This is a genomic window from Synechococcus sp. UW69 (assembly GCF_900474185.1).
Classification (GTDB): domain Bacteria; phylum Cyanobacteriota; class Cyanobacteriia; order PCC-6307; family Cyanobiaceae; genus Parasynechococcus.
Genome location: NZ_UCNW01000009.1, coordinates 397,555 through 453,759 on the forward strand (window position 1 = coordinate 397,555; position 56,205 = coordinate 453,759).

Here is a 56,205-nt window from a genome sequence, read left to right on the forward strand (position 1 = left end):
CGGAACAAGCCCTGGGCCTCTAACTGAGGGGTCACAAGCGGCGTGATCGCCAGAGGAACAGTGCTGTTTTGGTAAAGGCTATCGATCAGAACGTTGGTCGCTGCCCGCTCTCTCGGGTCGTAGCCGATGAAAATGGGAATCGGCTGGCTGGGAGTCGACACAGGTCGTCGATGACTGTTGATGAGATTAAGCGGTGGTCACGGGTTCGATCGGCGCCAAGCGCGGATCCAGGATCTTGGGGCCCATCCCCGCAAACTTGACCGCGATCGACACCTTCTCACCGCTGCCGAAGGTGTGGGTGATTTCACCAACGCCGAAGCTGGCGTGGATGACCTGATCGCCGACCTGCCAACTGCGACCAGGGGCAGGCCCGGCCTGACGGCGACGCACGGCATTGGCGGGGGGCGATGAGGGCTTGTCACGGTCGACGCGGGTGAGCCGGTCGAGACGACGTTCGCGCCGGAGCGCCGCACCACCGGTCTGCGGAAGGTCTCCCTGAATTAAAGCCTCCGGGAGCTCAGAGAGGAACACCGAGGGCACGGCCGCTTCACGCATGCCACCCCAGAGACGTCGTTCACTCGCATGGGAGAGGAACAGGCGTTCCTTAGCGCGGGTGATGCCGACATAACAAAGCCGCCGCTCCTCCTCCAGCGAAGCCGGGTCATCCAGAGAGCGATAACTGGGGAACAGACCCTGTTCAAGACCCACCAGACACACCACAGGGAACTCGAGCCCTTTGCTGCTGTGCAGCGTCATCAAGGTGACGCGATCGGCAGCGGTGTCTTTGCTATCGGCATCACTGGACAAGGCCGCCGTGGCCAGGAATCCCTCCAGGTCGCCCTCATCGTTTTCCTCCTGGTATTGCAAAGCGGCATTCACGAGTTCCTGAAGATTGCGGCGCCGCTCATCAGCCTCATCGGTGCCATCGGCAATCAACTCGCTGACGTAGCCGCTCTTCTCCATCACTTGCTGAATCAGTTCTGACGGCGCCACATCACGGCTGCGGCCCTTCAGATCATTGACCAGGTCACAGAACTGCAGAAGCCCCTTGGACGAACGGCCGCCAAGGGAGCGCACCGCTTCGGGATCACTCACCACATCCCAGAGCGGGATCCCCAGTTGATTGGCAGCATCGGTGAGGCGCTGAATCGTGGTCTTGCCGATGCCCCGTTTCGGCACATTGATCACCCGAAGCAGGCTGACGGTGTCGGCCGGATTCACCAACAGCCGCAGATAGGCCAGCAGATCCTTGATTTCGCGCCGGTCGTAGAAGCGCAGTCCCCCCACCACGATATAGGGAATGCCCCAACGCACCAGCGATTCCTCGATTGAACGAGACTGCGCATTGGTGCGGTACAGCACCGCCATGTCGCCCCAACTCAGCTCTGGGTTGGCGGCTTCCATGGTGCGCAGGCGATGCACCACGGCTTCCGCCTCAGCAATCTCATCGTCACACCGAGTCAGCGTGATCAGCTCACCTTCCCCACGGGTGGGACGAAGCACCTTGTCGATCCGTTCGCTGTTGTTGGCAATCAGGGCATTCGCTGCCTCGAGGATCGTGGCAGTGGAGCGATAGTTCTCCTCCAGCTTCACCATCGTTTGGGTGCTGTCATCCGGCGCCTGATCACCGAAATCGTCCTGAAACCCCATCAGGATCGTGAAGTCAGCCGCACGGAAGCTGTAAATGCTCTGGTCGGCGTCACCGACCACGAAGACAGAACGACCTGACCAGTCCTCAACATCCTGAGGCTCCTTGCCATCGGTGACCAACAGCTTGATCAGGTCGTACTGGGTGCGGTTGGTGTCCTGGTATTCATCCACGAGTACGTGGCGAAAGCGACCATGCCAGTAACTGCGCACCTGCTCGTTCTGCTGGAGCAACTGAACCGGCAGCAACAACAAATCGTCGAAATCAAGAGCGTTGTTAGCCGCCAAGGCTTTGCGGTAACGCCGATACACATCGGCGGTGAGCTTGCCCCGCTGGCCTTCCGCATTCGCCTCGAGCTGGTCAGGCAGCCAACCCTGATTCTTGGCATTGCTGATGGCCCAGCGGGTCTTTTTCGGCTCGAACCGCTTGGGATCCAACTGCAGTTCCTGGGTGACGATCTCCTTGACCAGGCTCTGGGCATCAGCTTCGTCGTAGATCGAAAACTGCTTGGTCCAGGTCAGTCCCTCCGCGTCCTTGAACTTATCGATGTCGTAGCGGAGCATCCGCGCAAACAAGGCATGGAAAGTGCCGATCCACAGCTCCTTGGTCACCTCCCGATAAATGCGTGAGCGCAGCTGGCGCTGCTCAACCGGGGGCAGGGTGCTCCAGGGCTGGCCGTACTGGCTCTGGGCCAGACGCTGCGCCAGGAGAAGCTCAAGACGCTCCTTCATCTCGCGAGCAGCTTTGTTGGTGAAGGTCACCGCCAGGATTTGGGCTGGATCGGCACCGTGCTCACCAATTAGATGGGCGATCCGATGGGTGAGGGCGCGCGTCTTGCCACTGCCAGCACCTGCAACCACCAAAAGGGGCCCCTCGTGATGGTCCACTGCCCGTCGTTGGGCGTCGTTAAGGCCGGCCAAAAAGCTCATGGGTGGAGATTAGTGGTGCTTAGATGCCTCCAACGCGGCTGCGATGCCCTTCCTCTGAGCTTCGACTTGACCCACGCTCTGCAGGCCAAGGTCGTCGACCTGGTCAAGTCCATACCCGACAAAGACATTCGCTAAGCCATGCCAAAGACGACAACGGTCTTTGAACAACGCTGGAGCTTCTGGCTGTCAACGCTGTCTGGCACCTCACTACTCGTCAGCGCGGGCATGGCCCTCTGGCTTCAGTCCGGCGCAGGCGGATTCAGCGCTCTTCCAGAGACGGCAAGGGAGTCCCTGCTGAGCCAGTACAACGCAATCGCCCATGGTGGATTTTTCGCTGCTTTAACTGTTCTCGCTGGCCTGCTGATTCGTTCGATTGTCAGAGCAGGCACCCAAGAAACGAAACCAAGACCGCAAAAATCATGGCCACTCGCCGTTGCTGATTTCATCAAACAACATCCAGCCGTCGCGATCGTCCTCACGACGTACGTGGTGCTGATGGTGCAAGAAAGCAGTTGGTTCTACAAGGAGATTCTCACCTGGTTTGACGACATCTACAGCGATCAGCTCCTGAACAATTTCAGCCTCAGGGAAAGGTTGATCAATGAAACGATGGGAAGAAATGACTTTCGCTTTTTCCCCCTCTCCCATCAAGACCTACATCTCCTTAGTTGGGTGACGCCCTACACCAAGGTCTGGTCACTGGTGAGCGCCCTTGAACTCATCGCCACCATCGTCCTTGGCTGCAAGCTGATTGAACGCGTCAAGAAGAACGGAACAAGTGCATCACTCATCCTGATGGGAACGCTTCTTTTCCTCTTCACAAGCGCATCCGCGTACAACTATTTCCAATTCATTTACAGCGAGAGATTTCTCACATTTCTGCTCGCGTTATACGCCTATCACTACTGCGTTTACCTGGACTCAGGCCAGCTTCGAAACGGCCGACTCGCACTGCTCTTTGCCCTGTTCATCCCTTTTTTCAAAGACACGGCGGTGCTTCTGGCCGTGATCCCTGCAGCCACAACGATCGTCGCCGGCAGCCTCGGAGCCATGCCCAGCCGCCCAGCATGGGGATCGATCACGCCCTCCCAATGGAGAAAGGCTTATGCCCTGGAGATCGCCATCCTCAGCCTTGCGCTGTTCTTCCTGGCTGCGTTTGGGACGCTCAGCGCGCTTCCCAGCCTTGCCGCAGATGTGCCGCGCTACGACGCCCATCTGGGCTTTTCAGTGCTGGCACTGGACATTCGCCTGATCATCTTCCTGGGCTTCATCGCATCACGCCTGTGGCAGATCGGCCGCAGACAAACCAACGTCACCGCACTCGACGGACTCAACCTTGCGGCACTGGCCTATGGATTTGCCCTGTACGCGTTGGTGGGCCTGGAAGGCAGCAACTACATGAGCCTGCCGATTCAGTTTGTCGCCGTTCTCGACATCTTGATGATTTGGGAAAGCCTTGTGGCACCGAAGTTCAACCACCGAATCAATGGTCGCCAGGCTCAGGCTGTGGCCCTCGGCACCACGCTGTTGCTGTTGAACATTGAAGATCGACAAGCCGCCACATTTCGACAACGCACAGAAGTGATCAGCTGGAAACAACGTTCATGGCGCACAACCCTGAACGAAGTCAGAGCTATTACACAACGCGCCAAAGAGAATGGAGAAACCGTGAACCTCATCTACTCCAAAGGATGGTTCAAACATTCCGATCAGATGAAGGCCCTCACCTACGACCGCCTGGTGTATTACGACATCGACACCCGGCGCTACATCATCAAAGCCGGAATCGGCAAAGGCGATTTCTACACACCACAACCGGGCGATTATTTGGTTGACATTGACACGGGCAAGAAACTAACCCAATTCGGCATTGACCTCTCCAACTACGACGTGCTGTACCAAGAGGATCCAAGCCGTCAGTACGCACGGATCTTCCGCCACCGCTGATCGACCGAGAAGCGAATCGATTGAAGGCGGGTAGGCTCCCCGATCAATGGACGTGCTTGAAACTGTGGCGCATCAGATCAAGTTGGGCGACATCACGTTCGGGAACGATCGCCCCTTCGCCCTGCTGGGTGGTGTGAACGTTCTCGAGGATCTCGACTTTGCCCTGCGTTGCGCCGGCCACTACAAAGACGTCTGCAGGAGGCTGAACATTCCGCTGGTGTTCAAGGCCTCTTACGACAAAGCCAACCGCTCTTCCATTCATTCCTTCCGCGGCCCCGGCCTCGAGGAAGGGCTGCAAATCCTGCAGGCGGTGAAGGACACCTATGGCATTCCGGTGATCACCGATGTGCACAGTCCGGAGGAAGCCGTCGCCGCCGCCAAGGTCGCGGACATCATCCAGCTTCCGGCCTTCCTGGCCAGGCAGACCGATCTGGTCCGCGCCATGGCGGAAACCGGTGCGGTGATCAACATCAAGAAGCCACAGTTCCTCAGCCCGGAACAGATGCGCAACATTGTGGACAAATTCCACGAATGCGGGAACGAGAAGCTGCTGCTGTGCGAGCGAGGAAGCAACTTCGGTTACGACAACCTCGTGGTGGACATGCTGGGGTTCGGCGTGATGAAGCGAACCTGCGATGACCTGCCGCTGATCTTTGATGTCACCCATGCCTTGCAGTGCAGGGATCCAGGTGGTGCTGCCTCAGGAGGACGCCGCACCCAGGTGGTGGACCTGGCCCGTTCAGGCATGGCGGTTGGTCTGGCTGGCTTGTTCCTGGAAGCTCACCCAGACCCGGCGCAGGCCCGTTGCGATGGTCCCAGCGCCTTACCTCTCGATCAGCTGGAACCGTTTCTCTCTCAGGTCAAAGCCATCGACGATCTGGTGAAGGGCATGCCAACCCTGAACATCAACTGATGCAAGTTGTATCGGCAGAACGTCTTGGCCTCTGACGCAACCTTCTTGCTCGGCGTTGGTGCCCAGAAAGCAGGAACCTCCTGGCTGCACGATCAACTGCAACGTCGAGGCGACGCCGATTTCGGCTTTCTGAAGGAGTACCACGTTTTCGATGCTCTCGAGCTGGAACGCTTTGCCTGCTTCCGGCCCAAGCACCCCACACCGCTGAAGTGGCGCACCTGGCGTCGGTCACGGTTCATCGAACGTCCCGAGCGCTACTTCGACTACTTCGCATCACTGCTCAAGCCACCCCAGATCCGCCTGACGGGAGACATCACCCCCTCCTATGCCGGGTTGAAAGCGGATAGCTATCAGCGCATCCAGCAGGCCTTCGCGCAACGCGGCGTGCAAACGCGGGCGGTGTTCATCATGCGCGACCCAGTGGAACGGTTTTTGTCGCAGCAGCGCATGCAACTGCGCAAGCGTGGCTTGCTCACACCCGCGCATGAAATCGAGCACCTGGATAAGGCCAGCATCAAGCTGCTCAAGCGTGAATCTCCTCGGAACGATTACCCCGCCACCCTCGATGCACTGCGGGGCGGACTCGCTGAATCGGAGGTCTTCATCGGCTTGTACGAAACCCTGTTCACGCCAGCAGCACATCAGGATTTATGCCGGTATCTCGGCATCCCAGAGCAGATCCCCGATTTGAGCCACCGGGTGAACGCCAGCCAAGCCACCATCTCGGTTCCACCGGAGCTGTTGCAGCGCCTGGGCCGGCACTTCGCCCCTTTGGTGACGGCTGTGCAGGAACGCTGTCCGGATCTAGCAGTTGAGCAGCATTGGGCCACCGCCATGACCTGGCGGGGGGGCTGAGGCCATCAGCGGCAAAGCACGTTGTTGGAATAGACCAGGCGGCGGTTCATCCGGGCAACGCCAGGCAGGAGCAAGCCGAGATGCGCAGCCGTTGGTTCTTGCGCCCCCAACCAGACACCGTCGTAAGCAATCGTTCGGCTGCGATCCGCATCGAAACGCACCCGGTTCCCCGCGAGGATATGGCTGCTGCTGTTGAGACCAGGAGCCAGCATCGTCTCCTGGAAATCGATCGACAACCAGGCGCAGAGCAACTGCAAACTGCGCTGGGGCTGAAGCGCAAATTCCTCATAACCCAGACGAAAAACCGGGTATGGAGACTGGCGAAAAGCCCTTTCAAACTTGGAATTGACACGCCACCAGCGCGCCAGCTGACGCGCTGCCGGCAAGCGTTGGCCTGCCTTACGACCGGCCTGAGCCCGGGAATGAACCCAGGAGCGCACATCACGCACGAGATGAATGATCCGGATGTCAAACATCGCCTCGGGCAGCCGCGTCATCTCCAGATCGTCCTGATACGAGTCCACATGCCACACCGCCTCACCGGCGTGGGGTGAACCCGTCAGCAGCCGCTGCACTTTCTCCTGCATCGACGTTTGGTCATGCAGGCGCAGCCACTCGAGCTGAGGTCCCCAGAGTGGGCACTCCGCCGCAATGGCACCACAGGTGCAACGCCGCTCAAACCGATGGGCACCGCGAAGTTGACTGGGCCCGCGATGTTCATCACCAGGCTGTGGCGTCGCCAGAATTCTCGCCGCCTCACCGAGGCCAATGATCTGCGGATGCGCCCCCAGGGCCAAATCCAGCATCGTCGTGCCGCTGTGGCCGAGGCCACGGATCAGCAGCAACTTCAATCGCTTGCTGCTCATCGGCTGTGGCCCATCAAATCGTTGAGGAGCATTGTGATCTGATCCACGTGATGCGCCACGGTGAATTGAGCCTGAGCCCGACGGTGCCCCGCAGCACCCCAAGCAGCCGCTAGATCCGGGCGATCCACCAGCAAGGCCATGGCCTCCGCCATGGCCAGGCGATCGCCTTCCTCCACCAGCCGACCGGTCTGCTGATCCACAACCACGTCAGGAATCCCACCATGGCGGGTTGCCACAACGGGCAGGCCACAAAGTTGAGCTTCCATCACGGAGACCGGGCATCCCTCCTCATCACCATCCTCCGCTGTGCGGGAATGCTGCACAAACGCCCGCGCGCGCCGCATCTCCTCCACCACCGCATCGGGTGGAAGCACGCCAGGGAACTGAACCAGCTGCTCAAGGCCGAGCTGGCGCACCCGTTCCTGCACGACAGGAAGCAACGGTCCATCACCCACCATCACCAGGCGGCACGCATCGGCCTGGTCAGTCAGGCCGCGCAAGAGGGCAAAGGCTTCCAATGTGTCCATCGGACCTTTTTTGGATACAAAGCGGCCGACCGCCAGAAACCGCGGTGGCATGGAGGCAGGAGTGGCCCCCTGAAACCGCTGCTCATCGGCACCGGATGGACTGATCACGAGCTGTGCCGGCGGAGCGCCAAGGGCGATCAAACGGCTCCGCATGATTTGGTTCTTGACGATCACAGCAGAGGTGAGCTGAAACAAACGGCGATAGCGCTGCTCGAGACGCTTCAGATAGCGCTCAGCTGAGGCATCGGCACCGCGGAAATGAACCGCCAGGGGGACTCCCGTGCGAGCCAGCTCCATCACCCGAACGGCATGAAAGCCGAACTCCACCATCACCACATCCGGCCGGTGACGTCGCACCAAAAGCACAGCCACGATGGAAGCGGGCAGCGTGGCCAGTCGCAGCCAGCCCAACCGGGTGCAGACCTTGCTGATCAGTACCGCCAGCCCATAGAGCGCTTTAAGGGGCTCGCGGCAAGGAATCTCATCCCCGAAACAAGCCTCCACTGCAAACGGCAAGCGGGCCAGATTCGCGCGCACGAAGGTTTCCGTCCTCGCGCGCCGGGTCGGCGCCAACACCAGAACACGAGCGGTCATGACAACGCCAGGATCGACCGCCAAAGCGGTTCCAACTGGGGCCAATCCAACGAAGCGATGCGTTCCCTGGCCGCCGCACCCATCCGCCGACAGCGCACTGGATCCGAGGCCAGCTTCACCATCGCGGCGGCGAGGGCAATCGGATCATCACTCGGCACGACCAAACCGCTCACACCCGGCTCAACCACCTCCAAGGGGCCAGGGGAAGCATCCGTCACGATCACCGCCAGACCGGCAGCCATGGCCTCCAGGAGTGCATTGGGCATGCCTTCAAAACGGGAGGGCAACACGAACACGGCAGCCTCCTCCAGGAACCGCTCCGGATCAGGGCGGAACCCCATGCATCGCAACCGACCCGAGACCCCGAGCTCCTGCGCCTGCTGCTGCAACATCTCGCGCTCCGGCCCATCACCCACCAAGGTGACGGGCCATTCCGCTGCGGCTCCGCTCAGCCTTGGCAAGGCATTGATCAACACGTCCAGTCCCTTCTGCGGCACCAACCTGGCAACACTGATAAAGCCAACGGCACTCGCCTGATCTCCACGTGCACCAACCCTGGGGGCACCCGGCAAAGGATTGGGCAGCAGGGCCAGCCGCTCCCAGGGCCCCATGGATTCCAGAGCCGAAAGAACCCCGGCTGTGTTGGCTGTCACCACATCGGCGCGGCGATAGGCAAAGGGGCGCAAGCGCTGCCACACCTCCGGGAGCAGCTGAAGCGAGGGATCGTTGCGCTCTGAGACCACGAGGTGGATCGGAAGGTCCCAGGCAGCACAACAGCACGTGATGTTGGTGCGGGTGAGCAGGGCCAGGACCCGATGGGGCAGCTGACTGCGGAACTGCCGGCGCAGCTGCCGGAGACGAAAACCAGCCGTCGCCTCTGATCCCACACGAAAAAGCTGCATGGCAAGGCCCCGACCCCCTGGACAGACACTGGCTTGGAACCAGCGTTCGAACCAGCGCAGCTGCAGTTGAAACAACCAGCGGATCAGCTTGTCGAGCTGCGCCAGGGTGAAACGACCAGCGCGAGCCCACCAGGAGCGATGGGTTGGTGCCCCCAGTTCAAGCAGAGGAATGCCGTCAGGAAGGGCATGGGCCACAGGATGCCCTGGGATGAGCGTGACCAGCTTCACCTTCAAACCCTGCGCAGCGAAATGGCGGGCGGCTATCAAGGCAACTTTTTGAGCGCCCCCCGCTCCGAGATGCGGCAGCACCAGCCACAGATCATCACGACCTGAATCCGCCAGCAGAGGCTTTTGCATCAAAGAGACCCCATCAAATCGAGAAACACAGGTCGCAAGCTCTCAGGTGCATTGCGCTGGCGGACCGCTTGAGCCTTGGACGCAAAGGCCACGCGCGCAGCTGTGTCCTCCAAGGCCTGGCGCAAGGGTTGTTCCATGTCGGTTGAGGCGACTTGCTCGGACACAAGCCAACCGTTCAATCCTGGATCAATCAGGTCCGAAGGGCCGGTGGGACAGTCCACCGCCAGACAAGGAAGACCGGAGGCCATCGCCTCGAGCAACACATTGGGATACCCCTCAAAACGAGATGAGAGAACAAACAAGGCACTGGCCTTGTACCAATCCCCAACATTGCCGACGTTCCCCGGAAGGATCAAACGTGAGGACTCAGTGCCCATGAGCTGGCGCAACCGGGCCGCCTGATTGACGCCGCGATATGGAGCGTCGTCGATGCCAAGAATCACCAGCGACCAATCGGGGAAGTCAGCCTGCAAGCGAGCGAACGCGGCCACCAAGCGATCAAAGCCTTTCTGATGGAGCTTGGTTCCAACCGCCAGGATCACCTTCTGGCCCGGCGGAACGGAACGCTCCGGATTCAGCCAGGGAGCCAGACGCGGTATCGGCCAAACAATCGCGTTGGCCAAAACCGCTGTGCGGCGGGCCAAGCCGCGTTGATGGAGCCACTGAGCAATGCCCTGCGTTTGCACCAAATGCAAATGAGCTCTGGGATAGGCCAAACGACGCAACAGGCGCCAACGCCAAGCCAGCGGCCGAGCCGGAGGGTAGTTGCGCTCTGAAAGCACCAGACGCGACGACAGACCGATCGATGCCAGCGCCAACTTGATCGATGGCAGCGTCGTCATCCCGATCAAAAGAGCTGGCTGTTCTCGCTGAAGCAACTTGCGCAAGCGCAAGAGCTTCAACGGCCAAAACAAGGCACGATTCAACAAACCTGGCAGGGCAGGCTCCTGCACGCGGCGGAGACCAGCGGGGACGGGATAGAAGTCGTGGCTGGCGGACTTTGAGGTCAACAACGTGACGCTCCAACCTCCCTTCGACAGCCATTCGGCCCATTGAAGGGTGACGCGCTCTGCACCACCGATTTTGAGCGAATCAATGAAAAGAAGTGCCGACCTGCGCGGATGTGCTGCAGCCGTCATGGCTCGGGCTCGGTGAGTTGCCTCTGCACCAACGCCGCGATCCTGTCGTTCAAACTTCCTTCAGAGGAGTGATTCAGCAGACGCGCCCACTGACGGCACGCCTGTGGGGTAACGGAACCACCCGCCCGGTGAAGCTCCACACAACTCTGCTGCAAAGCCTCAAGGAACAGGAGATGGTTTTCCTGAGGCGTCCTTCCCCTGACACGTCGCCTCGGGGCGAGCCCTGCAGCGTTGGCGGTCGTCCAAGCGTTCAACAAGTTCAACGCATCACTGCGTACCTTTCCGTATTCACGCGGGTCGAGCAGAAAGCCAAGGGCAAGACCGCGCCCGAGGTTGCTGGACATGCGGAACAACGCATCAGCATTCATCTGATCCCTGTCGATCGCACGACTGAATTCAGCCAAGCGTTGCCAACACCGCGCCAGCAAAGGCATGTCCCCCTGAAGAAGAGCGAGGTGATAGAGAGCACTGCTGATCGACACATACAGCTTCCCAAGATTCTGCCGATTGGACTGCGGACAACAGGTCGTTGCATCGTCGCTGCGCAGCTTCTCTGCCATGCCCTCCAAAGCGGCTACCAACTCCTGAGCGCGCGCTGAATTCTCTAGGCGAAGAATCAGATAAGCCTCAGCGACGAGCGCATAGGAGCGCCGGGTGAGGTCAAGGTCGTCACGATGCGAAAGCCAACGAAAAACCTCATCGCTTTGGTGGAGATCGCGGGGGCGAGATCCGGTGCGAAAAAGAACCCGATCCACAGCCCGATAGTCCGACGCAATCAGGGATCGCTCCATCAGAGCAAAGGCCTCAGGCAATGAACCAGCCCTTAACGCCAGGGTGCACTGCATCGAGACAACATCAATCGCATTCGGCCACCGGCGCCACGCCGCATCAGCAATCCAAGAAGCCTGTTGATACTGATGAAGGCGAAGGCTGCCATCGAACATGAGATAGCTCGTTGAAGCTGACGTCAGCCTCCCTTGCGTGAGCCGAAACACAGCAACGCTTAACGCGTGACCCAAGCGGCTGTTTCGACAGACATACGCCAACGGACTGGTCCAAAGCTGTTCACGCCGCTGGTTGAAAGATTTCAGCAACGCAAAAATCGGCGGGGCAACGCGTTTAAGCCATCCCTTGACAGCAACCAGCTGGAGCGAGAGCTGCTCCTTCATCCAACGCATTCCCCTTGAGAACGCAGCAGCTTCAGCATGCGGCGGGTTCGACTTTGATAGGTGTAACCTTCAATTCCGCTCAATCGCTCATCGAGACGTGGACCCTCTCCTGCCAAAACACGTTGGAGCTGCTCGCTGAACTCCAACGGATCCGGTGGGCAGAGGCAACAAATGGCCTCAAAGGCATGAAGGGCATGAATCCGCGTGGAGACCACAGGCAACCCAGCGAAGAGATACTCAAAAAATTTCATCGGAAACATCGCGCGGGTGTAGGGATTGCACTGCAATGGCAACCAGGCGCACTGAAAGGCAGCCAAAAACTGTGGGAGTTGGCTGTAGGGCTTCGGGCCAAGCCAATGCACATTGCTGAGACCACACAACTGCGAGAGATCCGTGCTGGGCTCACCCTCTGACTGTGGCCCGATGAAAACGAATTGCCACTCAGGGCGACGAACGGCGACCGCACGAATCAGCGCAAAATCAAGTTTGTAGCTGCTGATCGCACCAACGAAACCAATTTTGGGCTCTGGAATTCCTACCAACTCCGGCGGACAGACGAACGTGGGGTCATCACGAAGTTCAAGTGAGGCGGAAAAATGATCCCGGTCAGCAACATTGGGCTCGTAACAGATTCGTTCTGTATACGTTGCCAGCCGTTCAGCAAGATACGGCGACGTTGTGAAAACCTGGTCGACGGAGCGACATAAGCGGGCTTCTTCAGATTCAATCAAACTCCTGGGCATACAGGGCTGCTCCTGAACCGCATCAACCGCGTGATAGATCGACAGTTCGAACCCTTTCAACGGCAAATAGAGCAACGTCAGCGGGTTGTAGGTCCAAAGCCAAGGGGAACGGAAGCGCAACAACCAACAAGCCAGTGACACGCTGAAACGAACCATCAAGCGGTTCAGGCGTAGCGCAATCCCACGGGATCCACCGGGCACAACCAAGGGAGACAACACCCAGATCCCCGGTCGCACCGCCCGAAGGAAACGCAGCCCCAGAAACAGCCTCCGTAGGATCCTTCTGAAATCCTGAGTTTTGGTTTGAACCGAGCGAAGACCAAGAGATTCAACGTACAAAACTCGCTCACCTTCAGCGGCGAGTGCACAAGCAACGTGCTGCTTGTTCGTCCACAGGGGATGATCCCAGTCAGCGGTGGATAGCAGAACGATATCTGCCATCAAGTGTTTTCAATGCGATACATATCCCTGAACGTTTCCGAATTCTCGCAGAGAGAGACAAAATCGCCCTGAGCGTGGATCTTGCCATTTTCAATCTCGACAATTCGATCGCACTTTTTGACTGTTGACAGCCGATGGGCGATCACGATGGTTGTGCAGCGACGCCCCACCAGATCCAAGGCCTGAAGAAGATCATGCTCTGTTCTATTGTCAAGAGCACTTGTCGCTTCATCCAAGACAAGAACCTTGGCACCACGATAAAAGGCTCGTGCCAGCGCGAGACGCTGACGTTGCCCCCCAGACAACTTGACGCCATTTTCTCCAATCATGGTGTAGAGGCCATAGGGCATTTGAGCCACAACATCATCAAACTGAGCCGTCTTCAACGCAGCCCAAATATCCTCATCGTCGATCGAATCATTGTCCAATCCGAACGCCACATTGTCGCGAATACTTCCATCAAAAAGACGAATATCTTGAGGCACCAAGGCGCAATTGGCCTGCCAAGCAGGCAAGTCTTGCGCACTCACAGGAATGCCGTCCAACATGAGCTGACCCGATGATGGCTGGAGCAAACCCAGCAACAGATGGGCAATTGTGGTTTTTCCGCTTCCCGTGCGCCCAACCAAGGCAAAACGGGAGCCAATCGGAATCGAGAGATTGACTGCATCAACAATTAATTTTTCGCTGCGCCGATACAAAAAACTGACATCCTTCAACTGAATCAGCCGGCGGGGCATTAACCCTTCTGGGGTTGGTACACCAGGAGAAGACAAAAGAAGTCGCTCAGGCTTCAGATCCAACAAGTCCAGCGCATCTTTTATTTCAGGGAGGCCACCACGCAAACGGTTCAGACTACGGAATGTGTTCTGCAGCGGCCCAGAAATCTTCAACAACGTGAACATGATTGCGAACAAATCGGGAATCGCATTACGCACATCACTGGAATCCCCATTCAAAACAGCTGGGGCCAAACCGACCAAGAAAAGAATCGAAACACCAGCAGGCTCGATCAAAAAGCGCGGAACATCAGGCAGTAAGCGCGTCAGTCGATCGTACCTTTTTGCAATGACTCCATCCGAAGAAAAGCGAGTCACAAAATATTTATCAGCCGAGTACAGATGAACATCACGTATGGATCGCAACGACTCCATCAGCAAAAGATTGATCCGTCTGCCGTAACGAACACGCTGCTTGGTCGCCAACCTTAAATAAGGAGTAATAAGCACCGAAGCCACTGCGTAGGCAATCAACATCAGTAAGAAGATGGCCAAGGCCTGATAGCCAAGGACAAAAACAACACCAACCAATAGAGATGTGACCGACAAAGCATTGCCGGCAATCGCAATCAAAGGAATCACAACCTTGGTTGAAACACTATTGAGAATTCGATTGAATTTTTCGGAGAGATTGGCCGTACGGTTTTCAATAAAAAATTCATATCGCTGCTGAAGCACATTTTGGTACACCTGATTGACGAGGTCATTCCATATCTCCGCACTCAGGAGACTTTGCATCAAAGACACAAGAAAACGCACGAAAGATGTAAGCCAGAATGAAGCAATCAATAAGGCCAAAAGCCAGCCCGTTTGATCTAAAATTCCGCCACCAAAAACCCAAATTCCTGGCAAGCGATCTGCAAGCTTTGCACCTGAGAACAGGCCAACAAATCGGGCCAAAAATGCAATCAGAAGAAGATCAAGGATGCCCTGAAAAAACGACGCAAGAAGGACAAAACCGACCAACCGTTTCCGCCTTGCCGGCAACTTGTCCAGCAACGCCGAAATATCTTTCCAAGTCTGACTCTGCAGGGAAAATCCCGGAAACTGACGGCTCATCTTTCCCAAGCCAGAACCGACGCATCAACCTCTTCAGTGACCGTACGCGCCAAGGATCATGCTGCCCTAACGGGAAGGCCAGACGGGCAACCGATTGACCACTCGCTGAAGCCGTGAGAGCAGCTGCTGCAGCTGCAACCGCCACGTGGGGGCACTACTCAGATCTGGCCCGGATGCAGCTTCCAGGGCATCCAGAAGAGTAAAGGCGTCTCGCCAGCGCTTCAGCAGCTCAGCTTCTGAACATTCCTGCAGCAAAGCCTCCAAACGGTCGACTGAAGGGCGCCAGCTCTGGGGAGCAGCAACAGCGCCCTTGATTCGCTCGAGATCGAAACTCAGACGTCCACAACCGACCTGATGCACGGTGTGACTGGGATCGCCATAGTCGGCCAGGGCATGATTCAGGCTGCTGAACACAACGCAGCCGCAAGCCAGCGCTTCCAGAGGCGGCAACCCGAAACCCTCGGTCACGCCGCGGCCGCGCCAGTACTCCGCTGAGTCGTAGAGGTACACCGTGGAGCGATTGAACAGTTCGACCAAGTCATCCACCCAGCCGGCCTGCACCTCCACCACAAGACCGGCCTGCCGCAACGCCGGCACCAACTGATTCAGTACATAGGGGCTGCTCTTGCGGGCTTGCACCAGCACATCGATGGATCGACTTTGGCGTGCCGAACGGTCGCCACGGTCAAGCCAAGCCTGGCCCAGGGCATTCGGAACCAAGAACAAGGGATTGCGGGGAGCCTTGTCACCCCAATAGCCCAGGGTGTTGCGGCTGACGGCCAATACCGGGACTCCAGGCGGCAATCCAAAGCCGTATTGGCTGCTGTGGGCGTGATAAACAACCCGACGGCCGTTCAACCGACGGATCAAACCAGGAACGTCAAAGCCCCAGCTGACCACCCAGACAACTTGAGCATCAGGGGGCTCATGACGAAGACAATCATCCAGGTACGGATGATCGGGTGAACGCTCGCGGTAAGTGACCAATTCGGTCGGGCACAGATTCTCTACCAGTCGGGCGGTCTGCTGTTCGACGCTGAGCCCACCACAACGAAAGCGGCGACCGGTCCCGGGGACCAGAAAACGAATCAGTTCGGTGGGCACCAGCGAAAACTCAAGCGGCGGCGGCCTCGGTGCTGCCAGCCCGCTGACGTCGAGTCAGGAAACCGAACAGAACCTTGCCAATGGCGGCAACGAGATTGCCCTCAAGCTCCTTGAACATGTTCATGTTCAGGTGGAAGGCATGGTTGGCTTCCTCAACAATGCGATCAGCCGTGGCCTGATCGATCGGGAGACTATCCATGGCAGCCCGGTACTGGGTCTTGAACGCCTTCTCGTCGGCAATGTCATCAAAGACATAGAAACGAAGACCATCGTCTCCATCCATATTCATTGCCTTCTGAGCGATGTTCTTGAGGATCTGACCACCGGAGAGATCACCGAGGTAACGGGTGTAGTGGTGACCCACCAAGAGCTCAGGGGACTCCTTCGCAACAGCATGAATCCGTTCGACATAAGCCACTGCCGACGGAGACGGCTGAATCTGCTCTTTCCAACCCTCACCGAAGTAGTAGGTGAGGTCTTGCTCGAGAGATTCACGACGATTGAGCTCTTTCTTGCCAATCGGTCCAACAACAGGATGATCACCCAGCTTGTCGATCTCCTCTTCCATCGCCTCGTAGACGAAGTAGAGGTCTGCAACAAGCTTGCGATAGCTTGATTTGTCGACGACGCCTTTTAAGAAGCAACTCACAAAGCCGGTGTTTTCGGCCATGGTGTGAGACTTTTTCGTGCCTTCACGGATCTGGGCAGCCAGTGCAACGGACATGAATGCTTGTGATTGGACCGATAGAAGGACCCTATAAGCAGTCCACGTAAGGGTGGCCTTGAGCGTTGCGAAGGGTTACGCCGCTGTATCAGATACAGCATGTCCCTCGAACAGTTCAAACAACTGGCGACAGATCTGCTGAAGCTGCTTCACCTGCTGCTGCTGGGGCAAATGGCGGCCTTCCGGCAGCCACTCACCGACCGTGGCCAGGCGCCAGCGTTCGCCGTCGTAGGTCATGCCCCGCATCAACACCCCCAGCAGACGCAGCTGTTCATCGTCTCTCTCTTCGCTGATGCGCAATTGCATCAGCAAACTGCGGCATTCCAGCCGTGGACTCCAACCAGGAAAGTGGAATGAAAGATCCAACGATTCCTCCTCACTCCACTGCCGGGTCTGCGGGTCATCCCGCCAGGGGCTGAGGTTGGCCTGTGCAGCAGGAAACTGTTGACGCACCAGCGTGATCGTGGAGGCCAGTGCTCGCATCCGGGCCATGCTGTGTACTGACTCACCCGCGTTCACTGGACCCTCCGACTTCCGCACAGTGTGCAGGGAGATGCAAGAGGTCGCCGTTACGGTTGCCCGAGGTTTAAGAAACCATGACGCAACCGCTGCACATTGCCCTGCTTGGCGCGATGCCGGAGGAGATCGGCTCCGATCTCAGCCACCTCAAGGACCTGAGCTGCAGCGAACACGGAGATCTCAAAATCCATCGGGGATCCTGGGGTGACAACGTGAGCCTCAGCCTGGCCTGGAGCGGCTGGGGCAAGGTGAGCGCTGCGCGGGCCGCCACACGTCTGCTCGCCAGCGATCCCAGCATCGATCTGCTGTTGTTCACCGGTGTCGCCGGCGCTGCGGATCCAGCCCTGCGTCAATGGGATGTGGTGTTGGCCGATGCCGTGGTGCAGCACGACATGGATGCCCGCCCCCTGTTCCCACGGTTCACGCTGCCAGCGCTCAATCAGGACCAGCTCCGACCACAGCCGACCTGGTTTCACTGGGCCAAGACCGCTCTTCAGGAGGCTCACGGCGCCAGCGAACTGGACGGATTCGCACGTCCACGCAGCGGTCTGATCGCCACGGGGGATCGCTTCATCGGCGATCCCGTGGTGCTGCAAACACTGCGGGACGCCCTTCCCAATCTGCTGGCCGTTGAGATGGAAGGCGCCGCCGTCGCGCAGGTGGCCGAACAGGAGGGCGTCCCCTGGCTTGTGCTTCGGGTGATTTCCGATGGTGCCGATGAGGCGGCAGCCCAGAGCTTCGAAGACTTCGTCAAACGCTACGAGGAGAAGGCATGGCGGCTGATTGAGGCCCTGCTGCAACGCTGCAACGACACGCCCCAACGATGCGCATGATGCCTCTGCTGAACCGCTTGCTGCGGTACGGCGTCGTGGGGGGCACGGCCGCCGCGGTTCACATTGGCGTGCTTCTGCTGCTGGGCCAGTGGATGACCCTGAGCCTGGCCAACCCCATCGCCTTCCTGGCCGCCTCAGTAGCGGGGTATCTCGGCCACGCCTTACTGACCTTCCGGGAAGAGACTGGTGGTCGCCAGTTCGCCCGTCGCTGGCTGCTGCTGCAGTACGTCGTCAACATCAGCGTCTGCGCTCTGCTGCCGCTGCTCAAAGCCCCGATCTTGGTGCTGGTGTTCACACCCACGGTGCTGAATGCACTGATCTGGAGTCGAGCGGCCCGCTTCAGTGCCAAGTCCCGCCACCAACAAAACGGCCAACCACCGCTGCTCCATGCCGACGACCTCGGGTTGGCTGAGGGGGTTGATGCGGCGATCATCGATCTCGCCCGAAGGGGACAGATCCAGGGAGCCAGTCTTCTGGTGAATGGTCCAAGTGCAACTGCCGCTGTCGAAGCCTGGCGCGACCTTGCTGATCCACCACCACTCACGCTTCACCTCTGCCTGACCGAAGGGCATCGCCTGCCCAACGCTCCGGATCTGCCAACCGGATTCGGCACCTTGCTGCTGGCCTCGATCCTGCCGTGGCAACGCCAACGCATCGCACCCCAGCTGCGCACGGTTCTGCTGCAGCAGATCAGCCGCTACCGCCAACTCACCGGGCTGCAGCGGATCCGACTCGATGGCCACCAGCACATCCATATCGTGCCCCTAGTGCTGGATGCCGTGCTGGATCTGGCCCGTTCCGAATCGATCACCTGGGTGCGCACGACGCGGGAACCCCTGCCGGAAGGCTTGTCCCTGAAACTCTGGTGGCGCAGCCTGCAAACAGGAGGGCTGATCAAGTGGCTGGTCCTGCAGCTGCTGAGCGGGCTGGCCATCCCCCGGCTACGCCGGGCCGGGATTCCAACCAACCAGCGCTTCGCCGGTGTGTTGTTCAGTGGATCGATGTTCGGCAATGCGTTGCGTCGCAGCTGGATCACGGCCCACAGCCCCAGCACGATCCCTCGCGAATCAAGGCCCGTTGTGCTCATCCACCCGGCCCGCCGCCATGCCGCATCGGGCATGGATCAGGAGACCTTTCAGCAGTCCGTGGCCTTTTTCAACTCCTCCCACCGCCAAAAAGAGTGGACTTCAGCGCAACAGCTCTGAACCCTGATGCACGGCTCTGACGAAATAGTGCGGCCGCCGTTTGACATCGATGTAGATCCGGCCGATGTATTCGCCCAGCACACCGATGCCAACTAACTGAATCCCCCCGAGGAACAGAACAGCCACGATCAGTGAGGCATAGCCCGGCAGATCCACACCAAAGACCAGGGTGCGCAGAACGATCAGTGCGGCATAGATGAAGCTCAGGAACGAAATCAGAACACCGATCACGCCCCAAACCTTCAACGGCTTCACCGTGAACGAAAAGATGCCGTCCAGGGCATAGCGCCAGAGCTTGAAAGAGCTCCAGGATGTGGCACCAGCGACGCGAGCCACACGGCTGTAGGCGATCTCCTCGCTGCGATAACCGGTCCAGGGCATTAACCCCTTGGAAAAACGCGTGGCCTCACGCAACTGGGTCACCGCCTCAACCACGGGTGCACTCAGCAGACGGAAATCACCGGCCCCCTCCTGAAGCTGGATCGAATCCACCAGGCGGTTGAACACCCGGTAAAACCAGGATGCCGTGGCGACCTTCACCAGCCCTTCGGCATCGCGGTCATCCCGCACGGCGGTGACCACCTCGGCGCCATTGCGCCAGGCCTCCACCATCGCCGGAATCCGTTCGGGAGGGTGCTGAAGATCGGAATCGATCAACACCGCCGCGGCACAGCGTCCGTTGGCGTAGTCCAGCCCCGCCAGCATCGCCGCCTCCTTGCCGAAGTTACGGGTGAGCTCGAGCAGCGTGACGCCCTGGTCGGCATGCCTCTGCTGCCAGGCTTGGATCACCGCCACCGTGGCATCGGACGATCCGTCGTCAATGAGCAGAAGACGGTCAACATCCGGCAAGGCCATAACCCTCTCGATAAAGGCGCTGATCACCTCGGCTTCGTTGAAGCAGGCCGCCACCACCCACACCTGCTCACTGGCCATGAATGCGCGGTTTGCACTATCAGGAACCGTAGGGCTACCGGCTCAGTCATAGGCTCGGCCTGCTGACGCCCGACCAACCGCCATGGCCCAGTTCGAGAAGCTCACCGCCCCCAGCCAGGGCACACCGATTCGCTTCGAGAACGGTCAACCCGTGGTGGCCAACGACCCGATCATCCCCTTCATCCGGGGCGATGGCACCGGCGTTGACATCTGGCCCGCCACGCAAAAGGTTTTGGATGCGGCCGTGGCCAAGGCGTATAGCGGCAGCAAGAGCATTGAGTGGTTCAAGGTGTATGCCGGCGATGAAGCCTGCGACCTCTACGGCACCTACCAGTACCTGCCGGAGGACACCCTCGAAGCGATCCGCAGCTACGGCGTGGCCATCAAAGGCCCCCTCACCACACCAGTGGGCGGCGGCATCCGTTCGCTGAATGTGGCCCTGCGCCAGATCTTTGATCTGTATTCCTGCGTGCGTCCCTGCCGCTACTACGAAGGCACCCCAAGCCCCCACAAGCGTCCCCAGGATCTGGACGTGATCGTCTACCGGGAGAACACCGAAGACATCTACATGGGGGTGGAGTGGGAAGCCGATGACGCCGTCGGCCAAGAGCTGCGCAAGCACCTCAACGAAGTGGTGATCCCCGCCAACGGCAAGCTCGGAAAGCGCCAAATCCCCGAGGGATCAGGCATCGGCATCAAGCCAGTGAGCAAAAACGGCAGCCAACGCCACATCCGCAAGGCGATTCAGCACGCCCTTCGCCTTGAGGGCAACAAGCGCCACGTGACCCTGGTGCACAAGGGCAACATCATGAAATTCACGGAAGGGGCCTTCCGCGACTGGGGCTATGAACTGGCCACCACCGAATTCCGCGATGTGTGCATCACCGAGCGGGAGAGCTGGATCCTCGGCAACCTCGAGAAGGACCCCAACCTGAGCGTGCAGGCCAACGCACGGATGATCGAACCGGGCTACGACAGCCTCACACCAGAGAAGACAGCCGACATCGATGCGGAGGTGCAGGCGGTGATCGACGCCATCGGCAGCAGCCACGGTGACGGCAAATGGGAAGAAATGGTGCTGGTGGATGACCGCATCGCCGACAGCATCTTCCAGCAGATCCAGACCCGCCCCCAGGAGTATTCGATCCTCGCCACGCTCAACCTCAACGGCGACTACATCTCCGATGCCGCGGCAGCGATGGTGGGAGGCCTGGGCATGGCCCCTGGGGCCAACATCGGCGAGAACGCTGCCATCTTCGAAGCGACCCACGGCACCGCCCCGAAACACGCCGGCCTCGACCGGATCAACCCCGGTTCGGTGATCCTCAGCGGCGTGATGATGCTGGAGTTCCTCGGCTGGCAGGAGGCTGCTGATCTGGTGACCAAAGGCCTCAGTGCCGCCATCGCCGACAAGCAGGTCACCTACGACCTGGCCCGACTGATGGAACCCCAAGTGGACCCCGTGAGCTGCAGCGGCTTTGCCGAGGCGATCATTGAACGCTTCTGAACAATCAACTGCTAGAGATCCGTGATTATCAATCACTCAAATAAATTTATATTTTTTGCCAACCGGAAGACAGCATCGACATCAACAGCGATTGCACTGTCCAGCAGCTGCAATCGCAAAGACGTCATTACGCCCTTAGGTCGAGACGAAAAGATTCGCCGGGAGCTTGGCTACCAGGGACCCACGAATTATATTCCCTGGTGGAACAAAATTAACTACTTTGCAATTAAAGCAAAATGCAAATTACAGAAAAAAGGCGTCAGCCGCTATCTCAAATCGATTGGATTGCACACACACATTGAGGCAACAACTGCCCTTAGCAAAAATTACATCAGTGCATCGACATTCGAGAGCTATTACAGCTTCTGCTTCATTCGAAACCCATGGGACCATGCCCTTTCCCAGTTTTTTGAACTCAAAAAAGACCAGAAAAGCCACAAAGACCTCGATCTAGACACTTTTATCAACGGCGGTCTTCTGGAAAATTTCGCAACTTCTTGCCGATCAATTTATAGCCACAAAGGAACAATCCTCGTGAACCACTTATATCACTATGAACAACTTCAGGAAGCCATTGAAAATCTATTTGACGATTTCAATCTAGCCGGAAATCCACAACTTCCCAAAGCCAAATCCACCTTACGCACCGACAAAAGGCCCTACAAAGAAATACTCAATTCAAATCAAAAAGACGCAATTGAGCGCATCTTTTACCAAGAAGTGGAATGGGGAAAATATCAGTTTTAAAGCCTTCCAGGCAATGAAATCGTCAAGCAGTCAGACTTGATTGATGGGACTCGAATCCGGCTCTTCATCTCGCACCCAACTCCCCGGCCTTCCCGCCGGCGCCGCTGACCCCTGCGTGCACTGCGGCTTCTGCTTGCCCACCTGTGCAAGCTATCGGGTGCTGGCAAGCGAGATGGACTCCCCCCGCGGCCGCATCCATGCACTGCGGGCAATTGAAGCCGGCGAGCTGGAACTGGATGCCACGGTCGCCAGCCATTTCGACACCTGCCTTGGCTGCTTCGCCTGCGTGAGCGCCTGTCCTTCGGGGGTGCGCTACGACCAGCTGATCGAAGCCACCCGGCCCAAGCTGATCGATGCGGGCCAGCGAAGCCCATGGCAGGTGGCCTTCCGCCAGCTGTTGCTGCAGGTGCTGCCCTACCCCAAGCGCCTGCGGGCCCTGCTGCAACCGCTGCGGGCCTATGCCGGCACACCACTGCAACACCTGGCCCGCCGCTCCGGGCTCACCCGTCTGTTCGGGCCGGAGATCGAAGCGATGGAGCAACTACTGCCCCCCCTAGTGCCGGAAAGCTTCAGCGACCAACTGCTTCAGATCAATCCCGCCACCGACGAACGCCGCGGCCGCGTGGCGCTGTTGCTGGGCTGCGTGCAGCGCTGCTTCGATCCCAGCGTCAGCACCGCAACGGTGAAGGTGCTGCAGGCCAACGGTTTTGAGGTGGTGATTCCGCCTGACCAAGGCTGCTGCGGTGCCGTGAGTGATCACCAGGGTGAGCTGGAGCTCACCCGCCAACTCGCGACGACTCTCATTCAGAGCATGAATGCCATCGAAGGGGAGTTGGATGCGGTGATCGTGGCCGCCTCCGGCTGCGGCCACACGATGAAGGCCTACGGCGAGCTGCTGAACGGCGACATCCAATTCCGTGCTCCGGTGCTGGATGTGCAGGAGTTCCTGGCGGATCGCGGCCTCCTGGAGACGTTCCGCACGCAACTGCAACCTCTCCCAGCGGTTGTGGCCATGCATGACGCCTGCCACATGATTCACGGCCAGGGCATCCAGGCCCAACCTCGCCAACTCTTGCGAGCCATCCCCGGCATTCAGCTGAAGGAAGCGACCGAAGCGGGGGTGTGCTGCGGCAGTGCAGGCATCTACAACCTTGTGCAACCGGAAGAGGCCGCTGAACTGGGGCGGATCAAGGCCGATGACCTCAGCGGCACCGGAGCTGAACTGGTGGCCAGCGCCAACATCGGTTGCACCCTGCAATTGCGGCGGCATTTAGGCGATCGGGCCCAGGTACTGCACCCGATGGAACTGCTGGCCGCTTCAGCCGGCCTCCATGCGCTGCCAGGCGTCCCGCAGGGTGTAGGCACCACCAAGATTGCCGGGGAAGGTGAGAATTGGCAGACCGCTACAGGGTCCCCCTGACGGGCGCACGAGCGATAGTCCCGGCAACAGCTGCCCTTCCAGCTGCACCGACTCAAGTGACAGACCACCGGCCAGCAGCGTCTGGGTGGTGATGCCCCCTTTGCTGATCAGATAGCCCAAATCAGGGGCGAAGGCGGCCGCAAGTCTCCCCATCAACGCAGCCAGTGCGCAGGACAAGCGCCGGCCCTCCTGCTCGGAGGCGCAGCGCAACTCACCACGACTGGTGAAGAGCACTGGTGTAGCGCCAGCGTCGAGCAGCGCTCGCAACTGCTGCAACCAGACCCGCTCCAGGTCTGCCAACAACAGATCGGGTGTTGGTCCCTCCAGCACCCTGGCGATGCGATGCACCGGCAGCTCCAGGCCAGCGCAACCGGGGTCAGCCAAGAGCCGGTCGAGTTGCTGATCCGCCAAGGGCACATGCGAGCCCACCATCACCAATCCCGGCAGAGCCGTTCCGTCGGCAGCCCGGCGCCGCAGCCCCACAAGGCCTTTTGCATCCAAAGGCGGTGGGCCGGGATCCGCCAGGGCCTTCACCATGCTGGCGGCAGAGCGGAACAGAAAACGTTTCTCTCCCTGAAGGGCACGCACCGCTGCGGCTAAAGCAGTGAGCTGCTCCTGACGCTCGGCATCCACCACCACCGACACATTGGCCTGGAAACAGCGGAGGCGATCGATCAACTGCGGCAGGCCAGCACCACAGGCGGCATCGAGCTCACGGCCAGATATCCGCAGCACCGAAGCCGCGGCAATGGTTCCATCGCTTTTCTCCTCCAGCCAGCAGGCCAGATCACTACTGCTGAAACCAAACAGCCGGTCTTGGGCAAACGGCGTGGTGTGCACCGGTTCGCCGTGGAGGAGATGTACGCCGTTCACGGTGGTACGGCCTCCTTCCAGAAAAGCCGGCACATGCAAGGTGGCATCAAAGGGGCCGAAGGACGCCTGCAAAACCTCAGGCTCCAGAACCCCATGGCCGCGCAGAGTCGAATCCCCGCGACTCACCAACAGCACCTGATCGCGCGCCAAACCCTCCCGCAGCAACGCCTGATCCAGCGCAGCGGCAATGCTGCGGTTGCGTTCAGCCGCATCCGTTGGCGTCAGCGCCCGGGTGTCCGCCAGCAAAAACAACAACGACGAGGGCTGGCGCAACCCCCGGCGCAGGGTGTCGACATCCCAGCGCAACAGCAGAGGACAGCTGTGCACCGTCTGCGAGCCGGTGGGATCGTCGTCAATGACCACAACCTTCATGGCACCATCGTGCCGTGAGCCATTCCCCCGCTAACCGCAGCGATCTGATCGACCTGGTTCGCCAGTGGCATCAGAGCGCCACACCCTGGACGCCCAGTGGCCTGGAAACACGCCTGGACTGGGGCCCGCCGCTCAATCCCAGCCACGAGGTGCTCTCGTGTCGTCAGCTCAATCGGGTGATCGACCATGCGGTGGACGATCTAACCATCACGGTGGAAGCCGGCCTGCCACTGCAAGACCTGCAGGATCTACTGGCGGAACAGGGGCAATGGCTACCGATTGACTGGCCCCGGGCCGGCGCGCCAGGAACCATTGGCGGACTGGTGGCCCGGGGGCTGGCGGGAGGACTACGTCAACGCCATCTGGGGGTGCGCGATCAGATCATCGGGATCGGCCTGTTGCGGGCTGATGGCATCGAAGCCCGGGCCGGTGGACGGGTGGTGAAGAACGTGGCGGGCTACGACCTGATGCGTCTGCTCTGCGGCAGCTGGGGCAGCCTGGCGCTGATCACGGAACTCACCCTGCGGCTCCAACCGCAGCGCCCCGCCCGCAGCAGCCTGCTCGTGGATGGCGACCTTGCAGCCCAAGACAACTTCCGGACTGAACTTCTGCGCTCCAGCCTGACGCCAGAACGCTGTGACTGGATCAACAGCGGCGATGGCTCCTGGCAGCTCCGGCTGGTGGTGAGCAGCGTGTCGAACCAGGCGGTGGAAGACCAGCTGAACCGGCTGGAAAGCTTGGCGCTGCAACAACAGCTCAGTGCAGAACGCCAGCCTTGCACCGATCCGCTGACCACACCCCTCGATGCCAGCCAATCAGCCCAGCTGGTGCGGCTGGTGCTGCCGCCAGCCCAGTTGCAGCTGTTGCTGCGGGATGACGCCATGACAACCCTCAAGCCATGGTGCTGGGAACTGGCCGCCGGAGCCGGCTGTGGTGATGGCTGGTGCGACATCGCCACACCGGATCACCAGCTGGAGGCGCTGCGCCGCAGCGTGAGCCGCCTCGGCGGCGAAATGACGCTGTTGAAATGCACCGCCGGATCAACCCTGCCAGCGTGGGTTGATCGTCCCTCCCGACCACTGATCGAAGCGGTGAAACGCCAATTCGATCCCAAGCTGCAACTCAGCCGCGGCCGTCTGCCCGGGGTGCATCAGGAGACGCTGTAGCGACAGGCGAGGGTCTGCTCAGCACCGGGCTCCAGCACCAGTTTTCGATCACCGCTGATCAGGGATTGGCGCGGCCCCGTCCAGGGTTCCAAGCAAACCATCGGGCGAGGCGGCTCGGTCCAGACCACGGTGAGATCCATCGGATCCTGGTGCTGGAGCTGCAGCTGGGCGCCGTTGGTGTCATCGATCAGCGTGACTGAACCGGCTGGGCGGCAGAGAAAATCCACCCCTTCCGGCAGACGGGTGAGCTGATCAGCCGTGGCGGCATCAGCCATCTCCAGATGATTGAGGCAGCGCTCCGCCAAACCGGTGAGCCGGGTCTGAGCCAGGTCACTCACATTGAAATAGGGATGCAGCCCGAAGCTGAAGGGCATCGCCGCAGCGCTGCGGTTGTGGATGGTGGTGCTGATCTCCAGAGCACCATCAACCGGCCGCACGTCCATCTCCACCAGAAAGGCGAAGGGATAAGCCTTGAGGGTTTCATCGGTGCTGGAGAAGCTGAGACGAACCCCGCTCTGGTCGTCAAGCAGTTGCAATGCCCAGGGAAGATTCCGGGCAAAGCCGTGCTGCTGGAGCGTGTGGTCGACCCCATCGACCGTGAACACGTCGCCGGGAAGATTGCCGCAAATCGGAAACAACACCGGAATACCGCCGCGGATGCTGTTCGCAGGATCGGCATAACGCTCCTGATCGAAATAAAGCACCTCGCGCTCACCACAACGCCACTCGCTGACGATTCCTCCCCGCTCAGGGATGATCCGCAGCCGGTCACCGCTGGTGGGGTGCACATACTCCCAGTGGGCATAGGGAGCGGCTTGCTGGGTGAGGGTCATCGGCATCCGCCAAGGTGCGGAAAGTCTGGCCTAATCAAGTAGCGGAATGTTCCGGATATGTCGGTGCTGTGGCCGACGTCAAGCCCGCCAGCCACTCCAACAGAGCTGCATTCACCTGCTCAGGCACCTCATCGTGGGGGCAGTGACCCGCCTCCAACACCACCTCAGTGGTGGCAGCCGGCGCATGGCGCTGGAAGGTGGAACGCCGCCCAGGCGCATTGATCCAGGGATCACGAATCCCCCACAACAGCAGCAATGGCGCCGTGAGTTCTGCGAACAACTCATCGAGGGGCTGGCCGCGGGGAATGTCGAACACCGTGCGGAACACACCAAATGCACCGGGATCCAGTGACGGGCGGCGGATCGACTCCACCAGCCAGTCATCGACGTTGGTCTTGTCCACATACACCTGGTTAAGCGTGCGGCGGATCGTGGCCGGACGGCGAAGGTTCTCGAACATCAGCCGCTGCAGCACCGGGCTCTTCAGCAGCGCCGTGCCGATGCTCTGACGGGCGACCGCCCCCCAACCTTGCGGAGGTTTCTGCTCATCACTGAACGGACCGGCGGCATTGAGCAGCACGACCCCCGCACAATCCGATCCCAATGCGGCCCCAGCGGCGAGAGCGGCGAATCCCCCCAAGGAATTACCGGCAATCACGGTCGGCCTACCAATCCGCTCACGCACGTAGGCCACCAGCTGATCGCGCCACAGGGCGCCGCCATAGTTCAGCTCCGCCGGCTTGGCACTCCTGCCGAAGCCCAGCAGATCGATGGCGTGCACGGCATGGGTCTGAGCCAACACGGGAATGTTGTGCCGCCAGTGATCTGTGGAGGCCCCGAACCCATGCACCAACAGAAGAGCCGGGCGATCTCCAGAGGCGTCAGGCTGTTGCTGCACCGCATGAACGGTGTGGCCGAGATGGTTCCAGGGCGTGGACTCCACAACGTCGCGCAAGAGCCGCGATGCTAGGCAGCAGTTTCGGGGAACTGGATGCAGGAGACCGGTGTATTCATCAGCCCGCTCGCCGATGGGGGGGTCTGGCGGGGTGCGCTGCTCTGGGCCATTGCCCTTTACATCCCCTTGAGTGCACCTCTGGCAGCGTTCGAAACCAGCCTGGCGGATAGCCCCCTGCCGCAGCTGTGGCGCCAGATTGTGCTGGTGACCAGCAGTCTCCTGCTGGCGCTGGTGGTGGGATTGATCACCCAACTGGTTGCCAGCTGGGCTCTCGGACCAGGCTGGGCCTCCAGCCTGGCGGCCATCGCCATTGGCTGGAGCCTGCTGTTGGTTGCCGTCAATCGCCAGGATTAACGCTTAGTTGCCTGCCAGGGGATCCGCTGCAAATTCGTCGGGCACCTGATTGCCGGCCTCGGGTGGCTTGTCTTTGAGGACGATACGCAGCAGCACCGGTGCGAGGAAGGTGGTGCCGATCACCATCAGCAGAATCGCTGCTTCAAGGCCAGGGCTGAGCAAGCCTGAAGCCGTTCCCAGGCCCAGGAAAATCAGGCCAACTTCGCCTCGGGGCATCATGCCAAGACCCACCACCAATTTATTGGTCTTCTCCTTGCCAAAGATGGCCCAGCCGGCGGCCACCTTGCCGATGATCGCCACCACAAACAGGAAGGCCGCCACCACCAGGGCGGAACGGGCACCGGGTTCAGAGGGATTGATGACTGACAGATCCATGCCGGCACCCACCAGCACAAAGAAAACGGTGGCGAACAGGCCAACGATGGGGGTGACCGCCGCCTGAATCTCGTGGCGGTGCTTGGAGGTGCTTGCGATCAAACCAGCAGCAAAGGCCCCAAGGGCAGCCTCCAGACCAATCGCTGAAGCAACAAAACAACTGACGGCCAAAAGCAGGTAGGAACCAATCAACTTGGCGCCGGGGGCCTTGAGTTGGTCAATCATCCAATCAAAAGCTGGTGCGGCCTTCTGGCTCAACAACAGAGCAACCACCACGAACAGCACCGCCGCCACCACCAACTGGACGATGGGGCCAATCTCCAGACTTCCGCCGGCTCCCAAGGACACCACGATGGCCAAAATGACAATGCCCAAAATGTCGTCGAGCACGGCGGCGCCGATCACGATCTGGCCCTCCCGGGTGCGCAGATAACCGAGTTCACCGAAAACACTGGCGGTGATGCCGATGCTGGTGGCCGTCATCGAGGCACCCGCAAAGATCGCTGGGATTGCATCAACGTGGAAGATTGCCATCAGGCCAAGGGTGCCGAGGGCAAAGGGCAGCACCACACCCACCACGGCGACGCTGAAGGCCTGGGCACCCACCGCCATCAATTCTTCCAGCTCGCTCTCGAGACCTGTAAGGAAAAGCAGGGAGTAGAGCCCCAACGTGGCCACCGCCTGCAAAGCTCCGAAGCTCTCGTTGTAGAGAGTTGGGATTTCGTCCACCGGCACATGGGACAGGCCGGAGACCACCTCGGAAAAAGCGCCAGAGAGCTGCACCTGAGTCTCCGGCGGCACCAGGAGATGCAAACCCGAGGCACCGATCAGCACGCCAGCCAGGAGCTCCCCAAGGATGGTGGGCAGCTCGAAACGCACCAGCACCTCGGCGAGGGTGCGGGCCGCCACGAAGATGAGCATGAAGCGAAGGACGCCGATCAGCGTTTCCGCCAATTCGAGGTCATGACTGCTGATTTCGCTCAGCAGGGTGGGCAGCAGCATCACGCCGGGCATTTCTCACGCCGAACCTTAATGGTGATTCCGCCGCTGAACTGTTCGCTGGACGATCCCAATTGACCGGGAATGCTGTAGAAGCACGCTTTTTTGCAGGCAGCCCCAGTTGTGATCGCTACGGTCCGAGTAATTCATTGAGTTGGGCTCCGAGCACCCCTGGCCTGACGGTGATTCCACGCTCCTTGGCTCGCTGACCCCCCATGACCACGTCCCAACCGTTCGATCTGCGTCTGCCGACCCCCGGCTGTCACAACGACCCCGAACGCGCCGGCCTCGATGCCAAGAGCGTGTTCGACGGCATGACGGAGCACCTGTTCTTCACCCTCGGCAAACTCGCCCCCACTGCCAGCCGCCATGACCTCTACATGGCCCTGAGTTACGCGGTGCGCGACCGCTTGATGATGCGATATCTGGCCACCACCGAAGCGATGCGGGCCCGCCCGCAGAAATCGGTGGCCTACCTGTCGGCGGAATTCCTGATCGGCCCGCAGCTCCACAGCAACCTGCTGAACCTGGGGATCCAAAAGGAGGCCGAAGAGGCACTAAAGAATTTCGGCATCGAGTCGTTGCAGCAAATCCTTGATGTAGAGGAGGAACCGGGTCTGGGCAACGGCGGTCTCGGTCGCCTGGCGGCTTGCTACATGGAGTCGCTGGCGAGCCTGAAGATCCCGGCCACCGGTTACGGCATCCGCTACGAATTCGGCATCTTCGACCAGCTGATCCGCGATGGCTGGCAGGTGGAGATCACCGACAAATGGCTCAAGGGTGGCTGGCCCTGGGAACTGCCGCAGCCGGATGAGGCCTGCTTCGTCGGCTTCGGTGGCCGCACCGAGAGCTATATCGATGACAAGGGCAACTACCGCTCGCGCTGGATCCCAGCGGAGCACGCGATTGGCATCCCCCATGACGTGCCGGTGCTGGGCTACCGGGTCAACATCTGCGATCGGCTGCGACTCTGGCGTGCCGATGCCACCGAAAGCTTCGACTTCTATGCCTTCAACATCGGCGACTACTACGGCGCCGTTGAGGAAAAGGTGGGCAGCGAGACGCTCTCCAAGGTTCTGTATCCCAACGACGGCACCGACGAAGGGCGGCGGCTGCGCCTGAAGCAGCAGCACTTCTTCGTCAGCTGCTCACTGCAGGACATGCTGCGCAGCCTCGATAACCGAGGACTGGCCGTCGAAGACTTCGCCAAATACTGGACGGTTCAGCTCAATGACACCCATCCGGCCATCGCCGTGGCAGAGCTCATGCGCCTGCTGATTGATGACCGGCATCTGGAGTGGGACAAAGCCTGGGATATCACCTCACGCTCCGTGGCCTACACCAACCACACCCTGCTGCCAGAAGCTCTGGAGAAGTGGGATCTCAACCTGTTCAGCAGCCTGCTGCCCCGCCACCTCGAGCTGATCTACGAGATCAACAGGCGCTTCCTGCAGCAGGTGCGACTGCGCTATCCCGGCAACGACGCGATCCAGCGCAAGCTCTCGATCATTGATGAGGAGGGCAGCAAAGCGGTACGCATGGCTCACCTGGCCACAATCGGAGCACACCACGTCAACGGTGTGGCAGCTCTCCACTCCGATCTAGTGAAAACCGACCTGCTGCCGGAGTTCGCAGCGCTATGGCCGGAGAAGTTCACCAACGTCACCAATGGCGTCACCCCGCGGCGCTGGGTCGCCTTGGCCAACCCCGAGATGTCTGCCCTGCTGGATGAGCACGTGGGACCAGACTGGGTCTCCAACATGGAGAACCTGCGCAAGCTGGAGGAGCGGCAGAACGACCACGGCTTCCTCGAGCTCTGGGGCAACACCAAGCTGTCGGTGAAGCGCAAGCTGGCCACTTACATCCACCGGAATACAGGTGTGCTCGTGGATCCCGCCAGCCTGTTCGACGTGCAGGTGAAGCGCATCCACGAATACAAGCGCCAGCACCTCAATGCCCTGCAGGTGATTACCCAGTACCTGCGGATCAAGAACGGCCAGACCGATGGCATGGCACCTCGCACTGTGATCTTCGGCGGCAAGGCCGCTCCCGGTTACTACATGGCGAAGCTGATCATCCGCTTCATCAACGGCATTGCCGACACCATCAACGCCGACCCCGACATGGATGGCCTGCTGCGGGTGGTGTTCCTGCCGGACTACAACGTGAAGCTGGGCGAGCAGGTCTACCCCGCCTCCGACCTGTCTGAACAAATTTCCACTGCCGGCAAGGAAGCCTCCGGCACCGGCAACATGAAGTTCGCCATGAATGGTGCCCTCACCATTGGCACCCTCGATGGCGCCAATGTGGAAATCCGAGACCTCGTCGGTGCCGAGAACTTCTTCCTGTTCGGCAAGACCGTGGAGGAGATCACAGCTTTGAAGCAGAGCGGCTACCGCCCAAGCGACGTGGTCGCCGCGCTGCCTGAACTGCAAGAGGCCCTGCGGCTGATCGAGATGGGCCACTTCAGCAACGGCGACGGCGAGCTATTCCGCCCTCTGCTCGACAACCTCACCGGCAACGACCCCTTCTATGTCATGGCCGACTACGCCGACTACCTCCGGGCCCAGGAGGCAGTCAGCCATGCCTGGAGCGACCGGATGCACTGGAATCGAATGTCGCTGCTGAACACGGCTCGCACAGGGTTCTTCTCCTCCGACCGATCCATCAGTGAGTACTGCAACAACATCTGGGCCGTGGATCCACTCAACGTGGAGATCACCTGCGACGTGCGCTGATGGGCGACCTCTGCCTGGTGATCAATCTGGGCAGTTCAAGCCTCAAGGCGGCCCTGGTGAACTCCACCGGGGCTTTCGTCTGGAATGAGGGGCAGGATCAGAACACATGACCTGCAGCTTCAAGAGGAACTGGGACAGGCCTTGAGCTGGTGGGGAGACTTTGACGTGATTGTGGTTCCCGCCGATGAAGCAGGAATGATTGCTCGGTTATGCCGGCGCCACAGCACCCCTAACAACTCCTCTAATGCACAGCTGGATCAGCTGCGATCGGGTAAGTCGGGCGTCTGATGCAACAGACGGTTGAGCCGGAGCCGATCCACATTCAACGGGTCAGGAGCCAACTCACCGGCAAGTTCGCGGAACTTCTGTTCGATCTCCTCAGGGACGCGAACATCAAACACGCGTTCCATCAAGGCCTCGATCGAGAACAGATGGGCGTTGATGTTCTCCAGATCAGCAATGGCCTGCTGAAGTGAATCTCCCGATTCCTCGGGCAGTGGGGAACTCGGTGCTGCCGGCTTGGCAGCTGCATCAGCGGTCTGGCGGGAGCTGTGCTGTCTCTGGAGATCTTCCAGAACACGACCAGAAAGGGTGCGAAACGATTGAAGGGCTGCCCAGTTGAGCTCCTGCTGCTGACGAAGCGTGGGCGATTCCCGGATCAGCCGGTCATGCTCTCGGTAAAACCGTTGGCAATCCGGGCACTGGCAGGGCTCTTCCGGCAATGCAGTCCCTCGCGGTCATCTACCACTATGCCACCGATCAAGCTGCCTGCTGTCCCAGATCCTCTTCAGACTGAGGTCCATCCTCTCCAGCCGTGTCGGGCAGCGGGATCTCAATGGAGGAGACCACACCGATCACATCCCGCAGCCGCATCGAATCGGCGAACCACCCCATGGCCTGTTCAGTGTCACCCCGACGTTCGGCATCACTGGCTTGATCTTCATGGGCTTCCGCCAACAGAGCCAGCCAGCAGAGGCAACGGGCCTGAACCACCGATAGATCCAGATCCGTGGGCTGGGACTCCGCAATCCGCTCGCTTTCCTGCTGCACCAACAGCCGCAGACGTAGATCGTGAAGCTGGGTCATGGCACCCACACGGTTGAAGCAACCCTAGCGGTGGTGAGCGATCTGCCCACCCCACCAGATGTAGCGTTAACTACTTCTTCAGCGATTCTCACGGGGCTGGCGGGACTCGAACCCACGACCTACGGTTTAGGAAACCGTCGCTCTATCCAGCTGAGCTACAGCCCCAGACCTCTGAATTATGCCCACGAGGCATGATGAGATCTGAAAGCAGGCGAGGTGGTTGCGGCCGATCTCTTTGAGTGTCGGCTGAGGAAAGTCCGGGCTCCCTGATGGCCAGGCTTGCTGGGTAACGCCCAGTGCGGGTGACCGTGAGGAGAGTGCCACAGAAACACACCGCCGATGGCCGGTTCGCCGGCACAGGCAAGGGTGCAAAGGTGCGGTAAGAGCGCACCAGCAGCATCGAGAGGTGCTGGCTCGGTAAACCCCGGCTGGGAGCAAGGCCAAGGAACGACGGCTGGCCATTGGCCCCGTTCCGCTTGAACGCGCCGCTTGAGGCCGTCGGTAACGGCGGTCCCAGATAGATAGCCACCCACCCTCTGCAGACAACCTCTGTGGTGGCGTGAACAGAACCCGGCTTATGTCCTGCTTTCAACCCCTTATCAGCGTTGCTCAGGAGTGCCTGTGGATTCATCCCGCGCCGCAGAGCTCGCCGGCCTGATCCAGCGCCTGCACGCTGAGATCCCGATCGAAGCGGAGTTGCTGGTCCAGGTGGATCAAGCTCTCACCCACGTGTCGACCGGTCGCGCCCGCAACCTCGAACGGCTGGAGTTTCTCGGGGATGCGGTGCTGCGGCTTGCCGCTACCGAATTCATTGACCGCAACCACCCCCATCTCGCGGTAGGGGCCTGCTCCAACCTGCGGGCCCAGCTCGTCAGCGACCGCTGGCTAGCGGAGGTGGGTGCAACGCTTTCCATCGAGACACATCTGCTGCTGGGGCGACACGCCGAAGGGGATCGTTCCGCTCAGGCCAGGCTGCGGGCCGATGCCACCGAGGCGCTGATCGGAGCCTTGTACACCGCCCTTGGCGACCTGCAGGCGATTCACCGCTGGCTCACTCCCCACTGGCGTGTCACAGCCGAAGCGGTACTGGCCACCCCCCATCAATACAACGGCAAAACAGCCCTGCAGGAGTGGAGCCAGGGCCTGGGCCTGGGACTACCCCACTACATCACCGAGGAATGCAGCCTCCAGCACGGCGACCCCGAACGCTTCCTCTGCCGGGTGAGCGTCAGCAACAAAGAGCTGGCCGAGGCCAAGGGCCGCTCCCGCAAGGAGGCCGAACAAAACGCAGCGGTAGCCGCCCTTCAGAGTCTGGAGGGCAGGGACGCACCACAGGCATCGCAATGACGGGCATCCTTGCGGTGCCCCTGCCGTCCGCAATTGCCACAGGTCAGATCCACACCTCGCTGCTGGTGATGCCGCACCCCCGACACGGTCAAGATTCCAGTGGGGATGGCAATGATTCCGAAACCCAGCATCATCACCGCTGAGGCCAGCAGCCGCCCCAGCTCGGTCTGAGGGACCACGTCGCCGTAGCCCACGGTGGTCATGGTCACAATCGCCCAATAAACGCCGCTCGCCACTGTCTGGAACTGGGAATCCGGCCGGGCGCTCTCGATCACAAAGATGCTGTAGCCGAGCACCACTTGCAGCAGAAAGACAAAGAACAGGAAGACGCCAATGGTGCGGGCACTGCCCCGCAGCGCCTGGCCCAGCACGCGGGCCTCATCAATGAACTTGAGCAGCTTGAACACCCGCAGGATGCGGCCGAACTTGAACACCCACAGCAAGAGCTCGCTGCGCACCTGTGGCACGAAGAAGAACAGCACCGCTGAGGCGTCAATCAATCCGGTGAAGCTGAACAAATAGCGCCGGGGCTTCTCCACCAAGGCCAGATGCAGCACGAAATCCGCCGCAAACACCGCAAGACAAACGTTTTGAACCAGATCGATCCAAAGCACATTCGTCTGGCGCAGGGCTGAGTTGCCCAAGGGGTCGGGCTCCAGCAGCAACGCCAGAACGCTCAACAGAATTGCCCCGAAAATGACGGCGTTGTAGGCCTTGCCCGCTGGGGTACTGGCTTCCAGCACCGTGGCCCGCAGGCGTTGTCGCAGGCTGCGGTCTGCGTTCATCGCCCTAGGCCGGCTGGAGGTCTTTCAAACGCAAGGTCACCAACTTGTCCCAGTTACCGCCCTCAAACAAAACGGCTGCACGGTCACCGCTGATCCGCTGCACGAAGCCGGTGTAGCCGTTGTAAATCGAGGTGGCATCAGCCACGGTCACCGTGGAGCCAGGAAGGATCGGAGCAGGTGCAGACGCCATGGCTCGGTCTCGGACGGATCTGGCGCCATTATCGGCAGAGTGTGCTGCGGATGGAATGGCAGAAAGCGACGACTGGCTGAGCGTCGGCAAAATCGTGGGGGTCCAGGGGCTGCAGGGGGAACTGCGGGTCAACCCCGCCAGTGATTTCCCAGAGCGCTTCACGGCACCGGGGCCCCGATGGCTGCGCAGCCGCCAAGGGGGGGAGCCCAAGGAAATCCAGCTCAAGAAAGGCAGGCAACTGCCGGGCAAGTCGCTATTCGTGGTGCGGTTGGAAGGAATCGATAATCGCAGCGCCGCCCAGGCCCTAGTGGGGCAGGAGCTGCTGGTGGCGGGAGACGATCGGCCTGAGCTGGCGGAGGGGGAATTTCACCTGCTCGATCTAGTCGGGCTGGAGGCACGGCTCACAGCTGATGGCCCAGCCATCGGCACGGTGACTGACCTGATCAGCGGCGGCAACGATCTGCTCGAAATCAAAACCGCCGATGGACGCAAGCTTCTGATTCCATTCGTGGAAGCGATCGTTCCGGAGGTGCAGCTCGAGGACGGCTGGCTGCTCATCACCCCGCCGCCGGGCCTGCTGGAGCTCTAACGCGAATCCATCACCTCCAGGGCATCGACAGAAGCCCCTGAGGCAAGCGAATCTGGGTCACCGCCTTCAGGACGAGATGGCCGCCACACCGCTGATTCCTGTGATCCTCTGCGGAGGAACCGGCACGCGCCTGTGGCCGCTGTCGCGAGCGAGTTATCCCAAGCAGTACTGGCCGTTAAGTGGTGACGGCGAAGCGACGCTGCTGCAACAGACCCAGCAACGCCTCAATGGTCTGGAGGCCCTCGCGGCTCCGCTGTTGCTCTGCAACGAAGATCACCGCTTCATCGTGGCCGAACAAATGCGGCAGATCGGGGTCGAGCCGAACGCGATCCTTCTGGAGCCGATGGGCCGCAACACCGCCCCCGCCGTGACGGTGGCTGCACTGCAGGCCACGGCCAACGGCGACGACCCCCTACTGCTGGTGCTGGCGGCCGATCACCTGATCCGCGATGCCGCCCAATTCCGCCGGGCCATCGACGCTGGACGCAAACCGGCCGAGGAGGGGCGCCTAGTGACCTTCGGCATCGTGCCGACAGCACCAGAAACCGGCTATGGCTACATCGAGGCCAGCGAACCGTTCTCGCTCAATGGACCCGAGCATGTGCCGATCAAGCGGTTTGTGGAGAAGCCCGACCAAGCAACGGCAGAACAATTCCTGGCCACCGGCCGCTTCACCTGGAACAGCGGCATGTTCCTGTTCCGGGCCAGCGCCATGCTGGCGGAACTGGAGCGGCTGGCCCCGGAAGTGGTGAGCTGCTGCCGGGCGGCTCTTGAGCAGGACACGGCTGACCTGGAATTCCATCGGCTGGAACGGGAGGCCTTTGCCAAGTGCCCCAACGTGGCCATTGATGTAGCCGTGATGGAAAAAACGGAACTGGGCAGTGTGCTGCCGCTGGATGCGGGCTGGAGCGATGTCGGCAGCTGGAGTGCCCTTTGGGAAACCTCAGAACAACGTGATTCCCAAGGGAATGTGCTGCAGGGCCACGTGATCTCCGAAGGCAGCCGGAACTGTTACTTGCGCAGCGAACACCGCCTAGTGGTGGGGCTAGGGATCGAGAACCTGGTGGTGGTGGAAACCGACGACGCCGTTTTGATTGCTGATCGTTCCAAGGCCCAAGAGATCAAGACCGTGGTGAAGCAGCTGGAGGCCGAGGGCAGCCCGGAGGGCAAGGCCCACCGCAAGATCTATCGCCCCTGGGGCCACTACACGGGCGTCACCGAAGGGACCCGTTGGCAGGTGAAACGGATCTCAGTGAAACCCGGCGCCAGCCTCTCGCTGCAGATGCACCACCACCGAGCCGAGCACTGGGTTGTGGTCAAAGGCACGGCCCTGGTGGAGCGCGACGGCACCGAACAGCTGGTGGGAGAAAACCAGAGCACCTACATCCCCATGGGCTGCAAACACCGCCTGTCCAACCCTGGTCGGATCCCGGTGGAGCTGATTGAGGTGCAAAGCGGGGAGTATCTCGGTGAAGACGACATCGTGCGCTTCCAGGACCGCTATGGCCGTAGCGATCTCAGCATCGCTACCAGCTGAGGCTTATTCCACCGTGACGCTCTTGGCCAAATTGCGGGGTTGATCCACATCCAGGCCGCGATGGGCGGCGATGTGATAACTCAGCAACTGCATCGGCACCACCGTGAGCAAAGGGCTGAGCCACTCGCTTACCGAAGGCACCGGCAGCAGTTCATCAAACAAATCGGTATCGGGCCCTTGGGGCGCCACACCGATCAGCTGTGCATCGCGGGCCTTGGCTTCCTGAGCGTTGCTGAGCACCTTTTCGAACACCACACCGGGCACGGCGATCGACACCACCGGAACCCGGGAATCCAAAAGGGCGATCGGCCCATGCTTCATCTCACCCGCTGGGTAACCCTCGGCATGGATGTAGCTGATTTCCTTCAGTTTCAACGCTCCTTCCAGAGCAATCGGGTAGTTGATGCCCCGGCCAAGGAAAATCACATCCTGAGTGTCGGCAAAGCGGTGGGCCAGGGCCTCCGAGCGCTGATCATGCAGATCCACCAGCTGACGCAGCTGCTGAGGCAAGGTCCGCAATTCATCCGCCAACGCTTTGATCTCAGCCGCGGAGCGTGCGCCACGTCGGGCAGCAAACGCCATGGCCAAGCCATAGAACGCCAAGAGCTGGCCGAGGAAGGTCTTGGTGGCGGCCACGCCGACCTCGATACCGGCCCCGATGTCGAGAATGTGCGGCACCTGACGCGACAGGGAGCTTTCCGGACGGTTGGTCACCCCCAGTTGGCGGGGGGCAAAGGCTGGATCCCCATGGGCCAGACGCCGCTCCGCCTCCATGGCCAAGGCGGCCAGGGTGTCTGCCGTTTCACCGGACTGGGTGACGCCAATGGTGAGGGTGTGGGGAGCCAGCGGCGGCGGGGCGTAACGGAATTCACTGGCGTAATGCACCGATGTGGGTATTCCTGCGAACTGCTCCAGCAGGTAGGCCCCCACCATCGCGGCGTGGCGGCTGGTGCCGCAGGCCAGGATCTGAATCCGCTCGATCCCTTCGTAGAAGGCATCGTCCATCGGCAGCGCCACCGGCTGCTCAGTCGCCAGCCCCTGGGGCAGATGGCGGGTCACCCACAGCTCCGCGGTCTCCGGTTGCTCATGGATTTCCTTGAGCATGAAGTGGCGGAACTCGCGTTTGTCCGCCACATGATCCACGCCGCTGAGCTGGGTGGGCATGCGTTGCTGGCGCACCCCTGCGGCGTCGTAAAGCTCAACGCCAAGGGGTGAGAGCAAGGCCACCTCGCCGTCTTCCATCGGCAAGATCGTGCGGGTGAAACCTGCTAAAGCCGGAGTGTCGCTGGCACAGAGGAATTCCCCTTCACCCAACCCGATCAAGAGGGGTGCCGCCTTGCGAGCCACCACAAGTGCACCCGGCGCCTGATTCCAGATCACCGCCAGGGCATAGGCCCCTTGCAACTTGGGCAGCACCCGCTGCAGAGCCTCCAGCAAAAGACCACCGCCTGGGGTGCCGCCCCCTGCTTGCAGCTGCTGAAGCTCCACAGCAAGAAGATGAGGAATCACCTCGGTGTCCGTCTCCGACTGAAACACCACCCCTGAAGCCTGCAACTGCTCGCGCAGGGAACGGTGATTCTCAATGATTCCGTTCTGCACCACGGCCACAGCCCCATCACTGCTGCGATGCGGATGGGCATTGCGCTCCTCCGGTTTGCCATGGGTGGCCCAGCGGGTATGGCCGATGCCGCATTGCCCGGGAGCCCCTTGAGCTTCCACCAAGGCGGTGAGGTTGCGCAGCTTGCCCTTGGCCCGAAGACAGGTCAGCACCCCTGGAGCGTCAACCGTCGCAATCCCGGCGGAGTCGTAACCGCGGTACTCCAGCTGACGAAGTCCCTCCAGAAGCTGGGGTGCCGCTTCTCGGGAGCCCACCAGGGCAACGATTCCGCACATACAAAAAAAGCCCGGCTGAAGCCGGGCAGAGCTTATGAGGTGAAACGGTTCAAATCAGTAAGCCAGACCCATGGAGCGGGTCGTCTCATCTCCGAGATAGACGCGGATGCTCAGGAAGTCGGTAGGGCAGGCGGTTTCGCAGCGCTTGCAACCCACACAGTCTTCGGTGCGCGGCGATGACGCGATCTGGCCGGCCTTACAGCCGTCCCAGGGCACCATCTCAAGCACGTCGAGAGGGCAGGCACGCACGCACTGGGTGCAACCGATGCAGGTGTCGTAGATCTTGACGGCGTGGGACATGTGCCCGATTCATACGAAGGCTTGAAGCAAACGTACCCCTCCCTGAGAAGTCCTTGGCCATGCCGTCACCGTTGTTAACGGCGGGGGCACTTCGCGAGGTGATCCCTGAGGGCGTGCCCGTAAGATGCAGCGTCCCGTTGCCACGGCTATGTCCCAGGAAGCGATCCTCGAGAAGGTCCGTTCGATCGTTGCGGAGCAACTGAGTGTTGACTCCGGCGAAGTGAAGCCGGAATCCAACTTCCAGAACGATCTGGGTGCTGATTCTCTGGACACCGTGGAACTCGTGATGGCCCTGGAAGAGGCCTTCGACATCGAGATTCCCGACGAAGCTGCTGAAGGCATCACCACTGTTGGCGACGCCGTCAAATACATCGAAGACAAGCAAGCCTGAACAACGCAATGGTGGATGGTCTCCATCGCGTCGTCATTACCGGCCTCGGCGCGGTCACACCGATCGGCAACACGGTTCAGGATTACTGGAACGGCCTCACCTCCGGCAGCAACGGAGTAGAGGCCATCACCCTGTTCGATGCATCTGAGCACGCCTGTCGCTTTGCGGCGGAGGTGAAGGATTTCGATCCGACAGGTTTCATCGAACCGAAGGAAGCCAAGCGCTGGGATCGGTTCTGCAAGTTCGGCGTGGTGGCAGCCAAGCAGGCTGTGGCCCATGCCGGCCTTGACATCAACGACGCGAATGCGGATCGAATCGGCACGATCATCGGCTCCGGCGTCGGCGGACTGCTGACGATGGAAACCCAAGCCCACGTGCTCGAGGGCCGCGGTCCGGGACGGGTGAGCCCGTTCACGGTGCCGATGATGATCCCCAATATGGCCACAGGTTTAGCGGCGATTGCCCTGGGCACCAAAGGCCCCAGCTCTGCTGTGGCCACCGCCTGCGCCGCCGGCTCCAATGCTGTTGGTGATGCCTTCCGGTTGCTGCAGCTGGGCAAGGCGGACGCGATGGTTTGCGGTGGCGCCGAATCGGCGATCACTCCCCTAGGGGTTGCCGGCTTCGCCAGCGCCAAGGCCTTGTCGTTCCGCAATGACGATCCGGCCACGGCTAGTCGTCCATTTGACAAAGAGCGGGATGGCTTTGTGATCGGTGAAGGTGCTGGCGTGCTGGTGCTCGAAACCCTCGAGCATGCCCAAGCCCGTGGCGCCACGATCCTCGGCGAAGTGGTGGGCTACGGCATGACCTGCGATGCCCACCACATCACCTCACCCACGCCCGGCGGCGTCGGGGGAGCTGAAGCGATGCGCCTGGCCCTGGCCGATGGCGGGATCGATGCTTCGGAAATCGACTATGTCAACGCCCACGGCACCAGCACCCCGGCGAACGACAAGAACGAGACCTCGGCGATCAAGAGCGCACTGGGCGACCGTGCGCTGCAGATTCCCGTGAGCTCCACCAAATCGATGACCGGTCACCTGCTGGGTGGCTCCGGCGGCATCGAAGCCGTGGCCTGCGTGCTGGCGCTGCAACACGGCGTCGTGCCCCCCACGATCAACCACACCACACCGGATCCCGACTGTGATCTGGATGTCGTGCCGAATACGGCGCGAGATCAGACACTGGGAACCGTCTTGTCCAACTCCTTCGGCTTCGGCGGCCACAACGTCTGCCTGGCTTTCAAACGCGCCAGCTGAGCCTTACCGCTCACGCCGTGCGTCAAAATCGCTCCAACTTTTCCTACTAACACCATGGTCGCTGCGCCCGCGTCACTCGACACGCTCTGCATCAACAGCATTCGGATGCTGGCTGTCGACGCCATCAACAAGTCCAACAGCGGCCACCCCGGCCTGCCGATGGGCTGCGCACCCATGGGTTATGCCCTCTGGGACAAGTTTCTCAAGCACAACCCCAAGAACCCCAAGTGGTTCAACCGCGACCGCTTCGTGCTGTCTGCTGGCCACGGCTGCATGCTGCTCTACGCCCTGCTGCACCTCACCGGCTACGACTCGGTGACCATCGACGACATCAAGCAGTTCCGTCAGTGGGGCTCCAAAACCCCGGGTCACCCCGAAACCTTTGAAACCCCCGGCGTTGAAGTGACCACCGGCCCTCTGGGCGCCGGCATCTCCAACGCAGTGGGTCTGGCCATCGCTGAATCCCACCTGGCAGCCAAGTTCAACAAGGCTGACGCCACCGTGGTGGATCACTACACCTACGTGGTGATGGGTGACGGCTGTAACCAAGAAGGTGTCTCTTCCGAAGCTGCATCCCTGGCGGGCCACCTCAAGCTGGGCAAGCTGATCGCCCTCTACGACGACAACAGCATCACCATCGATGGCCGCACCGATGTGTCCTTCACCGAGGACGTGCTGAAGCGCTACGAGGCCTATGGCTGGCACGTACAGCACGTGGCCGAGGGCAACACCGATGTGGATGCCATTGCCAAAGCGATCGAAGCCGCCAAGGCAGTGACCGACAAGCCGTCGATCATCAAGGTGACCACCATCATTGGCTACGGCTCCCCCAACAAGGCCGACACCGCCGGCGTGCATGGTGCTGCTCTGGGTGAAGAGGAAGCAGCCCTGACCCGTCAGCAGCTGGGTTGGGACTACGCCCCCTTCGAAATCCCCCAGGACGCCTACGACCAGTTCCGCCAGGCCATTGACCGTGGCGCCAGCCTCGAGGCCGAGTGGAACCAGACCCTGGCCACTTACCGCACCAAGTACCCCACGGAAGCCGCCGAGTTCGAGCGGATGCTGCGCGGAGAGCTACCCGAGGGTTGGGACAAGGACCTCCCCACTTACACCCCCGAAGATGGTGGATTGGCCACCCGGAAGCACTCCCAAATCTGCCTGGGTGCTCTGGGACCCAACCTGCCCGAGCTCATTGGCGGCTCCGCTGACCTCACCCACTCCAATTACACGGACATCAAGGGTGAAACCGGCTCCTACCAGGCCAGCAGCCCTGAGAAGCGCTACCTGCACTTCGGTGTGCGCGAGCACGCCATGGCCGCCATCCTCAACGGCATCGCTTATCACAACAGCGGTTTGATTCCCTACGGCGGCACCTTCCTGGTGTTCGCCGACTACATGCGCGGCTCCATGCGCCTATCTGCCCTGAGCATGCTGGGTGTGATCTACGTGCTCACCCACGACTCCATCGGCGTCGGCGAAGACGGCCCCACCCACCAGCCGATCGAAACCATCCCATCGCTCCGCGCGATGCCAGGGATGTTGGTGTTCCGCCCTGGCGACGGCAACGAAACCAGTGGTGCCTACAAGGTGGCGATCCAAAACCGCAATCGCCCCAGCTCCCTCTGCCTCAGCCGTCAGGGCATGGCCAACCAGGCCAATTCCTCCATCGACAAGGTGGCACTTGGTGGCTATGTGCTCGAAGACTGCGCGGGCACTCCCGATCTGATTTTGATCGGTACCGGTACCGAGCTCGACCTCTGCGTTCAGGCAGCCAAGCAACTCACCGGTGAAGGCAAGAAGGTGCGCGTGGTGTCCATGCCCTGCGTCGAACTGTTCGACGAGCAGACCGATTCCTACAAGGAAGAGGTGCTCCCCAACGCCGTGCGCAAGCGCATCGTGGTTGAGGCCGCTGAATCCTTTGGCTGGCACCGTTTCATCGGCCTGGATGGCGACAGCGTGACCATGAATCGTTTCGGTGCTTCCGCCCCCGGCGGCACCTGCCTCAAGGAATTCGGTTTCACCGTGGAGAACGTGGTCGCTAAATCAAAATCTCTGCTTGGGTAGGTCACAGGCTTAATTTGTTCGTCTTAATTTTCTCCTCGTCCAATGGGCGAGGAGATTTTTTTTGTATAAGATCTAAAAAATAGCTCGTACGTTGTAATGGCTTTTAGTGAGAAGAAGAGTGCAATTTTTGCTTGGAACACCCGTGGTGTTAATGGTGATTTTACTAATCAGTTTTTCCGCGGGAAGCCTGCTCATGCCTCAACACGGCTGCAAATTTTGCCTGCTATTGATGCCGCTAGGCAGCTTGGTTGCTCGCCACGCGTGATTTCGTTAGCAGGTGATTCAGGATTCTTGAATCATGTTGGTCAGCCTGCTATTTGTGTGTTTTCCAAGATGACTGCAAATCGTGCTGAAGATCAAGATCGTGTAATCGCCAATTCTCTTGCTCTCTCTGCGCGAATGAAGGCACGAGGAGTACCTGTGGTGCTTTTGTACTGTGACCACCATGCAATGTCTTCGTCTCCGGTGGGTTTTCTTTATCAAGACCTGCTGCGGCTTGCCGATTTGGTCGTGTGTCCGTCTTCCAAAATGGCTGAACTCGCGGGTTCTATTTGTCCTGATGGCTCTTCTGTCAGTGTTGTTGAGGATGTTTGCGTAACTAAGCGACAGCCATTTCTAGATCTTGATCAAGAGAGCCGATGTCATTTGCTTTGGTTTGGAAGCGATACTAATGCATTTTTTTTGACTAATATATTGCCCAGTCTCCTTCTTCATTGTGAAGGTCATTCCGGTTTCGAATTGACCGTTATGGGGCGTGAATCTACTCTCGCAAAAGTGAGATCCGTATCCAGCAAGTTGAAATCAAAGCAGCCTTGGGAATTTCGATTTATCTTATGGGATCCGTCCCGGCAACCAGCTCAATTGGAGAATGAATTGGCCAGGGCTCATTTTGTTCTCATTCCTTCAGATCCTGAGAGTATTTGGAAGTTGGGTGTTAGCCACAATCGCTTGGTTGACGGTGTTCAGGGAGGTTGCGTAGTGATAGCTAGTCCGATGCCCAGCTATATTGAGCTTTCAAAGATTTCGTTGGTTGGCGATGATTTTCCTTTTATGATTAATACTGCAATTGCTCAGTACTCGCGATTATCTAGGAAATATGATTCCCTTAGAAATGAATTTCTATCTAGATTTATGCCTGCAAGTGTTCAAGCTCGTTGGCGTGAAGTTCTTTCGGTTTAATGGCCTCGAGTTTAATAATTGTTAGCCATTATCCTGCAGCCCCTGGCACTTTTCGCTCACTATGTCGATTATTGGGCCAATTGGCAGCTGTCGAATCTGATGTAGTTGTTGTATGCAATGGATCACTTTCTGCGAAAAAATTCTCTTTTTTGAAGTGCGAGGCGCTTTGCAGTGAAGTTTTGGTAAGGCCTAATGAAGGTATGAATATAGGGGCTTGGAGGTACGGCCTTCAGGCATGTCCTGGTTTTCAATATTATCACTTTTTTCAAGATGAGTCTATTCTTATTTCAAAAAATTTTTTGGGTGTTTATGAGACTTTTTTGGCTAGAAAAGATGTTGGTTTGGTCGGTGATTCGCTTAATTTGAAGTGGAATAAATCTTGGAATGATATGGCAAGATCTTCGCTTAATTTTAAAATCCTTGTAGAACCTGGAAACTATTTAGATCGATCTGCCGCAGATTCTTTGATATCAGAAAATTCAGTTGATCGCGTTACATACTATAGGCAAAAGCTGAAGCAATGGCGTTGCCCTGAGGGGAGCATCGCTACCCACATGCGTGCATTGAATTGGTCTTTGAGTTCAGAGGTGTTAAGTTCTATTGATTTTCCGGTTGGGTTTTCTAAGCATGAATGCATTGCTTCGGAAATCTACGTTTCCCGCTTACTGGTTTCTCGAGGGTTGAAGGTTGTTCAGTCCTCGAGTCAGCCATTTTGTTATGTCGGGCATAGTGAATGGATGAATCCTCACGACCCTCAGAGAAAAATCGCTCTTAAATGAGTTTCATTCTGCCTTGTCGAGTTTGAGAGGGGTCAGCTCCGCGGCCCCCGCTTTCGTTTCAAGTACTTTTTCCAAGCCCTCAAGATCTTCATCGGTGATCTTGGTCTGCATCGGGCAGTGCTTCGGTCCACACATGGAGCAAAACTCAGCCTGCTTGTAGATATCAGCCGGCAGGGTCTCATCATGATACTCCTTGGCACGCTCAGGATCAAGCGATAGCTCGAACTGCTTGTTCCAATCAAAGGCGTAACGGGCCCGGCTCAGCTCATCATCACGATCCCGAGCGCCCGGGCGGTGACGGGCGATGTCTGCCGCATGGGCAGCGATCTTGTAGGCAATCAAGCCTTCCCGTACATCCTCAGCATTGGGGAGACCGAGGTGTTCCTTCGGAGTCACATAACAGAGCATCGCTGTGCCATGCCAACCGGCCATGGCCGCACCGATTGCTGAGGTGATGTGGTCATACCCAGGAGCGATGTCGGTCACCAGGGGGCCGAGCACATAGAAGGGCGCTTCGCTGCACTCCTCCATCTGCTTTTTCACGTTGAACTCGATCTGGTCGAGGGGCACGTGACCAGGACCTTCCACCATCACCTGGACGTCGTGCTTCCAAGCCCGACGGGTCAGTTCGCCCAAGGTGTGCAGTTCGGCCAGTTGAGCGGCGTCCGACGCATCGTGCTGGCAACCAGGGCGCAAAGAATCACCCAGCGAGAATGTGCAGTCGTAGCGCTTGAAAATCTCGCAGATGTCGTCGAACCGTGTGTAAAGAGGGTTCTGGCGATGGTGATAGAGCATCCATTGGGCCAGGATGCCGCCACCACGGCTGACGATGCCGGTAATGCGTCCCTTCACCTTGGGCAGGTGCTCGATCAACAGACCGGCGTGGATGGTCTGGTAATCAACTCCCTGCTGGCAGTGCTTCTCAATGATGTGGAGGAAGTCATCCTCATCGAGCTTCTCGATTGAGCCATGCACGCTTTCCAGCGCCTGATACACCGGCACCGTGCCGATGGGCACCGGAGACGCGTTGATGATCGCGGTGCGCACCTCATCAAGATTCACTCCGCCAGTGGAGAGATCCATCACCGTGTCGGCGCCGTACTTCACCGCCAACTTGAGCTTGTTCACCTCCTCGGCAGCGTCCGACGCATTGGGTGAAGCGCCGATATTGGCGTTCACCTTGCATTTGCTGGCGATGCCGATCGCCATCGGCTCCAGGTTGGCGTGATTGACGTTTGCCGGGATGATCATTCGCCCCCGAGCCACTTCCTCCATCACCAGCGACTCGGGCAGGTTCTCCCGTTTGGCCACATAGGCCATTTCTTCAGTCACTAGCCCCTGACGGGCGTAGTGCATCTGAGAGACGTTGGCCTGGCCCTTGCGGGACTCAACCCAGGAAGCGCGCATGATCTGAGGTGCGACGGATTGCCCAGGGGTCGACTTTTTAGCCGTAGATCACTTTCAAACACTTCCCTGCGCCGGCATAACCCGGGATCAGGTTCGGAGGGTGTGATCTCAGTCTGAGCGCGTTTTGAACTCAGACACCCCTAGTGATGTCTAAAAGCTAGCAACGTTCCTGAAAGCAAGGTTCAGCTTGATTGCAGGCCGTTTAGAACTGCTGCCACGACACGGTGATCACCGTCCTGCTGCAGAGATTGCAACAAGCTTCTGGCCTGCAGGGCAATGGGATCGTTGCCCCCTTCCCGGACGATCCGACTCAGGATTTCAGCTCCACTGACCCGCACAATGCCATCGGCATCGGCAACGGCGAGAGTCGCCAATTCAAGCAACCAACCCAGATCAATGCCGGGCTGCTCCGCCAAGGCGGACAAAATGCTGCAGCGCACCAACCAGGCGTTGTCCGCCTCGAAAGCCGAGAGCAACAGAGGCCAGGCCCGCTCGACCCCATAACTGGCCAGAGAGTTAGCTGCTTCGGCCCGGACGTTGGGGTCCTCATCCGCAGTGATCAACTCACTGAGCACGGCCCAGCCCTGCTCAGTGCGCTTGTAGCCCAGGCCGCTGCAACTCAACGAGCGCACCAAAAAGGGTTTTTGCTGTGTGCCCAGCACCAGCAACGGCACCGCCTCCGTATCCGAGCAATGGCGAAGCTGGGTGATCGCTGGCATCGCCTTCACAGGGTCTCCGCTAGCGATGGCCAGGCGCACAGTGTCGAGATCAGGCTTCTGGGGTTCGGTCTCACTCATGGGTTGCTGCCGGGGGTGCGCGCCCGCTGAAGATCGGCCAACAGCCTGGCGCGGCGACGCTGCCGACCGAGAGCGCTGCTGATCATCAGGCCCGAACCAACCAGCACCGCCGGAAGCACCTGCACTTGATCTTTCCCCTGACGCTGATGTGAGGCCAGCAGGGCCAGAAGGATCAGCAGTGGTGCCCCAAGGGAAACCCAAATCACAGCGCGGCGTTGATTCATGACGAAGCGTTCTCCGCGATCCAAGCCAGCAAGGTGGCAGTGAGCACGGCAATACCAACACCGAGGGCATCCTCCTCCAGGGCGAAGGCCCCGTTATGCAACGGTGCACACCCTTCAGGCCCAGCAACCCCAAGCCGCACCATCATTCCCGGCACATCCCGAAGCAACTCAGCAAAGTCTTCCGCCCCCAAGGAGGGTTGCTCCACCGGCAGCACCTTGTCGCGGCCCAAACAATCCACCGCACAGCGCTCGAGGAGATCCGTGAGCTGCGGATCGTTGTGCACCGGCGGCGCAATGCAGCGGTAGTTCACCACAGCCATGCCGCCTCCGCTAGCGCAAATCCCCTGCACCGTCTCTTCGATCCAAGCCGGCAACTGGGCGTGCTGCTGCAGATCCAGGCAGCGCACCGTGCCCAGCAAGCGCACTTGATCAGCAATCACGTTGAAGGCGCGACCGCCGTCCACCTTGCCGAAACTGATGACCACCGGCTGCAGAGCATCCAAGCGGCGAGCGATCGTCTGTTGCAACTCCGTGATCACGCGGGCGGCAAGCCAAACAGCATCCACCGACTGATGGGGGCGGGCACCATGCCCCCCTTCCCCCTGCACCAGGATCTCCAGCTCGCCGGCCGCCGCGGTGAGACAGCCCCGTCTGATCCCGACCGTGCCCACCGGCAGATTCGGCACCACATGGAGCCCATACAAGGCAGCAAGGCCCTCTACAGCCCCCGCATCCCGCATCCACACCGCCCCCTGGGCCAACTCTTCAGCGGGTTGAAACAGCAGCCGCACCCGGCCGCCCAACCTCTGCTCCTGGGCCAACAACCGCGCTACCCCCAGGCCTGTGCAGGTGTGCAGGTCGTGGCCACAGGCATGCATCAGCCCCTGGCGGGTGGAGGCATAGGGAAGACCGGTGCGTTCCTCCACCGGAAGTGCATCCATATCGACTCGCAGCCCCACCGTGGGCCCTTGCTCCGGCCCCAGTTCGGCCACCACCCCCGTGCGACCGACCCCCTCGCGAACGCGCCAGCCCAACTGGCGCAACTCCCCCGCCACCAGGGCAGCCGTCTGGTGTTCCTGACCGCTGAGTTCAGGGTGAGCATGCAGATGCCGGCGCAGCTCCAGCAACTCAGGCAGCTCACGGCTGAGTCGATCGGAAAGAGCCGACGCCTCAGTCATCTCAGGCTGGCTCATCTCAGGCTGGCTCATCTCAGGAGGCCTCCAAGGCCAGGAATGCCATCAGATCCGCCGTCGGTTGAGGTGGCCAACGCCGTACCTGCTTCAGCCAGTCGGCCTGGCGGTAGCGCTGGTCCAAACCCGCTGCCGCAGCCCAGTGGCTTTCGGCTTCACCGCTTGATCCCTCACGCCAGAGCAGGCCACTGAGGGCTGCCCGGGCATCGGCAAACAAGGGATAGCGACGAATCAGTTTGCGCAATTCCGCCTCCGCCCAAGCGAGATCTCCCGACTGCCAAGCCGCCAGGGCCTCGCTGGAACGGGCCATTGCAAAACCAGGACGGGCAAGGGCAGCCTGGCCGTAGAGCGAACGGGCCTGAGGCCAATCCCCCTGCGAGCCACGCACATTGGCCAGGTTGTAAAGGGCTGAGGCATCGTCTGGATACCGCTCCAGGATCCAGAGATAGTCGTCTGCCGCTGCGGACCACTCCTGAAGCGCCTCCTCCGCCGTGCCCCGGTTGAGGCGTGGGTCGCTTTCCTCCGGCGCCAAAACGATCGAGGCGCTCTGGTCTTCGATGGCCCCTGAAGCATCCCCAAGGGCAAGACGAACATTGCCGCGGTTGCTCAGTGCGGCTGCATCCTCTGGGGCCTGCTCCAGGAAGCGGTCCCAGAGGGGCAACGCCTCAGCAAAATCCCCCTGACGGCTCGCCGTCAGCGCCTGCTCATAGAGCCCCTGAAGATCCAGGGCCTGCACCGGCAGCGCCAGCACCAGGCTCAGCAACAGCACCAGAAGCCGGTTCATGCCGCCTCCGCCAGATGGCTGCGGGCCGCATCCGTGACCATCCGGCCGCGGGGGGTGCGCATCAACAGCCCCTGCTGCAACAAAAACGGTTCCACCACGGTTTCCAAGGTGACGGGGTCATCTCCGAGGGCCGCCGCCAGGGTCTCCAGGCCCACAGGGCCACCTCCATGGTGGTCAATCAGCAGCTGCAATAGCCGACGGTCACTGGCATCAAGGCCGCGATGGTCGACCCGGTGGAGGCTGAGGGCCTCTCCCACCAGAGCCTGATCAATGGTGCCATCGCTACCGCTCATGCCACCGCCGCGGACGCTGGCCACATCCCGCACCCGGCGCAGCAAACGATTAGCGATCCGCGGAGTGCCGCGACAAGAGGCCGCAATGCTGCTGCAGGCCTCCGGCGTCAGGGTCAACCCAATCAGCCCGGCGGTGCGGGACACAATCGCCTCCAAATCCGACTGGCCGTAGAACTCCAACCGCTGAATCAGGCCGAAGCGGTCCCGCAGCGGCGAGCTCAGCGATCCGGCGCGGGTGGTGGCCCCCACCAGGGTGAACGGCGGCAGGTCAAGGGAGCGGGTGCGCGCCGTGCTGCCCTTGCCCACGGTGAGATCCAAGCGACGGTCTTCCATCGCCGGATACAGCAACTCCTCCGCCACCCGGCTGAGGCGGTGAATCTCGTCAATAAACAGCAGATCGCGGGGCTGCAAGTTGACCAACAGGCCAACGATGTCGCGCGGGCGTTCCAGGGCCGGCGCACTGGTGACCTTGCACTGCACCCCCATCTCCTCGGCCAACACCATGGCCATGGTGGTTTTGCCCAAACCCGGCGGGCCGTAGAGCAGCACATGGTCGAGGGCATCGCCGCGGCCGAGTGCCGCTTGCACCGCAATTCCCAGCACCTGCTTCAGCTCGCTCTGACCGATGTAATCGGCCAAGCGCTGGGGCCGAAGCTTGTCTTCTGGCCGACTTACCGCCTCTTCAGGGGCCGGCTGGGGGTCCACCAGCGCTTCGGGACGGCGTGCTGGCTTGCGACCGGAACTGGAGGAGACAATCGCCATGCGGGCAGGGTACCCAGACCTGGATAGGGTCGGAAGACGCAGCCAGAGCCATGGCCAAGGGAGGAGCGAAAAAAGCAGCAGCAGCAGCAGCACGGGCCGCTGCCAATCGGATGCTGGCCGACAACCGTCAGGCCCGACATCAATACGAGATCCTCGAGACCCTGGAAACCGGCATCGAGCTCGTGGGCACCGAAGTGAAGTCAATCAGGAACGGCAAGGCCAACCTGCGCGATGGCTTCTGCCTGATCCGCAGTGGGGAACTGCAATTGCACAACGTGCACATCTCACCCCACACCCATGCCAGCAACTACTTCAACCACGACCCGCTGCGCACCCGCAAACTGCTGGCCCATCGCCGCGAGATCGACAAGCTGCGCGGTTTGGTTGATCAGAAAGGTCTCACGCTGATTCCCCTCAACCTTCACCTCAAGGGGTCCTGGATCAAGCTCACCATCGGGCTGGTCAAAGGTCGCAAGTTGCACGACAAGCGGGCCGCCGAAAAGGAGAAGCAATCCAAGAAAGAAGTGAAGGCGGCGATAGCTCGCTACTGATCGTTCGAATCCAGCTCCGGTGGCCTCACCAATTCCCCCGTGGCCGAATCGGGCAGCGGATCCAGGTCCACTGCCGGCAGGGGAGGACGAGGACGGTCTGCTCTACAGGACAAGGTGAACAGACCGGAGGAGACCCCCTCGTTGGTGATCAGCACCTGCAGGGGTGAACCCGCCTCAGCGGCAATCCTGGCCACCCGCAGCGGGCCGCGCTCCTCCACCACCTGCCCATTCGCACCGAAAACCACCATCTGCATCAGCGGAGTGCCGTTGATGCCAAGGGCCAGGGCATCACCGTCCGGAACCTGCACCAGCACGAGGCGAGCGCCGCCGGCAGGAATGCGCAAAGACGTGTTGGTGGGTTCCAGGCGACGCGCCTTAAGTCGCACGATTTCGACGTCATCAAGACTCTCCATCGCCGCTGCGATCCAAAGCTGACGGAAGGGTTCCGCTGGTTTGCGGCCCTGCATCGTCCCCGGCAGCAGATCCTGAGCCGCGGCACTCACCAGATGCTCCACCACCCTTGGATGAACACCCTGTTGCTGCAGCGCCAGACGCGGCTGCTCCCAGTCCCCATCCCGCAGACGCCCCAACCGGGCCCGGATCGCCGGCGGCAGCTGCTCGATCCGGGCCAACCATCCCTCCGCCAGCTCGGTCCAGACCTGTCGCAGCGGCGCATCGTCTAGCGATTCCGAACGGAGGCGGCCGCCGCGCTCAGGGAAACGGCTGGTCAGGCTGGCATCCACCAACTTGAGGAACCAATCGCGATCCACCTGAAGGGCCCGCAACCGGCTGAACAGCTGCTGCCGCTGATCCAGCTCCGCCGGCGGCAGGCTGAGAGCAGGCTGCTGAATCGCCCGATCTCGGCCTGTGCGGGGGCCCTTTTCTATCGGGGAAGTGCGTGGGAGCAGCAACCAGCCGATAGCGGAACCCACCAGGGCCGACAGGGCCAGAGCAAGAACCACGGGCCAGAGACGACCCTCCGCTCCCTGCTCGCGGGCCATAGCCCGGCTGGTTCGCGGCGACACGGTGGCCTCCGGGAGGCTGGGATCAGTCACTGATGGGGGCAACACAACCGAATCCAAAGCCTTGAGGACATCGGATGCTTCGCTGAAACGGCGCTCCGGTGCTTCAGAGAGAAGGCGCTCCAACACCTGGCGAAATCCCGGCTCAAGCGGAAGACCCTCCGGCCAGGACCCGTCCTCGCCATTGGTGGCCATCAGGGCTGATGACTCCTTGCCGCTGAGCAACTCCAGAGCGGTGACCCCCAGGTCATGCAGATCCCTACAGGCAGCCTCCTTCGAGGTGGCGTCCTGCCGCTGCATCCGACCACCATCCAGCAGTACAGGCAGGCCATCACTGCCGCGACGCAACAGATGGCGGGGATTCACATCACCGTGAACAAGCCCGCAGCCATGGAACATCTCCAGCAAAGGCAGGATCTGGCGCAGCAGCAACAGCACATCGCCGGCACCGAAACGCGTTTGCCGTCGCAGCACGTCGTAAGCGACGCCGTCCTGCCAGTCGCGTACGAGCCAAATCGCCTCATCCAACGCGAACAGCTCTCCGCAGCGGGGCAACTGGGGATGCGTTAGCGACTGCAACTGGGGCCAGATCCCCTGCAGTCGCTGCTGGGCTGCCGTGGTCTCCAGTTGGCGGATAGCCACTGGCACATCACCAGCCATCACATCCACCGCACGCCAAAGGGATCCCTGCACCGGATCGGGCCCGCTCAGCCGCTCCTCTAGGCGGTAACGCTCCACCAGCACAGTGCCGGAACCGCTCAAGTAAATCAGCCAATTCAATGGGCTGATGGTACCGATGGTCTGCAGCAGCCCCTAGGGTCCGCAGAAGATTGGCCGGACCCGTGCTGCTGGACACTCTGCTGGCGGTGCGGCGCCGCAGCGAAGCACTGATCGCACCCCTGGAACCGGAAGACCTGATGATCCAAGGGATGGCGGATGCCAGCCCACCCAAATGGCATTTGGGCCACACCACATGGTTCTTCGACACCTTTGTGCTTCAGCCCCACGCACCTGGGCACAAGGCCTGCGACGCGCTCTGGAGCTATCAATTCAACTCCTATTACGAGGCCGTTGGAGACCGCCATCCTCGACCACAACGAGGCTTGCTCAGCCGCCCGGCCATCGGCGCGGTGCTGGCCTGGCGCCAACGGGTGGATGCCGGGCTGGAAGATCTGCTGCAGAAGCCACCCGAAGACTTAATAGCCCTGGTGGAGCTTGGGCTGCACCACGAACAGCAGCACCAGGAACTGCTGCTGATGGACCTATTGGATGGCTTCCACCGCCAGCCTCTGGAACCCACCTACAACCCAGACGCCGAGCTGACCCTGCAGATGGAGCCAGACCAATGGCTCCCCTGTCCTGGCGGCCTGGTGGAGATCGGCCACCAGGGCGACGGCTTTCACTTCGACAACGAGACACCGCGGCACCGGGTGTGGCTGGAGCCGTTTGAGCTGAGCAGCACCCTGGTGAGCAACGGCGCTTACGCAGCCTTCATCGCTGACGGGGGCTATCAGCGCGCCGAACTGTGGATGAGTGAAGGATGGGCCTTGATCCAACAGCACCAGTGGCGGGCTCCGCGCTACTGGGGCGGAGACAACGACGAGTTCACCCTGGCGGGCCGCCGCCGCCGCGACCCCCAGGCACCCGTGCGGCATCTGAGCTGGTTCGAAGCGGATGCCTATGCCCGCTGGAGCGGTACCCGTCTCCCTACAGAAGCGGAATGGGAGCACGCTTATGGCGTACACGGCAGCGCCATGGAGCAGGCCCACCGGGTGCTTTGGCAGTGGACCTCCAGTGCCTACAGCCCTTATCCCGGCTTCCTCCCGGTAGAGGGGGCCATCGGCGAATACAACGGCAAATTCATGAGTTCACAGATGGTGCTGCGGGGCAGCAGCTGGCTCACCCCGCCAGGCCACGAGCGGGACACCTACCGCAATTTCTTCCAGCCGGCGAGCCGCTGGATGGCCGCGGGCATCCGTTTAGCCCGATGAACATCACCCTGCTCAACCTTCACCCACCCCCGGCGGATCTGGCGCGCCTGGTCGACGATGGTCTGCGGCGCAGCCCCCGCCAGTTACCAGCCTGGATGCTTTACGACGCCGAGGGATCACGGCTGTTCGCCGAGATCTGCCGGCAGCCGGAATACACCCTCACCCAACGGGAAATCACCCTGTTGGAGGTCCATGCGCCCGCTATCGCCGCCGCAACGGGAGCCGGGCTGGTGGTGGAGTGCGGCATCGGCAACGCTCGCAAAGTAGATCCGCTGCTCACGGCCCTCGGCAGCAGCGTCTTCGCCGCCTTGGACATCAGCCTCAGCGCCCTGGAGGAGGCCCTTTCCGGTCTCGCCGCCCGGCACCCGAAGACCGCCATGGTTGGCATCTGCTGTGATCACACCCGCCTTCAACAGCTACCGCCGCACCCCGCCCTAGAGAAACAACGGCGCATCGGCTTCTTCCCTGGCAGCTCCCTGGGCAACTTCACCCCGGAGGACGCCGTGCACTTCCTCCGCAATGCCCGGCAGCTGCTGGCTGGAGGCCCGCTGCTGCTGGGGTTGGATCAACCGCGAGAGCCAGCACTGATGGAAGCGGCCTACGACGATGCAGCCGGCGTGTCCGCCAGCTTCGCCCGCAATCTGCTGCAGCGACTCAATCGCGACCTCCAGGGCGATGCCGATCCCGCGCAGTTCCGCTACCAGGCCAGCTGGCAACCGCAGCAGCAGCGGATCGAAATGGCCCTGATCAGTAGGCGGGATCAGACCGTGCACCTGGCCGGCAACGCCTGGTTCTTCCGCAACGGCGAGGCCTGGATCACAGAACACAGCGTCAAGTATTCGCCGGGGGCCGCAGCCGCCCTTGTGGCACGAGCTGGCTGGCGGATTGAGCGCCGCTGGGAGGATCCACACCAGCAGATCGCTCTGCATCTGCTTTTGCCGGCAGACTGAGCTCAAGAGCTCACGGCGGCATGAAAAAAGACGAACGGCGTCAGGCGATCAAGCAGCAGCGCGAGCGGCTGATCAAGGAGCTGGAGGCGGTGTACTTGGCGGCCTTTGATCGCCTGGGGGAATTGGAAGGTGAAGTGGGCGAGGTCAAAGCGGCTCAACTCACCATGATGATTCTCAACTCCAAAACAGCCGCAATCGAGCCCCTGGAAAAAGAGATCGAAAAACCGGTGATCACCACCCCCGGCGAAGCATGAGCAGCTGGCTGGAGCAGTTGGAGCGGGAGCTGGACGCAAGACTCTCCGCCTTTCTTCGC

54 protein-coding genes, 1 tRNA gene, 1 other RNA gene and 1 riboswitch (2 of these 57 cut by a window edge) are annotated in these 56,205 nt (G+C 60.4%); of the genes, 25 read left to right on the plus strand and 31 right to left on the minus strand.

Going from position 1 to position 56,205, the window contains the following annotated elements:
• On the minus strand, positions 1-161 hold the 5' portion of the coding sequence (locus tag DXY29_RS09625; RefSeq protein WP_115024796.1) for a hypothetical protein. 550 nt of this gene lie to the left of the window's left edge; the window shows 161 of its 711 coding nt (coding positions 1-161); it begins with the start codon at positions 159-161; its stop codon lies off the left edge, out of view.
• Positions 162-186: 25 nt separating this feature from the next.
• Complete coding sequence (locus DXY29_RS09630; protein WP_115024797.1) at positions 187-2,577, minus strand: UvrD-helicase domain-containing protein; 2,391 nt, start codon at positions 2,575-2,577, stop codon at positions 187-189.
• 138 nt (positions 2,578-2,715) lie between these two features.
• On the opposite strand from DXY29_RS09630, the gene DXY29_RS09635 reads away from it, so the two are divergent.
• Genes DXY29_RS09635 through DXY29_RS09645 form a run of 3 tightly spaced genes read left to right on the plus strand, consistent with a single transcriptional unit; the run spans position 2,716 to position 6,292 of the window.
• Positions 2,716-4,524, plus strand: a complete 1,809-nt coding sequence (locus DXY29_RS09635) for a hypothetical protein (RefSeq protein ID WP_136987747.1) — start codon at positions 2,716-2,718, stop codon at positions 4,522-4,524.
• Between the two features lie 46 nt (positions 4,525-4,570).
• Positions 4,571-5,437, plus strand: a complete 867-nt coding sequence (kdsA, locus tag DXY29_RS09640) for a 3-deoxy-8-phosphooctulonate synthase (RefSeq protein ID WP_115024799.1) — start codon at positions 4,571-4,573, stop codon at positions 5,435-5,437.
• Positions 5,438-5,461: 24 nt separating this feature from the next.
• On the plus strand, positions 5,462-6,292 hold the full coding sequence (locus DXY29_RS09645) for a sulfotransferase family protein (protein WP_115024800.1): 831 nt from the start codon (positions 5,462-5,464) through the stop codon (positions 6,290-6,292).
• 5 nt (positions 6,293-6,297) lie between these two features.
• Here DXY29_RS09645 and DXY29_RS09650 read toward each other — a convergent pair whose 3' ends face one another.
• The 10 genes from DXY29_RS09650 to DXY29_RS09695 form a co-directional block, all read right to left on the minus strand.
• Positions 6,298-7,158, minus strand: coding sequence for a sulfotransferase (locus DXY29_RS09650; protein WP_115024801.1), 861 nt, complete (start codon positions 7,156-7,158; stop codon positions 6,298-6,300).
• Positions 7,155-8,279 (minus strand): glycosyltransferase, encoded by a 1,125-nt coding sequence (locus tag DXY29_RS09655; RefSeq protein ID WP_115024802.1) that lies wholly within the window; start codon positions 8,277-8,279, stop codon positions 7,155-7,157. The genes DXY29_RS09650 and DXY29_RS09655 overlap by 4 nt, the downstream gene beginning before the upstream one ends.
• Entirely contained in the window at positions 8,276-9,538 is a 1,263-nt protein-coding gene (locus DXY29_RS09660; protein WP_115024803.1) for a glycosyltransferase, read from the minus strand. Before DXY29_RS09660 ends, DXY29_RS09655 begins: the two co-directional genes overlap by 4 nt.
• A complete protein-coding gene (locus tag DXY29_RS09665) occupies positions 9,538-10,677 on the minus strand; it encodes a glycosyltransferase (RefSeq protein WP_115024804.1) in 1,140 nt (379 codons plus the stop codon). The genes DXY29_RS09660 and DXY29_RS09665 overlap by 1 nt, the downstream gene beginning before the upstream one ends.
• Entirely contained in the window at positions 10,674-11,846 is a 1,173-nt protein-coding gene (locus tag DXY29_RS09670) for a hypothetical protein (RefSeq protein WP_170952180.1), read from the minus strand. The genes DXY29_RS09665 and DXY29_RS09670 overlap by 4 nt, the downstream gene beginning before the upstream one ends.
• On the minus strand, positions 11,843-12,808 hold the full coding sequence (locus DXY29_RS09675; protein ID WP_244279380.1) for a glycosyltransferase: 966 nt from the start codon (positions 12,806-12,808) through the stop codon (positions 11,843-11,845). The genes DXY29_RS09670 and DXY29_RS09675 overlap by 4 nt, the downstream gene beginning before the upstream one ends.
• Before the next feature lie 221 nt (positions 12,809-13,029).
• Positions 13,030-14,868, minus strand: a complete 1,839-nt coding sequence (locus DXY29_RS09680) for an ABC transporter ATP-binding protein (RefSeq protein ID WP_115024807.1) — start codon at positions 14,866-14,868, stop codon at positions 13,030-13,032.
• Positions 14,869-14,934: 66 nt separating this feature from the next.
• Positions 14,935-15,972: a glycosyltransferase gene (locus tag DXY29_RS09685; RefSeq protein ID WP_115024808.1), complete on the minus strand. Its 1,038-nt coding sequence runs from the start codon at positions 15,970-15,972 to the stop codon at positions 14,935-14,937.
• Positions 15,973-15,982: 10 nt separating this feature from the next.
• A complete protein-coding gene (locus DXY29_RS09690) occupies positions 15,983-16,696 on the minus strand; it encodes a heme oxygenase (biliverdin-producing) (protein ID WP_115024809.1) in 714 nt (237 codons plus the stop codon).
• 75 nt (positions 16,697-16,771) lie between these two features.
• The gene (locus tag DXY29_RS09695; RefSeq protein ID WP_115024810.1) at positions 16,772-17,188 is read right to left on the minus strand and encodes a hypothetical protein; all 417 of its coding nucleotides are present in this window, start codon (positions 17,186-17,188) and stop codon (positions 16,772-16,774) included.
• 104 nt (positions 17,189-17,292) lie between these two features.
• Between DXY29_RS09695 and DXY29_RS09700 the strand changes: the two genes are divergently transcribed.
• Together DXY29_RS09700 and DXY29_RS09705 are read left to right on the plus strand one after the other, a co-directional pair.
• Positions 17,293-18,048, plus strand: coding sequence for a 5'-methylthioadenosine/adenosylhomocysteine nucleosidase (locus tag DXY29_RS09700; RefSeq protein ID WP_115024811.1), 756 nt, complete (start codon positions 17,293-17,295; stop codon positions 18,046-18,048).
• Positions 18,039-19,253 (plus strand): ChbG/HpnK family deacetylase, encoded by a 1,215-nt coding sequence (locus DXY29_RS09705; RefSeq protein ID WP_244279368.1) that lies wholly within the window; start codon positions 18,039-18,041, stop codon positions 19,251-19,253. The genes DXY29_RS09700 and DXY29_RS09705 overlap by 10 nt, the downstream gene beginning before the upstream one ends.
• Here DXY29_RS09705 and DXY29_RS09710 read toward each other — a convergent pair.
• Positions 19,236-20,186, minus strand: a complete 951-nt coding sequence (locus tag DXY29_RS09710) for a glycosyltransferase family 2 protein (RefSeq protein WP_115024812.1) — start codon at positions 20,184-20,186, stop codon at positions 19,236-19,238. The genes DXY29_RS09705 and DXY29_RS09710 overlap by 18 nt on opposite strands.
• A gap of 82 nt (positions 20,187-20,268) precedes the next feature.
• Here DXY29_RS09710 and DXY29_RS09715 point away from each other — a divergent pair, with 82 nt between their 5' ends.
• Genes DXY29_RS09715 through DXY29_RS09725 form a run of 3 tightly spaced genes read left to right on the plus strand, consistent with a single transcriptional unit; the run spans position 20,269 to position 23,860 of the window.
• Positions 20,269-21,693 carry an NADP-dependent isocitrate dehydrogenase gene (locus DXY29_RS09715; protein ID WP_115024813.1) on the plus strand — a complete coding sequence of 475 codons (1,425 nt, stop codon included), beginning with the start codon at positions 20,269-20,271 and terminating at the stop codon, positions 21,691-21,693.
• A gap of 21 nt (positions 21,694-21,714) precedes the next feature.
• Positions 21,715-22,440 carry a sulfotransferase family 2 domain-containing protein gene (locus DXY29_RS09720; protein WP_115024814.1) on the plus strand — a complete coding sequence of 242 codons (726 nt, stop codon included), beginning with the start codon at positions 21,715-21,717 and terminating at the stop codon, positions 22,438-22,440.
• Between the two features lie 43 nt (positions 22,441-22,483).
• Positions 22,484-23,860: a (Fe-S)-binding protein gene (locus tag DXY29_RS09725; RefSeq protein WP_115024815.1), complete on the plus strand. Its 1,377-nt coding sequence runs from the start codon at positions 22,484-22,486 to the stop codon at positions 23,858-23,860.
• Here DXY29_RS09725 and DXY29_RS09730 read toward each other — a convergent pair.
• Positions 23,759-25,105, minus strand: coding sequence for a four-carbon acid sugar kinase family protein (locus DXY29_RS09730; RefSeq protein WP_115024816.1), 1,347 nt, complete (start codon positions 25,103-25,105; stop codon positions 23,759-23,761). The two genes, DXY29_RS09725 and DXY29_RS09730, sit on opposite strands and share 102 nt — an antisense overlap.
• Positions 25,106-25,119: 14 nt before the next feature.
• Here DXY29_RS09730 and DXY29_RS09735 point away from each other — a divergent pair, with 14 nt between their 5' ends.
• A complete protein-coding gene (locus DXY29_RS09735; RefSeq protein WP_115024817.1) occupies positions 25,120-26,271 on the plus strand; it encodes an FAD-binding oxidoreductase in 1,152 nt (383 codons plus the stop codon).
• Here the strand turns inward: DXY29_RS09735 and DXY29_RS09740 are convergent.
• Together DXY29_RS09740 and DXY29_RS09745 are read right to left on the minus strand one after the other, a co-directional pair.
• Complete coding sequence (locus DXY29_RS09740; protein WP_170952181.1) at positions 26,256-27,110, minus strand: galactose mutarotase; 855 nt, start codon at positions 27,108-27,110, stop codon at positions 26,256-26,258. The two genes, DXY29_RS09735 and DXY29_RS09740, sit on opposite strands and share 16 nt — an antisense overlap.
• Before the next feature lie 28 nt (positions 27,111-27,138).
• The gene (locus DXY29_RS09745; RefSeq protein WP_371411079.1) at positions 27,139-28,059 is read right to left on the minus strand and encodes an alpha/beta fold hydrolase; all 921 of its coding nucleotides are present in this window, start codon (positions 28,057-28,059) and stop codon (positions 27,139-27,141) included.
• A 36-nt stretch (positions 28,060-28,095) separates the two neighbouring features.
• Between DXY29_RS09745 and DXY29_RS09750 the strand changes: the two genes are divergently transcribed.
• On the plus strand, positions 28,096-28,413 hold the full coding sequence (locus DXY29_RS09750; protein WP_115024818.1) for a hypothetical protein: 318 nt from the start codon (positions 28,096-28,098) through the stop codon (positions 28,411-28,413).
• 3 nt (positions 28,414-28,416) lie between these two features.
• Here the strand turns inward: DXY29_RS09750 and DXY29_RS09755 are convergent, their stop codons facing one another.
• Positions 28,417-29,790, minus strand: coding sequence for a cation:proton antiporter (locus DXY29_RS09755; RefSeq protein ID WP_115025040.1), 1,374 nt, complete (start codon positions 29,788-29,790; stop codon positions 28,417-28,419).
• Between the two features lie 212 nt (positions 29,791-30,002).
• Here DXY29_RS09755 and DXY29_RS09760 point away from each other — a divergent pair, with 212 nt between their 5' ends.
• Entirely contained in the window at positions 30,003-32,525 is a 2,523-nt protein-coding gene (locus DXY29_RS09760) for a glycogen/starch/alpha-glucan phosphorylase (protein WP_115024819.1), read from the plus strand.
• Between the two features lie 257 nt (positions 32,526-32,782).
• Here DXY29_RS09760 and DXY29_RS09765 read toward each other — a convergent pair whose 3' ends face one another.
• From DXY29_RS09765 to DXY29_RS09775, 3 genes are all read right to left on the minus strand, one after another.
• Positions 32,783-33,247 (minus strand): hypothetical protein, encoded by a 465-nt coding sequence (locus DXY29_RS09765; protein ID WP_115024820.1) that lies wholly within the window; start codon positions 33,245-33,247, stop codon positions 32,783-32,785.
• A 37-nt stretch (positions 33,248-33,284) separates the two neighbouring features.
• A complete protein-coding gene (locus DXY29_RS09770) occupies positions 33,285-33,611 on the minus strand; it encodes a hypothetical protein (RefSeq protein ID WP_115024821.1) in 327 nt (108 codons plus the stop codon).
• A 91-nt stretch (positions 33,612-33,702) separates the two neighbouring features.
• Positions 33,703-33,776 (minus strand) — tRNA-Arg (locus DXY29_RS09775).
• A gap of 38 nt (positions 33,777-33,814) precedes the next feature.
• Here DXY29_RS09775 and rnpB point away from each other — a divergent pair.
• Positions 33,815-34,205, plus strand: an RNA gene (gene rnpB, locus DXY29_RS09780) — RNase P RNA component class A.
• 27 nt (positions 34,206-34,232) lie between these two features.
• Positions 34,233-34,958: a ribonuclease III gene (gene rnc / locus DXY29_RS09785; protein WP_115025041.1), complete on the plus strand. Its 726-nt coding sequence runs from the start codon at positions 34,233-34,235 to the stop codon at positions 34,956-34,958.
• Here rnc and DXY29_RS09790 read toward each other — a convergent pair.
• Positions 34,916-35,743 (minus strand): ion transporter, encoded by an 828-nt coding sequence (locus DXY29_RS09790; protein WP_115024822.1) that lies wholly within the window; start codon positions 35,741-35,743, stop codon positions 34,916-34,918. The genes rnc and DXY29_RS09790 overlap by 43 nt on opposite strands.
• 4 nt (positions 35,744-35,747) lie before the next feature.
• Positions 35,748-35,933 carry an NAD(P)H dehydrogenase subunit NdhS gene (locus DXY29_RS09795; protein WP_115024823.1) on the minus strand — a complete coding sequence of 62 codons (186 nt, stop codon included), beginning with the start codon at positions 35,931-35,933 and terminating at the stop codon, positions 35,748-35,750.
• Between the two features lie 55 nt (positions 35,934-35,988).
• Here DXY29_RS09795 and rimM point away from each other — a divergent pair, with 55 nt between their 5' ends.
• Positions 35,989-36,522 (plus strand): ribosome maturation factor RimM, encoded by a 534-nt coding sequence (gene rimM / locus DXY29_RS09800; RefSeq protein WP_115024824.1) that lies wholly within the window; start codon positions 35,989-35,991, stop codon positions 36,520-36,522.
• 76 nt (positions 36,523-36,598) lie between these two features.
• Positions 36,599-38,059 (plus strand): mannose-1-phosphate guanylyltransferase/mannose-6-phosphate isomerase, encoded by a 1,461-nt coding sequence (locus DXY29_RS09805; protein WP_115024825.1) that lies wholly within the window; start codon positions 36,599-36,601, stop codon positions 38,057-38,059.
• Positions 38,060-38,062: 3 nt separating this feature from the next.
• Here DXY29_RS09805 and glmS read toward each other — a convergent pair whose 3' ends face one another.
• Both glmS and psaC read right to left on the minus strand, forming a co-directional pair.
• Positions 38,063-39,952, minus strand: a complete 1,890-nt coding sequence (gene glmS, locus DXY29_RS09810) for a glutamine--fructose-6-phosphate transaminase (isomerizing) (RefSeq protein WP_115024826.1) — start codon at positions 39,950-39,952, stop codon at positions 38,063-38,065.
• A 54-nt stretch (positions 39,953-40,006) separates the two neighbouring features.
• The gene (gene psaC / locus DXY29_RS09815) at positions 40,007-40,252 is read right to left on the minus strand and encodes a photosystem I iron-sulfur center protein PsaC (RefSeq protein ID WP_006850103.1); all 246 of its coding nucleotides are present in this window, start codon (positions 40,250-40,252) and stop codon (positions 40,007-40,009) included.
• Between the two features lie 148 nt (positions 40,253-40,400).
• Between psaC and acpP the strand changes: the two genes are divergently transcribed.
• The 5 genes from acpP to DXY29_RS09835 all read left to right on the plus strand — a co-directional run bounded on the left by acpP (position 40,401) and on the right by DXY29_RS09835 (position 45,921).
• Complete coding sequence (gene acpP / locus DXY29_RS09820; protein WP_011363161.1) at positions 40,401-40,643, plus strand: acyl carrier protein; 243 nt, start codon at positions 40,401-40,403, stop codon at positions 40,641-40,643.
• Between the two features lie 8 nt (positions 40,644-40,651).
• Entirely contained in the window at positions 40,652-41,899 is a 1,248-nt protein-coding gene (fabF, locus tag DXY29_RS09825) for a beta-ketoacyl-ACP synthase II (RefSeq protein ID WP_115024827.1), read from the plus strand.
• 54 nt (positions 41,900-41,953) lie between these two features.
• Positions 41,954-43,963 (plus strand): transketolase, encoded by a 2,010-nt coding sequence (tkt, locus tag DXY29_RS09830; protein WP_115024828.1) that lies wholly within the window; start codon positions 41,954-41,956, stop codon positions 43,961-43,963.
• A 96-nt stretch (positions 43,964-44,059) separates the two neighbouring features.
• On the plus strand, positions 44,060-45,142 hold the full coding sequence (locus tag DXY29_RS13075) for a glycosyltransferase family 4 protein (protein ID WP_136987749.1): 1,083 nt from the start codon (positions 44,060-44,062) through the stop codon (positions 45,140-45,142).
• Positions 45,143-45,222: 80 nt separating this feature from the next.
• Complete coding sequence (locus DXY29_RS09835) at positions 45,223-45,921, plus strand: rhamnan synthesis F family protein (RefSeq protein WP_170952182.1); 699 nt, start codon at positions 45,223-45,225, stop codon at positions 45,919-45,921.
• Between the two features lie 3 nt (positions 45,922-45,924).
• Here DXY29_RS09835 and thiC read toward each other — a convergent pair whose 3' ends face one another.
• The 6 genes from thiC to ruvB all read right to left on the minus strand — a co-directional run bounded on the left by thiC (position 45,925) and on the right by ruvB (position 51,378).
• Complete coding sequence (gene thiC, locus DXY29_RS09840) at positions 45,925-47,328, minus strand: phosphomethylpyrimidine synthase ThiC (protein WP_115024830.1); 1,404 nt, start codon at positions 47,326-47,328, stop codon at positions 45,925-45,927.
• A 46-nt stretch (positions 47,329-47,374) separates the two neighbouring features.
• Positions 47,375-47,480: riboswitch (TPP riboswitch) on the minus strand.
• 30 nt (positions 47,481-47,510) lie between these two features.
• A complete protein-coding gene (locus DXY29_RS09845; RefSeq protein WP_115024831.1) occupies positions 47,511-48,125 on the minus strand; it encodes a HEAT repeat domain-containing protein in 615 nt (204 codons plus the stop codon).
• Positions 48,122-48,349: a DUF3188 domain-containing protein gene (locus DXY29_RS09850; RefSeq protein ID WP_115024832.1), complete on the minus strand. Its 228-nt coding sequence runs from the start codon at positions 48,347-48,349 to the stop codon at positions 48,122-48,124. Before DXY29_RS09850 ends, DXY29_RS09845 begins: the two co-directional genes overlap by 4 nt.
• Positions 48,346-49,527 (minus strand): amidohydrolase, encoded by a 1,182-nt coding sequence (locus DXY29_RS09855; RefSeq protein ID WP_115025042.1) that lies wholly within the window; start codon positions 49,525-49,527, stop codon positions 48,346-48,348. Before DXY29_RS09855 ends, DXY29_RS09850 begins: the two co-directional genes overlap by 4 nt.
• 31 nt (positions 49,528-49,558) lie before the next feature.
• A complete protein-coding gene (locus DXY29_RS09860) occupies positions 49,559-50,323 on the minus strand; it encodes a tetratricopeptide repeat protein (protein WP_115024833.1) in 765 nt (254 codons plus the stop codon).
• Positions 50,320-51,378: a Holliday junction branch migration DNA helicase RuvB gene (gene ruvB, locus DXY29_RS09865; RefSeq protein WP_115024834.1), complete on the minus strand. Its 1,059-nt coding sequence runs from the start codon at positions 51,376-51,378 to the stop codon at positions 50,320-50,322. Before ruvB ends, DXY29_RS09860 begins: the two co-directional genes overlap by 4 nt.
• 50 nt (positions 51,379-51,428) lie before the next feature.
• On the opposite strand from ruvB, the gene smpB reads away from it, so the two are divergent.
• On the plus strand, positions 51,429-51,929 hold the full coding sequence (smpB, locus tag DXY29_RS09870; RefSeq protein WP_115024835.1) for an SsrA-binding protein SmpB: 501 nt from the start codon (positions 51,429-51,431) through the stop codon (positions 51,927-51,929).
• Here smpB and DXY29_RS09875 read toward each other — a convergent pair.
• Complete coding sequence (locus tag DXY29_RS09875) at positions 51,923-53,713, minus strand: serine/threonine protein kinase (protein WP_115025043.1); 1,791 nt, start codon at positions 53,711-53,713, stop codon at positions 51,923-51,925. The genes smpB and DXY29_RS09875 overlap by 7 nt on opposite strands.
• A gap of 80 nt (positions 53,714-53,793) precedes the next feature.
• Here DXY29_RS09875 and egtB point away from each other — a divergent pair, with 80 nt between their 5' ends.
• The 4 genes in view from egtB to DXY29_RS09895 are tightly spaced (at most 20 nt apart) and all read left to right on the plus strand, a layout consistent with a single transcriptional unit that may run on beyond the window.
• Entirely contained in the window at positions 53,794-54,942 is a 1,149-nt protein-coding gene (egtB, locus tag DXY29_RS09880; RefSeq protein ID WP_115025044.1) for an ergothioneine biosynthesis protein EgtB, read from the plus strand.
• Entirely contained in the window at positions 54,939-55,892 is a 954-nt protein-coding gene (gene egtD / locus DXY29_RS09885) for an L-histidine N(alpha)-methyltransferase (protein WP_115024836.1), read from the plus strand. Before egtB ends, egtD begins: the two co-directional genes overlap by 4 nt.
• Positions 55,893-55,912: 20 nt before the next feature.
• Positions 55,913-56,146, plus strand: coding sequence for a hercynine metabolism small protein (locus tag DXY29_RS09890; protein ID WP_115024837.1), 234 nt, complete (start codon positions 55,913-55,915; stop codon positions 56,144-56,146).
• Positions 56,143-56,205 carry the beginning of a hercynine metabolism protein gene (locus tag DXY29_RS09895; RefSeq protein WP_115024838.1) on the plus strand. The gene runs 417 nt beyond the window's last position, so the window shows 63 of its 480 coding nt (coding positions 1-63); its start codon is at positions 56,143-56,145; its stop codon lies off the right edge, out of view. The genes DXY29_RS09890 and DXY29_RS09895 overlap by 4 nt, the downstream gene beginning before the upstream one ends.

Excerpts from the sequence above, each read along its gene's own strand:
- DXY29_RS09630 (WP_115024797.1), bottom strand. The coding sequence starts at position 2,577 with ATGAGCTTTTTGGCCGGCCTTAACGACGCCCAACGACGGGCAGTGGAC.
- DXY29_RS09635 (WP_136987747.1), top strand. The coding sequence starts at position 2,716 with ATGCCAAAGACGACAACGGTCTTTGAACAACGCTGGAGCTTCTGGCTG.
- kdsA (WP_115024799.1), top strand. The coding sequence starts at position 4,571 with ATGGACGTGCTTGAAACTGTGGCGCATCAGATCAAGTTGGGCGACATC.
- DXY29_RS09650 (WP_115024801.1), bottom strand. The coding sequence starts at position 7,158 with ATGAGCAGCAAGCGATTGAAGTTGCTGCTGATCCGTGGCCTCGGCCAC.
- DXY29_RS09655 (WP_115024802.1), bottom strand. The coding sequence starts at position 8,279 with ATGACCGCTCGTGTTCTGGTGTTGGCGCCGACCCGGCGCGCGAGGACG.
- DXY29_RS09660 (WP_115024803.1), bottom strand. The coding sequence starts at position 9,538 with ATGCAAAAGCCTCTGCTGGCGGATTCAGGTCGTGATGATCTGTGGCTG.
- DXY29_RS09665 (WP_115024804.1), bottom strand. The coding sequence starts at position 10,677 with ATGACGGCTGCAGCACATCCGCGCAGGTCGGCACTTCTTTTCATTGAT.
- DXY29_RS09670 (WP_170952180.1), bottom strand. The coding sequence starts at position 11,846 with ATGAAGGAGCAGCTCTCGCTCCAGCTGGTTGCTGTCAAGGGATGGCTT.
- DXY29_RS09680 (WP_115024807.1), bottom strand. The coding sequence starts at position 14,868 with ATGAGCCGTCAGTTTCCGGGATTTTCCCTGCAGAGTCAGACTTGGAAA.
- DXY29_RS09690 (WP_115024809.1), bottom strand. The coding sequence starts at position 16,696 with ATGTCCGTTGCACTGGCTGCCCAGATCCGTGAAGGCACGAAAAAGTCT.
- DXY29_RS09695 (WP_115024810.1), bottom strand. The coding sequence starts at position 17,188 with ATGGCCCGGATGCGAGCACTGGCCTCCACGATCACGCTGGTGCGTCAA.
- DXY29_RS09700 (WP_115024811.1), top strand. The coding sequence starts at position 17,293 with ATGACGCAACCGCTGCACATTGCCCTGCTTGGCGCGATGCCGGAGGAG.
- DXY29_RS09705 (WP_244279368.1), top strand. The coding sequence starts at position 18,039 with ATGCGCATGATGCCTCTGCTGAACCGCTTGCTGCGGTACGGCGTCGTG.
- DXY29_RS09710 (WP_115024812.1), bottom strand. The coding sequence starts at position 20,186 with ATGGCCAGTGAGCAGGTGTGGGTGGTGGCGGCCTGCTTCAACGAAGCC.
- DXY29_RS09715 (WP_115024813.1), top strand. The coding sequence starts at position 20,269 with ATGGCCCAGTTCGAGAAGCTCACCGCCCCCAGCCAGGGCACACCGATT.
- DXY29_RS09725 (WP_115024815.1), top strand. The coding sequence starts at position 22,484 with ATGGGACTCGAATCCGGCTCTTCATCTCGCACCCAACTCCCCGGCCTT.
- DXY29_RS09730 (WP_115024816.1), bottom strand. The coding sequence starts at position 25,105 with ATGAAGGTTGTGGTCATTGACGACGATCCCACCGGCTCGCAGACGGTG.
- DXY29_RS09740 (WP_170952181.1), bottom strand. The coding sequence starts at position 27,110 with ATGCCGATGACCCTCACCCAGCAAGCCGCTCCCTATGCCCACTGGGAG.
- DXY29_RS09750 (WP_115024818.1), top strand. The coding sequence starts at position 28,096 with ATGCAGGAGACCGGTGTATTCATCAGCCCGCTCGCCGATGGGGGGGTC.
- DXY29_RS09755 (WP_115025040.1), bottom strand. The coding sequence starts at position 29,790 with ATGCTGCTGCCCACCCTGCTGAGCGAAATCAGCAGTCATGACCTCGAA.
- DXY29_RS09760 (WP_115024819.1), top strand. The coding sequence starts at position 30,003 with ATGACCACGTCCCAACCGTTCGATCTGCGTCTGCCGACCCCCGGCTGT.
- DXY29_RS09770 (WP_115024821.1), bottom strand. The coding sequence starts at position 33,611 with ATGACCCAGCTTCACGATCTACGTCTGCGGCTGTTGGTGCAGCAGGAA.
- DXY29_RS09790 (WP_115024822.1), bottom strand. The coding sequence starts at position 35,743 with ATGAACGCAGACCGCAGCCTGCGACAACGCCTGCGGGCCACGGTGCTG.
- DXY29_RS09795 (WP_115024823.1), bottom strand. The coding sequence starts at position 35,933 with ATGGCGTCTGCACCTGCTCCGATCCTTCCTGGCTCCACGGTGACCGTG.
- rimM (WP_115024824.1), top strand. The coding sequence starts at position 35,989 with ATGGCAGAAAGCGACGACTGGCTGAGCGTCGGCAAAATCGTGGGGGTC.
- DXY29_RS09805 (WP_115024825.1), top strand. The coding sequence starts at position 36,599 with ATGGCCGCCACACCGCTGATTCCTGTGATCCTCTGCGGAGGAACCGGC.
- glmS (WP_115024826.1), bottom strand. The coding sequence starts at position 39,952 with ATGTGCGGAATCGTTGCCCTGGTGGGCTCCCGAGAAGCGGCACCCCAG.
- psaC (WP_006850103.1), bottom strand. The coding sequence starts at position 40,252 with ATGTCCCACGCCGTCAAGATCTACGACACCTGCATCGGTTGCACCCAG.
- acpP (WP_011363161.1), top strand. The coding sequence starts at position 40,401 with ATGTCCCAGGAAGCGATCCTCGAGAAGGTCCGTTCGATCGTTGCGGAG.
- fabF (WP_115024827.1), top strand. The coding sequence starts at position 40,652 with ATGGTGGATGGTCTCCATCGCGTCGTCATTACCGGCCTCGGCGCGGTC.
- tkt (WP_115024828.1), top strand. The coding sequence starts at position 41,954 with ATGGTCGCTGCGCCCGCGTCACTCGACACGCTCTGCATCAACAGCATT.
- DXY29_RS13075 (WP_136987749.1), top strand. The coding sequence starts at position 44,060 with ATGGCTTTTAGTGAGAAGAAGAGTGCAATTTTTGCTTGGAACACCCGT.
- thiC (WP_115024830.1), bottom strand. The coding sequence starts at position 47,328 with ATGCGCGCTTCCTGGGTTGAGTCCCGCAAGGGCCAGGCCAACGTCTCT.
- DXY29_RS09845 (WP_115024831.1), bottom strand. The coding sequence starts at position 48,125 with ATGAGTGAGACCGAACCCCAGAAGCCTGATCTCGACACTGTGCGCCTG.
- DXY29_RS09850 (WP_115024832.1), bottom strand. The coding sequence starts at position 48,349 with ATGAATCAACGCCGCGCTGTGATTTGGGTTTCCCTTGGGGCACCACTG.
- DXY29_RS09855 (WP_115025042.1), bottom strand. The coding sequence starts at position 49,527 with ATGACTGAGGCGTCGGCTCTTTCCGATCGACTCAGCCGTGAGCTGCCT.
- DXY29_RS09860 (WP_115024833.1), bottom strand. The coding sequence starts at position 50,323 with ATGAACCGGCTTCTGGTGCTGTTGCTGAGCCTGGTGCTGGCGCTGCCG.
- ruvB (WP_115024834.1), bottom strand. The coding sequence starts at position 51,378 with ATGGCGATTGTCTCCTCCAGTTCCGGTCGCAAGCCAGCACGCCGTCCC.
- smpB (WP_115024835.1), top strand. The coding sequence starts at position 51,429 with ATGGCCAAGGGAGGAGCGAAAAAAGCAGCAGCAGCAGCAGCACGGGCC.
- egtD (WP_115024836.1), top strand. The coding sequence starts at position 54,939 with ATGAACATCACCCTGCTCAACCTTCACCCACCCCCGGCGGATCTGGCG.
- DXY29_RS09890 (WP_115024837.1), top strand. The coding sequence starts at position 55,913 with ATGAAAAAAGACGAACGGCGTCAGGCGATCAAGCAGCAGCGCGAGCGG.